Origin of the sequence: Vibrio sp. 10N.261.51.C6, from assembly GCF_041471785.1 — a bacterium.
Classification (GTDB): Bacteria; Pseudomonadota; Gammaproteobacteria; order Enterobacterales; family Vibrionaceae; genus Vibrio; species Vibrio crassostreae_C.
The window spans coordinates 78,196-135,866 of record NZ_JBFRPB010000013.1 but is presented as its reverse complement, the minus strand read 5'-3'; the positions used below and the strand labels follow the sequence as shown (position 1 = coordinate 135,866).

Annotated in this window: 51 protein-coding genes and 2 pseudogenes (1 of these 53 running past the window's edge); 14 read left to right on the top strand and 39 right to left on the bottom strand. The window is 45.0% G+C overall.

The annotated features are described in order from the left end of the window. Nucleotides 1–524, bottom strand: the start of a protein-coding gene (locus AB4375_RS03890) for an isochorismate synthase MenF (protein WP_017060167.1). 784 nt of this gene lie to the left of the window's left edge; only the first 524 of its 1,308 coding nucleotides appear in the window; its start codon is at nucleotides 522–524; its stop codon lies off the left edge, out of view. 296 nt (nucleotides 525–820) lie between these two features. On the opposite strand from AB4375_RS03890, the gene AB4375_RS03885 reads away from it, so the two are divergent. The 3 genes from AB4375_RS03885 to AB4375_RS03875 all read left to right on the top strand — a co-directional run bounded on the left by AB4375_RS03885 (nucleotide 821) and on the right by AB4375_RS03875 (nucleotide 4,207). Further along, nucleotides 821–2,053: a pyridoxal phosphate-dependent aminotransferase gene (locus AB4375_RS03885; protein WP_017060166.1), complete on the top strand. Its 1,233-nt coding sequence runs from the start codon at nucleotides 821–823 to the stop codon at nucleotides 2,051–2,053. A gap of 170 nt (nucleotides 2,054–2,223) precedes the next feature. Continuing rightward, a complete protein-coding gene (yfbR, locus tag AB4375_RS03880; RefSeq protein ID WP_017060613.1) occupies nucleotides 2,224–2,808 on the top strand; it encodes a 5'-deoxynucleotidase in 585 nt (194 codons plus the stop codon). 55 nt (nucleotides 2,809–2,863) lie between these two features. Next, nucleotides 2,864–4,207, top strand: coding sequence for an anti-phage deoxyguanosine triphosphatase (locus tag AB4375_RS03875; protein WP_017060614.1), 1,344 nt, complete (start codon nucleotides 2,864–2,866; stop codon nucleotides 4,205–4,207). Nucleotides 4,208–4,233: 26 nt separating this feature from the next. On the opposite strand, the gene AB4375_RS03870 is transcribed toward AB4375_RS03875, so the two are convergent. Next, entirely contained in the window at nucleotides 4,234–4,833 is a 600-nt protein-coding gene (locus AB4375_RS03870; protein ID WP_017060615.1) for a tRNA-uridine aminocarboxypropyltransferase, read from the bottom strand. Nucleotides 4,834–4,842: 9 nt separating this feature from the next. On the opposite strand from AB4375_RS03870, the gene rrtA reads away from it, so the two are divergent. After that, nucleotides 4,843–5,391: a rhombosortase gene (gene rrtA, locus AB4375_RS03865; RefSeq protein WP_017060616.1), complete on the top strand. Its 549-nt coding sequence runs from the start codon at nucleotides 4,843–4,845 to the stop codon at nucleotides 5,389–5,391. Here the strand turns inward: rrtA and AB4375_RS03860 are convergent. The 8 genes and pseudogenes from AB4375_RS03860 to AB4375_RS03825 all read right to left on the bottom strand — a co-directional run. Continuing rightward, nucleotides 5,382–5,681 (bottom strand): helix-hairpin-helix domain-containing protein, encoded by a 300-nt coding sequence (locus AB4375_RS03860; RefSeq protein ID WP_017060617.1) that lies wholly within the window; start codon nucleotides 5,679–5,681, stop codon nucleotides 5,382–5,384. The genes rrtA and AB4375_RS03860 overlap by 10 nt on opposite strands. A gap of 224 nt (nucleotides 5,682–5,905) precedes the next feature. After that, nucleotides 5,906–7,771, bottom strand: coding sequence for a peptidylprolyl isomerase (gene ppiD / locus AB4375_RS03855; RefSeq protein WP_017060618.1), 1,866 nt, complete (start codon nucleotides 7,769–7,771; stop codon nucleotides 5,906–5,908). A gap of 218 nt (nucleotides 7,772–7,989) precedes the next feature. After that, entirely contained in the window at nucleotides 7,990–8,283 is a 294-nt protein-coding gene (locus tag AB4375_RS03850; RefSeq protein ID WP_012604504.1) for an HU family DNA-binding protein, read from the bottom strand. Between the two features lie 168 nt (nucleotides 8,284–8,451). Further along, nucleotides 8,452–10,803, bottom strand: a complete 2,352-nt coding sequence (gene lon / locus AB4375_RS03845; protein WP_017060619.1) for an endopeptidase La — start codon at nucleotides 10,801–10,803, stop codon at nucleotides 8,452–8,454. Nucleotides 10,804–10,935: 132 nt separating this feature from the next. Further along, complete coding sequence (gene clpX, locus AB4375_RS03840; RefSeq protein WP_372051046.1) at nucleotides 10,936–12,216, bottom strand: ATP-dependent protease ATP-binding subunit ClpX; 1,281 nt, start codon at nucleotides 12,214–12,216, stop codon at nucleotides 10,936–10,938. Between the two features lie 81 nt (nucleotides 12,217–12,297). Then, nucleotides 12,298–12,924: an ATP-dependent Clp endopeptidase proteolytic subunit ClpP gene (gene clpP, locus AB4375_RS03835; RefSeq protein ID WP_004736080.1), complete on the bottom strand. Its 627-nt coding sequence runs from the start codon at nucleotides 12,922–12,924 to the stop codon at nucleotides 12,298–12,300. 105 nt (nucleotides 12,925–13,029) lie between these two features. Beyond that, nucleotides 13,030–14,328 carry a trigger factor gene (tig, locus tag AB4375_RS03830; RefSeq protein WP_017065881.1) on the bottom strand — a complete coding sequence of 433 codons (1,299 nt, stop codon included), beginning with the start codon at nucleotides 14,326–14,328 and terminating at the stop codon, nucleotides 13,030–13,032. Between the two features lie 294 nt (nucleotides 14,329–14,622). Further along, nucleotides 14,623–14,805, bottom strand: a pseudogene (locus AB4375_RS03825) (hypothetical protein); the annotation flags it as partial. Between the two features lie 163 nt (nucleotides 14,806–14,968). Between AB4375_RS03825 and AB4375_RS03820 the strand changes: the two are divergent. The 3 genes from AB4375_RS03820 to AB4375_RS03810 all read left to right on the top strand — a co-directional run bounded on the left by AB4375_RS03820 (nucleotide 14,969) and on the right by AB4375_RS03810 (nucleotide 18,420). Beyond that, nucleotides 14,969–16,789 (top strand): ATP-binding protein, encoded by a 1,821-nt coding sequence (locus AB4375_RS03820; protein WP_017060622.1) that lies wholly within the window; start codon nucleotides 14,969–14,971, stop codon nucleotides 16,787–16,789. Nucleotides 16,790–16,818: 29 nt separating this feature from the next. Continuing rightward, complete coding sequence (locus AB4375_RS03815; RefSeq protein WP_017060623.1) at nucleotides 16,819–18,168, top strand: sigma-54 dependent transcriptional regulator; 1,350 nt, start codon at nucleotides 16,819–16,821, stop codon at nucleotides 18,166–18,168. A gap of 78 nt (nucleotides 18,169–18,246) precedes the next feature. Next, complete coding sequence (locus AB4375_RS03810; protein WP_017060624.1) at nucleotides 18,247–18,420, top strand: hypothetical protein; 174 nt, start codon at nucleotides 18,247–18,249, stop codon at nucleotides 18,418–18,420. 54 nt (nucleotides 18,421–18,474) lie between these two features. Here the strand turns inward: AB4375_RS03810 and AB4375_RS03805 are convergent, their stop codons facing one another. The 3 genes from AB4375_RS03805 to AB4375_RS03795 all read right to left on the bottom strand — a co-directional run bounded on the left by AB4375_RS03805 (nucleotide 18,475) and on the right by AB4375_RS03795 (nucleotide 21,654). After that, complete coding sequence (locus AB4375_RS03805) at nucleotides 18,475–19,836, bottom strand: TRAP transporter large permease (protein WP_017060625.1); 1,362 nt, start codon at nucleotides 19,834–19,836, stop codon at nucleotides 18,475–18,477. Nucleotides 19,837–19,838: 2 nt separating this feature from the next. Then, nucleotides 19,839–20,594, bottom strand: a complete 756-nt coding sequence (locus AB4375_RS03800) for a TRAP transporter small permease (protein WP_048607896.1) — start codon at nucleotides 20,592–20,594, stop codon at nucleotides 19,839–19,841. 64 nt (nucleotides 20,595–20,658) lie between these two features. Continuing rightward, entirely contained in the window at nucleotides 20,659–21,654 is a 996-nt protein-coding gene (locus AB4375_RS03795; RefSeq protein WP_017071719.1) for a TRAP transporter substrate-binding protein, read from the bottom strand. A gap of 346 nt (nucleotides 21,655–22,000) precedes the next feature. Between AB4375_RS03795 and AB4375_RS03790 the strand changes: the two genes are divergently transcribed. Next, nucleotides 22,001–22,408 carry a thioesterase family protein gene (locus AB4375_RS03790; RefSeq protein WP_248383842.1) on the top strand — a complete coding sequence of 136 codons (408 nt, stop codon included), beginning with the start codon at nucleotides 22,001–22,003 and terminating at the stop codon, nucleotides 22,406–22,408. Between the two features lie 2 nt (nucleotides 22,409–22,410). Here AB4375_RS03790 and AB4375_RS03785 read toward each other — a convergent pair. The 11 genes and pseudogenes from AB4375_RS03785 to prmB form a co-directional block, all read right to left on the bottom strand. Beyond that, nucleotides 22,411–22,806, bottom strand: a pseudogene (locus tag AB4375_RS03785) (4'-phosphopantetheinyl transferase superfamily protein); the annotation flags it as partial. Nucleotides 22,807–22,839: 33 nt separating this feature from the next. Then, the gene (hflX, locus tag AB4375_RS03780; protein WP_372051045.1) at nucleotides 22,840–24,207 is read right to left on the bottom strand and encodes a GTPase HflX; all 1,368 of its coding nucleotides are present in this window, start codon (nucleotides 24,205–24,207) and stop codon (nucleotides 22,840–22,842) included. A gap of 269 nt (nucleotides 24,208–24,476) precedes the next feature. Next, nucleotides 24,477–25,589, bottom strand: coding sequence for an ABC transporter ATP-binding protein (locus AB4375_RS03775; RefSeq protein WP_372051044.1), 1,113 nt, complete (start codon nucleotides 25,587–25,589; stop codon nucleotides 24,477–24,479). 5 nt (nucleotides 25,590–25,594) lie between these two features. After that, the gene (locus AB4375_RS03770) at nucleotides 25,595–26,452 is read right to left on the bottom strand and encodes a carbohydrate ABC transporter permease (RefSeq protein WP_372051043.1); all 858 of its coding nucleotides are present in this window, start codon (nucleotides 26,450–26,452) and stop codon (nucleotides 25,595–25,597) included. Further along, nucleotides 26,449–27,387: a carbohydrate ABC transporter permease gene (locus tag AB4375_RS03765; protein ID WP_017060634.1), complete on the bottom strand. Its 939-nt coding sequence runs from the start codon at nucleotides 27,385–27,387 to the stop codon at nucleotides 26,449–26,451. Before AB4375_RS03765 ends, AB4375_RS03770 begins: the two co-directional genes overlap by 4 nt. 181 nt (nucleotides 27,388–27,568) lie before the next feature. Then, nucleotides 27,569–28,816, bottom strand: a complete 1,248-nt coding sequence (locus tag AB4375_RS03760; RefSeq protein ID WP_372051042.1) for an ABC transporter substrate-binding protein — start codon at nucleotides 28,814–28,816, stop codon at nucleotides 27,569–27,571. Between the two features lie 111 nt (nucleotides 28,817–28,927). Continuing rightward, a complete protein-coding gene (locus AB4375_RS03755) occupies nucleotides 28,928–30,373 on the bottom strand; it encodes an ATP-binding protein (RefSeq protein ID WP_017068960.1) in 1,446 nt (481 codons plus the stop codon). Nucleotides 30,374–30,418: 45 nt separating this feature from the next. Then, nucleotides 30,419–31,147, bottom strand: coding sequence for a response regulator (locus AB4375_RS03750; protein ID WP_017060637.1), 729 nt, complete (start codon nucleotides 31,145–31,147; stop codon nucleotides 30,419–30,421). 159 nt (nucleotides 31,148–31,306) lie between these two features. Then, a complete protein-coding gene (locus AB4375_RS03745; protein WP_065583674.1) occupies nucleotides 31,307–32,764 on the bottom strand; it encodes a protein adenylyltransferase SelO in 1,458 nt (485 codons plus the stop codon). A gap of 535 nt (nucleotides 32,765–33,299) precedes the next feature. Beyond that, complete coding sequence (locus AB4375_RS03740; protein WP_017060639.1) at nucleotides 33,300–33,941, bottom strand: LysE family translocator; 642 nt, start codon at nucleotides 33,939–33,941, stop codon at nucleotides 33,300–33,302. A gap of 253 nt (nucleotides 33,942–34,194) precedes the next feature. Continuing rightward, nucleotides 34,195–35,127, bottom strand: coding sequence for a 50S ribosomal protein L3 N(5)-glutamine methyltransferase (gene prmB, locus AB4375_RS03735; RefSeq protein ID WP_372051041.1), 933 nt, complete (start codon nucleotides 35,125–35,127; stop codon nucleotides 34,195–34,197). Between the two features lie 62 nt (nucleotides 35,128–35,189). On the opposite strand from prmB, the gene smrB reads away from it, so the two are divergent. Then, nucleotides 35,190–35,720, top strand: a complete 531-nt coding sequence (smrB, locus tag AB4375_RS03730; RefSeq protein WP_017068963.1) for an endonuclease SmrB — start codon at nucleotides 35,190–35,192, stop codon at nucleotides 35,718–35,720. A 111-nt stretch (nucleotides 35,721–35,831) separates the two neighbouring features. Here smrB and sixA read toward each other — a convergent pair whose 3' ends face one another. Beyond that, on the bottom strand, nucleotides 35,832–36,296 hold the full coding sequence (sixA, locus tag AB4375_RS03725; protein WP_017068964.1) for a phosphohistidine phosphatase SixA: 465 nt from the start codon (nucleotides 36,294–36,296) through the stop codon (nucleotides 35,832–35,834). A 305-nt stretch (nucleotides 36,297–36,601) separates the two neighbouring features. Between sixA and AB4375_RS03720 the strand changes: the two genes are divergently transcribed. Beyond that, nucleotides 36,602–39,379, top strand: coding sequence for an insulinase family protein (locus tag AB4375_RS03720; RefSeq protein WP_372051040.1), 2,778 nt, complete (start codon nucleotides 36,602–36,604; stop codon nucleotides 39,377–39,379). 303 nt (nucleotides 39,380–39,682) lie between these two features. Here AB4375_RS03720 and fadJ read toward each other — a convergent pair whose 3' ends face one another. Next, a complete protein-coding gene (fadJ, locus tag AB4375_RS03715; protein WP_102332825.1) occupies nucleotides 39,683–41,899 on the bottom strand; it encodes a fatty acid oxidation complex subunit alpha FadJ in 2,217 nt (738 codons plus the stop codon). Then, complete coding sequence (gene fadI / locus AB4375_RS03710; protein ID WP_017060645.1) at nucleotides 41,899–43,206, bottom strand: acetyl-CoA C-acyltransferase FadI; 1,308 nt, start codon at nucleotides 43,204–43,206, stop codon at nucleotides 41,899–41,901. Before fadI ends, fadJ begins: the two co-directional genes overlap by 1 nt. Nucleotides 43,207–43,758: 552 nt before the next feature. Between fadI and AB4375_RS03705 the strand changes: the two genes are divergently transcribed. The 4 genes from AB4375_RS03705 to AB4375_RS03690 all read left to right on the top strand — a co-directional run bounded on the left by AB4375_RS03705 (nucleotide 43,759) and on the right by AB4375_RS03690 (nucleotide 48,189). Beyond that, nucleotides 43,759–44,307, top strand: a complete 549-nt coding sequence (locus tag AB4375_RS03705) for a sigma-70 family RNA polymerase sigma factor (RefSeq protein WP_372051048.1) — start codon at nucleotides 43,759–43,761, stop codon at nucleotides 44,305–44,307. Further along, complete coding sequence (locus AB4375_RS03700) at nucleotides 44,300–45,028, top strand: DUF3379 domain-containing protein (protein ID WP_017060647.1); 729 nt, start codon at nucleotides 44,300–44,302, stop codon at nucleotides 45,026–45,028. Before AB4375_RS03705 ends, AB4375_RS03700 begins: the two co-directional genes overlap by 8 nt. A 297-nt stretch (nucleotides 45,029–45,325) precedes the next feature. After that, nucleotides 45,326–46,588, top strand: coding sequence for an outer membrane protein transport protein (locus AB4375_RS03695; RefSeq protein WP_102320197.1), 1,263 nt, complete (start codon nucleotides 45,326–45,328; stop codon nucleotides 46,586–46,588). A gap of 296 nt (nucleotides 46,589–46,884) precedes the next feature. Further along, nucleotides 46,885–48,189, top strand: a complete 1,305-nt coding sequence (locus AB4375_RS03690; RefSeq protein WP_065583668.1) for an outer membrane protein transport protein — start codon at nucleotides 46,885–46,887, stop codon at nucleotides 48,187–48,189. Nucleotides 48,190–48,278: 89 nt separating this feature from the next. On the opposite strand, the gene AB4375_RS03685 is transcribed toward AB4375_RS03690, so the two are convergent. The 12 genes from AB4375_RS03685 to AB4375_RS03630 all read right to left on the bottom strand — a co-directional run bounded on the left by AB4375_RS03685 (nucleotide 48,279) and on the right by AB4375_RS03630 (nucleotide 57,582). Further along, nucleotides 48,279–49,064: a VacJ family lipoprotein gene (locus AB4375_RS03685; protein ID WP_372051039.1), complete on the bottom strand. Its 786-nt coding sequence runs from the start codon at nucleotides 49,062–49,064 to the stop codon at nucleotides 48,279–48,281. A gap of 124 nt (nucleotides 49,065–49,188) precedes the next feature. Beyond that, a complete protein-coding gene (gene ccmI, locus AB4375_RS03680) occupies nucleotides 49,189–50,409 on the bottom strand; it encodes a c-type cytochrome biogenesis protein CcmI (RefSeq protein WP_372051038.1) in 1,221 nt (406 codons plus the stop codon). Continuing rightward, nucleotides 50,409–50,900, bottom strand: coding sequence for a cytochrome c-type biogenesis protein (locus AB4375_RS03675; RefSeq protein ID WP_372051037.1), 492 nt, complete (start codon nucleotides 50,898–50,900; stop codon nucleotides 50,409–50,411). Before AB4375_RS03675 ends, ccmI begins: the two co-directional genes overlap by 1 nt. Further along, nucleotides 50,897–51,448 (bottom strand): DsbE family thiol:disulfide interchange protein, encoded by a 552-nt coding sequence (locus AB4375_RS03670; RefSeq protein ID WP_017060653.1) that lies wholly within the window; start codon nucleotides 51,446–51,448, stop codon nucleotides 50,897–50,899. Before AB4375_RS03670 ends, AB4375_RS03675 begins: the two co-directional genes overlap by 4 nt. A gap of 5 nt (nucleotides 51,449–51,453) precedes the next feature. Beyond that, nucleotides 51,454–53,424 (bottom strand): heme lyase CcmF/NrfE family subunit, encoded by a 1,971-nt coding sequence (locus AB4375_RS03665; protein ID WP_017071949.1) that lies wholly within the window; start codon nucleotides 53,422–53,424, stop codon nucleotides 51,454–51,456. After that, the gene (gene ccmE, locus AB4375_RS03660; RefSeq protein ID WP_017060655.1) at nucleotides 53,421–53,903 is read right to left on the bottom strand and encodes a cytochrome c maturation protein CcmE; all 483 of its coding nucleotides are present in this window, start codon (nucleotides 53,901–53,903) and stop codon (nucleotides 53,421–53,423) included. Before ccmE ends, AB4375_RS03665 begins: the two co-directional genes overlap by 4 nt. Beyond that, complete coding sequence (gene ccmD / locus AB4375_RS03655) at nucleotides 53,900–54,106, bottom strand: heme exporter protein CcmD (RefSeq protein WP_017060656.1); 207 nt, start codon at nucleotides 54,104–54,106, stop codon at nucleotides 53,900–53,902. Before ccmD ends, ccmE begins: the two co-directional genes overlap by 4 nt. Nucleotides 54,107–54,120: 14 nt before the next feature. Further along, on the bottom strand, nucleotides 54,121–54,861 hold the full coding sequence (locus AB4375_RS03650) for a heme ABC transporter permease (protein WP_017068974.1): 741 nt from the start codon (nucleotides 54,859–54,861) through the stop codon (nucleotides 54,121–54,123). A gap of 148 nt (nucleotides 54,862–55,009) precedes the next feature. Further along, a complete protein-coding gene (gene ccmB / locus AB4375_RS03645; protein WP_017060658.1) occupies nucleotides 55,010–55,678 on the bottom strand; it encodes a heme exporter protein CcmB in 669 nt (222 codons plus the stop codon). A 1-nt stretch (nucleotide 55,679) separates the two neighbouring features. Further along, nucleotides 55,680–56,297 carry a cytochrome c biogenesis heme-transporting ATPase CcmA gene (gene ccmA, locus AB4375_RS03640; RefSeq protein WP_017071209.1) on the bottom strand — a complete coding sequence of 206 codons (618 nt, stop codon included), beginning with the start codon at nucleotides 56,295–56,297 and terminating at the stop codon, nucleotides 55,680–55,682. Nucleotides 56,298–56,575: 278 nt separating this feature from the next. Then, nucleotides 56,576–57,088 (bottom strand): DUF2802 domain-containing protein, encoded by a 513-nt coding sequence (locus AB4375_RS03635; protein WP_017060660.1) that lies wholly within the window; start codon nucleotides 57,086–57,088, stop codon nucleotides 56,576–56,578. Then, complete coding sequence (locus tag AB4375_RS03630) at nucleotides 57,088–57,582, bottom strand: chemotaxis protein CheW (RefSeq protein WP_017064109.1); 495 nt, start codon at nucleotides 57,580–57,582, stop codon at nucleotides 57,088–57,090. Before AB4375_RS03630 ends, AB4375_RS03635 begins: the two co-directional genes overlap by 1 nt. Nucleotides 57,583–57,671: the final 89 nt, after the last annotated feature.

Below are 57,671 nucleotides of genomic sequence, written 5' to 3'. Positions count from 1 at the left end.
AGCACTTTATCGACAAGGTTGCCCCACTGCTCTCTTTCTGGAACGTGATTGATCTGTTCAATATGGGCAGACAAAGGCGCCAATATCGCGGCTTCTACAGAAAGCTTATTCAAAGCATTAATAGAAGAAACGCGATCAGGGGACAAATTAACCGCCAGCGACCAAGTATTGTCAAAGCGGATCAATTCAACCTGAGGAAGGAAGAAAAACGACTCCATGCAGCGACGGTTCTTTGCGGTGTGCCCATCAAACGAGCGTCCACCCCAGATTCGTTGGTCTTCACCAAGAATAGCGTACGCGGGTGCAGGATCTGAAAACGTATGTAACTGTCCGAGCGCAACAACCTCTTCACGAGTGTCGCGTGACTGCCAGTAGAACTTAGGAAAGAGCGGTTGAGCATGAAGCCATTCTATAAATGCAAACGATGGTTTTTGCGTTAGAACTTCAACACAACGAACTTCGCTTGCTTGGGCATTTTGTACTCGCTCAATCAAAGCGGAGATAGTTTGCTGGAAATGTGACAAATCGACCTCGTTCACATCTAAATTATTATTATATTAGTTTGATACTTTATGGGCAGTACCCACTTAGATCAAGAATGTACTATATCTTTTCAACATTCCTGTGATTTTAAGCGATCCCGCCCCTTTATTCATCTTAGCCAATAACCAAGAAAGCGATTAATTAAAATTTAGAAAAGAGTGACAACAAAAAGGCTAAACGTGACACTGAAATGCGACATTCATCAGATTTTTATTCTATCAAACGCCATTTTGCGGTACTTTAATAAAGTATTTAAATTAATTTCAGGAAATCGGCAATGCAAAATATCGGGATGTCGTCAAAACTCAACAGCGTATGCTACGAAATCAGGGGGCCTGTACTCAAACATGCTAAGCGCATGGAAGAAGAAGGGCATAAAATACTGAAGCTTAATATTGGTAACCCCGCCCCATTTGGTTTTGACGCCCCTGATGAAATCCTTGTTGACGTAATCCGTAACCTACCGACATCTCAAGGTTACTGCGACTCAAAAGGCATCTATTCAGCCCGCAAAGCGGTTGTTCAGCACTACCAGAAAAAAGGCCTACGTAACCTTGATGTAGAAGACGTTTACATTGGTAACGGCGCATCAGAGCTTATCGTTATGTCTATGCAGGCGCTACTGGATAATGGTGATGAAATCTTAGTTCCCGCTCCGGACTACCCACTATGGACAGCGTCTGTTGCGCTTTCTGGTGGCACACCGGTTCACTACATGTGTGATGAAGATGCTGATTGGTATCCAGATCTAGACGACATGCGCGCGAAGATCTCACCAAAGACGCGCGGCATCGTTCTTATCAACCCGAACAACCCAACGGGCGCGGTATACAGCCGTGATTTCCTACTGCAAGTGGTTGAGATTGCTCGTGAGCACGGTTTGATCATCTTCGCCGATGAAATCTACGACAAAGTACTTTACGACGGTGCGGTACACACTTCAGTGGCAACGCTTGCTGAAGATGTATTAATGGTCACGTTCAACGGCCTATCTAAAGCTTACCGTGTGTGTGGTTTCCGTGGTGGTTGGATGTTCTTAACAGGCCCTAAACACCTAGCGAAAGGCTACGTTGAAGGACTAGAAATGCTGGCCTCAATGCGTTTGTGTGCCAACGTTCCGATGCAACACGCTATCCAAACCGCACTCGGTGGCTATCAGAGTATCAATGAGCTGATTCTTCCAGGCGGTCGACTGCTTGAACAGCGTGACCGTGCATGGGAACTGATCAACAAGATCCCTGGCGTTTCTTGTGTGAAACCGAAAGGTGCAATGTACCTGTTCCCTAAAATCGACACCAACATGTACAACATCAAAGACGATCAGAAGTTTGTACTCGACTTCCTTAAGCAAGAGAAGGTGCTATTGGTTCAAGGTACGGGCTTCAATTGGCCGAAACCGGATCACTTCCGTATCGTGACTCTGCCGCACATCGAAGATCTAGAAATCGCAATTGGTCGTTTAGAGCGCTTCTTACAGACTTACAGCCAAGACGACCTCATCGAAGGTTAATGAGCACAAAGAAAGATGGCTACAATTTGCTGTTTTAAAAGACTTTAACTTGTATTCATTCACTTCTATGCTTAAAAGGCTCCTGTTTAGGAGCCTTTTTTGTATCCGCTGTCTCGTACGGTTTGAGTTAACATAAGATACGAGTGGAGCATTGTTTAAAAAGGACATTTATGAAACAGAGCCATTTCTTTGCCCATCTCGCACGCATGAAGCTAATTCAACGCTGGCCCCTGATGCGTTCGGTATCAAGCGAGAACATTTCAGAACATAGCCTACAGGTTGCTTTCGTGGCACACGCCTTGGCACTGATCAAAAACAAGAAGTTTGATGGTCAGCTTAACCCCGAGCACATTGCTCTGCTTGGCATGTACCACGACACCAGTGAGGTACTGACGGGTGATTTGCCAACGCCAGTTAAATACTACAACCCGGATATTGCACAAGAGTATAAGAAGATAGAAGCCGCGGCAGAACAAAGACTGCTTTCGATGTTGCCAGAAGAGTTCAGAGACGACTTCGCCCCCTTCTTAATATCTGGTACTGCGAGTAAAGAAGAGCAAAGCATCGTCAAGCAGGCAGATACTATCTGTGCGTACCTGAAATGCTTGGAAGAGCTCAGTGCGGGCAATCATGAATACGAGCAAGCCAAGCGCCGATTGGAAGAGACACTCGAACAACGCAAAAGCCCAGAAATGGACTACTTTCTCACCACATTCGCACCGAGCTTTGAATTATCACTAGACGAGATAAGCTAGCTGGGTATAAGTTGTTTTTAATTAGCTAAATAAAATCAATTTGATAGGTGCTATTTTGAATTCTCAACTCGAACCACCCTTTGTACTCGAACAAGAATGGCAGCATCGAAATGACGATGAACATAAAATAAGACGGGATGACCACCGCAGCCCGTATCAGCGTGACCGTGCGCGCGTGCTTCACTCTGCTGCTTTCCGTCGCTTACAAGCGAAAACCCAGATCCATGGCACCACGGTCAACGACTTTCACCGAACGCGCCTTACCCACTCTCTTGAGGCCGCTCAGCTTGGCACCGGTATCGTCGCTCAACTGAAGAAAAAGCAGCCCGAATTTCGAGACCTATTACCCTCAGACAGTTTGATTGATTCACTGTGTTTGGCTCACGACATCGGTCATCCACCCTATGGACATGGCGGCGAAGTCGCACTCAACTACATGATGCGCGACCACGGCGGCTTTGAGGGCAACGCTCAAACGTTTCGCATAGTCACACAGCTAGAACCTTACACTGAACATCACGGGATGAACCTATCTCGACGCACTTTGTTAGGTCTAATTAAGTACCCTTCTCTGCTGAGTGAGGTTCAAGCTAAATTGCAGTCTGAACCCGTTAAGCATCAACGACAACTCCGAGCTAAAGATTGGATGCCAGCAAAAGGCATCTACGATCATGATGAAGAGTTGTTTAACTGGGTGCTTGAACCGCTTTCAAGCAGCGACCAACAGCTCCTAAAACAGAAAAGAAAAACGCATACCGAGCCACTTGAGCACAACAAGACCAAATATAAGTCACTGGATTGTTCGATCATGGAACTTGCTGACGACATCGCGTATGGCGTGCACGATTTAGAAGATGCGATTGTGCTTGGCTCTGTGACCAAAGCTCAGTGGGTCGAATCGGCTTACCCTCAACTGAAAGAGATGGCCGACCCATGGATTTGTGAACACCTAGATTCAATTACAGAGATGCTTTTCTCTGGTGAACAGTATCGTCGAAAGGATGCGATTGGTGGGATAGTCAACGCACTGTTGACCAGTATCTCGATTAAGCGAGTGGAGGCTAACTTTGAGAATGTACTGTTGGCTTACAATGCGGTGCTCGAGCCGAGCATGGACGGCACACTCGATAAGCTGAAACACTTTGTCAGCGAGTTCGTTATTCAAGTGCCACAGGTTCAGGTCATCGAATACAAAGGTCAACAGATCATCATGGATATGTTTGAAGCATTCAGCGCAGATCCTGAACGCTTGCTGCCACTGCCCATCAAGAAGCAATGGCTACAACATCAAGATGAGTCTCGAAAAATGCGCGTGATAGCCGATTACATTTCATCGATGACTGATGATCTTGCGCAGAAAATGCATCAGCAACTGTTCTCAGCTCATACCGAGTTTTAATTCCTGACTCACTTTACTAAAACGGCTTAATCTAAGTAGTTTTTCTCAAACACGCCCGGCGGCATTTGATTGATTTGAAACTGAATCATTTGGTCAAATGCCGTTAGCAAAGGGCTAAAGTCGCCATCACGCTCTAACAAGCTAAGTAAATGATAGCCAGCTTCAACGGTTGAAAGGCTATTTTCACTGGGTGCTTTGCGAATTCGGTAATTACCCTTGAGATCTTTCGGTAAATGAACCGTGTTCAACGCATGCAAGTTACTCGATACTTGCCACATCTTGAATGCTTTCTTCCACGTGCCATCCAATAAAATCACACGCAGCTTCTTATTGGGAGATGTCGCCGACTCAACTGAAACAGAGTTTTCGCTTGGGTATAAAATCACATGTTGATACTGTTCATCGCACAACAATGCGTTGAGTTGTTCGTTGTCTGAAAAGTCTTCGCCAACAAACGTCACGCTGTTATTAAGAGATAACGAGAGAATACGCGCTGTTCCCATCGGACGATGCTCTTCTGATGGGTGCTGAAGAATGATAAGCTCAACATTCGATTCGAGTGGTGTAACCCACTGACAAATACAAGCTTTCAAAGCCTTGCTGCATTGGGGGCAATAACGAGACATGGATTTAATGTGTACCCTGTTTTAATTTTCATTTCACTTTTATGCGTCTTATTCCAATTTGAGCCAATACAAGCTTGGGTCGTTTGGGATAGCAATGCGATTGCCGATGGGCAATGGTGGCGAATCCTAACAGGAAACTTTTCACATACCAACTACTCGCATCTTCTGATGAATCTAGCAGGCTTGTGGATCATCAGCTACCTGTTTCAACCGAGTAAAAAACAGCTTGTTGTTGCTTTGCTTGTGATCAGTTTAGTGACTGGCGTCGCTCTGTTGTTTTCAAGTATTCAGATCTACGTTGGCCTATCGGGCACTTTGCATGGGTTGTTTGGCTTATTCGCGCTCAGAGAGGCTTTAAACGGCAGGAAGTCTAGTTGGCTGTTAGTATTCGGATTAGTCGCTAAAATCGCTTGGGAGCAGCTTATTGGCCCTTCTAGCACGACTGGTGAACTGATTAATGCTCGTATCGCGATTGAAGCCCACCTAGCAGGTGCATTGGCCGGAGGCTTCATATCTATCGCTTCATTTCTAACAAGTAGAAAAACGGGTCAAAGTTGAATTCTTTCGCGGTTCTTTTCAACCGTCGCTTCACCTATCCCTTTGACACTCACCAAATCATCAGCAGTAGTAAATGCCCCGTTCTGATCTCTGTAATCGACGATTTCTTTGGCTTTCTTGTCACCCACGCCAACCAATAGTGCTGAAAGTTCTTCTGCCGTCGCGGTATTGATGTTGACCGTAATCTCAATGCCTTCGTAAAGCTCAGCCTTGGTTGGGCTGTCTGCAAACACGGCAGGGCTTAAGAGCATCAGAAATGAAAGAATTAGTGTTGAATATATCGTGCGCATAAATAGTTCCTTTGTTCAAAAAACGTAACTTATGCATTTGCCGCGCTAGATAACACAATCACCAGATAAAAATAAAGCGGATCACCTAAGTGACCCGCTTCGTTATACATCTTATTTTCATCAGCTTGTTTGTTGGCTCACAAATCTGAATTAAAGCCTAACAATCACGTGTTGATTTCAGTAGTAAGCTCTAACTTGAGCTTGCTACTGAGGTAATCAAACGCTTACTGACCTTGACCCACTACGTAGTATTCAACGTCTGCGTTTTTACGAAGTACGTTTAATACGTTAGTCAGGTCTTGCTGGTTACCAACTCGCTCCAACTGTGCACCAATTTGAGTGCTGTAGGCTGGGTTGATCTCAGCCGTTACTTTAGAAAGCTCAACAACAACGATATTACCGTCTTGGTCTTTAGATTGACCAAACACAGCTTGACCTGCTTCTGGTTTCGCTAGAGCGAATACAGATGCCGCTAATGGCGAGTTACGGTCAATCGTTTCAAGTTCAGTGAACTCAAGGTTGTTGTCCGCTAGTACTGCTTCATTGCCTTGCTCAAGTTCGTTCACTAGAGAAACACCTAGCTCAACCGCTTGCTGCTCTGCTTGTACAGCAGACAGTGCAGCGACAACTTGATCTTTCACTTCAGCTAGAGGAAGAACTGTCTCATCACGAGTCTCTTCTACACGAACAACAATTACGTGCTCAGGTGCAACTTCGATAACTTCCGAGTTTAGACCGTCTTCTTTCACTTCAGGGCTCAAGATAGCTTGCATAACTGCAGGCGTCATCAGAACTTCTGGAGCGTCAACTTGAGAGATGAAATCTGTCGTTGTGATCTTCGCGTTGATAGCTTCTGCAGAATCATCTAGAGAATCTGGGAATTCAAACGCTACTTTTTCTAGCTCAGTTTGTTGCTCGTAGAACTGATCAACTGCGTGTTGGTCTAGAAGCTCTGTCTTAATCTCTGCCGCTACTTCAGTGTAAGGCTGAGCTTGAGACGCTTTTAGTTCGTCTAGCTTGATGATGTGGTAGCCGAAATCAGATTTAACTAGACCAGTAGTATCGCCAATATTCTCAAGAGCGAAAGCCGCGTCTTCGAATGCAGGGTCCATAACATCGCGCTCAATCCAACCTAGGTCACCGCCAACGTCTGCACTACCGAAGTCGTCAGATTTCTCTTCCGCTAGCGTAGCAAAATCAGCGCCTGCATTTAGCTCGTCTAGGATTGCCTGAGCTTTCGCTTCGTCATCGCCTTGAACTAGGATGTGGCTAACTTTACGTTGCTCTTCCGTTGAGTACTTGTCTAGGTGCTCTTGGTAGTATTTCTGTGCTTCTTCATCGCTTACTTCAAGCTGAGACTTAAGCGCTTCAGCAGAAAGCTCAATGTAAGATACCTTAGCTTGCTCTGGACGAGTGTAAGCTGCTGGGTTCTCTTGGTAGTACTGTTCGATTTGCTCGTCAGTTAACTCGATGTCTTTTGCAAGGTCAGCAACAGACAGTGTCACTGTGCGAATGTCACGAGTTTGTGCGATAAGCTTGCTCTGAGTATCGATTTCGCCCTGAAGAACGAATTCACTGCCTTGAAGTGCAGTCACAAGCTGGTTGCGCATAAGGTCACGACGCATGTATTCAGCGAAGCTCTCTGCGCTGAAACCTGCACGACGTAGTGCCGATTGGTAAACTTCTTGGTCGAATTGACCCGCCGTTTGGAACTGAGGCATTTCTAGAATCATGGTGCGGATTTGAGAATCACTGATTCGTAGGCCTAGAGACTCAGCTTGCTGCTCAAGCAGTACGTCATTGATCATGCGATCAAGTACTGATTTACGGAAAGACTCTACGTAAGCAGGGTCTGCAAGCATTTGCGCGAAGTAATCGCCAAGTTGAGACTGCATACGATTACGTTCGTTTTGGTAAGCCTGTTCGAACTCACCACGAGCAATTTCTGTGTTGCCAACTTTAGCTGCTGCGTTGTTACCGCCACCGGTGATGTAGCTGCCTACACCTGCGAATACGAATGACAGGATAATCAACCCAAGGATAATTTTTACCGCGATGCTATTCACGCCTTCGCGTAATCGATCCATCATAATTTAAGTGCTCTCCGGATATGAAGCATTGGCTTCAAAATAAAAATCTATTCACGCGATATTATCAGAAAAAGAAATGCGCATCAGTAGGATGCGCATAATTTAAATAAGTTCAATGTGCTTTGTACACATACTGTTTAAGAATGAAACATCATTTTTCAAACAGTAAACGCATTTTACTGCCTTCCCCTCTTAAATGGAGGTTTCAGCAGTGAAAATTAGTTACATGCGTCTTTAAGTGCTTTACCCGCTTTGAAGCCAGGTACTTTAGCTTCTGCGATTTGGATCTCTTCACCAGTTTTTGGGTTACGACCTGTACGAGCAGCACGAGTACGAACACTGAAAGTACCAAAGCCAACAAGTGCAACTTGGTCACCAGATTGTAGCGTTGTGCCAACTGCTTCGATGAATGCGTCTAGAGCGCGGCCAGCTGAAGCTTTAGAGATGTCTGCGTTTTCTGCGATTGATTCTACTAGTTGTGTTTTATTCACTGTTTTTCCCCTATGTGTCATCTGTGACTACTTCTGATGACTGTACGTTCCATTTTGGTTTTAATTTAGCCGCAAGCCTTATTGCAAAAGGGCTGCCGCTTTGATCAATAACTTAGCGTCCAAAAAAAACGCTGACAAGCCTTTTCGGGCCTATCAGCGTAATTCTTTACTTATTTTTGCTATGCATCACTATTTTTTCACGTCAAACTCGACCCCTGACGGATCTCGTTCTAGCGCGACTTTGAGTACTTCATCAATCCACTGAACCGGGATCACCTTCAAGTCAGCGATTACGTTGTCTGGAATCTCTTCCAAATCACGCTCATTGTCTTTAGGGATCAGTACAGTTTTGATGCCGCCACGGTGTGCAGCAAGCAGTTTTTCTTTCAAGCCACCGATAGGTAAAACTTCACCACGAAGGGTAATTTCACCTGTCATACCGACCTCTGCTTTAACCGGGTTACCCGTCAAGCTAGAGACAAGTGCAGTACACATTGCGATACCCGCACTCGGGCCATCTTTCGGTGTAGCACCTTCTGGTACGTGAACGTGAATGTCACGTTTTTCGTAGAAATCTGAGTTGATACCCAGTTTTTCAGCACGAGAACGAACCACTGTCATTGCCGCTTGAATCGACTCTTTCATCACGTCGCCAAGTGAGCCAGTTTGCGTTAGCTTACCTTTGCCCGGCATTGCTTCGGTCTCGATAGTCAGTAGATCACCACCCACTTGAGTCCACGCTAGGCCTGTTACTTGACCGATACGGTTGCTTTCATCCGCTTTACCGAAGTCGTGGCGTTGAACACCTAAGTACTCTTTCAGGTTATCAATGTTAACCGTTACAGACTTAAGATCGCTGTCTAGCAAGATGTTCTTCACTGCTTTACGACAGATCTTTGAGATTTCACGCTCTAGGCTACGTACACCCGCTTCACGCGTGTAGTAACGAATGATGCCGATGATTGCAGAGTCTTCAATCTCAATTTCATGAGGCTTAAGACCGTTGCGTTGAACTTGCTTGTCCAGTAAATGGCTCTTAGCAATGTTCAGCTTCTCATCTTCTGTGTAACCAGATAGACGAATCACTTCCATACGGTCCAGTAGAGGCCCAGGAATGTCCATCGAGTTCGATGTTGCCACGAACATAACATCTGACAGATCGTAATCTACCTCTAGGTAGTGATCGTTAAATGCGTTGTTTTGTTCTGGATCTAGAACTTCTAGAAGTGCTGAAGATGGGTCGCCACGCATATCAGAAGACATCTTATCGATCTCATCTAGTAGGAACAGTGGGTTCTTAACACCAACTTTAGACATCTTCTGGATCAGTTTACCCGGAAGTGAACCGATGTACGTACGACGGTGACCACGAATCTCAGCTTCATCACGAACGCCACCAAGTGCCATACGCGTGTACTTACGACCCGTTGCCGCAGCAATCGAACGACCTAGCGAGGTTTTACCTACACCAGGAGGACCAACAAGACAAAGGATTGGGCCTTTTAGCTTGTTGATACGGTTTTGTACTGCCAAGTATTCAAGAATACGTTCTTTAACACGCTCTAAGCCGTAGTGGTCTTCGTTTAAGATCTCTTCCGCTTTCGCTAGATTCTTTTTCACTTTTGAACGCTTAGCCCAAGGAACGCCCACCATCCAATCAATGTAGCTACGTACTACTGTTGCTTCAGCAGACATTGGCGACATCATTTTCAGTTTTTGCAGTTCTTGCTCGGTTTTTTCACGAGCTTCTTGAGGCATCTTAGAGTCTTCGATCTTCTTCTTCAGAGTCTCGAATTCATCAGGAGCGTCGTCCATCTCGCCAAGTTCTTTCTGAATCGCTTTCATTTGCTCATTCAGGTAGTACTCACGCTGAGATTTTTCCATTTGCTTCTTAACGCGGCCACGAATGCGTTTTTCAACTTGCAAGATGTCAATTTCTGACTCCATTTGGCCCATCAAGAATTCCAGACGTTCAGTCACATCTAAGATTTCTAGAACGTGTTGCTTGTCTACCAGTTTAAGTGGCATGTGTGCAGCAATCGTATCAGCAAGGCGAGCTGCCTCATCAATACCGTTCAGAGATGTTAGAACTTCTGGTGGAATCTTTTTGTTCAGCTTAATAAAGCCTTCGAATTGATTGATCGCGCTGCGAACAACCACTTCTTGTTCTTTTTCGTCAAGTTCTGAGGTTACAACGTATTCTGCGTCCGCTAAGAAAAACTCACTTTCTTTGAATTGGTGAATTTTTGCACGCTGCTGACCTTCGACAAGCACTTTAACAGTACCATCAGGGAGCTTTAGTAACTGAAGAATGGTAGCGACAGTTCCTACTTTAAATAGGTCGTCAATTGAAGGCTCATCAGTGTCCGCTTCTTTCTGCGCTACAAGTAGTACTTGTTTGTTAGCTTCCATTGCCGATTCAAGGCAAGTAATCGATTTTTCACGACCAACAAACAATGGAATAACCATGTGTGGGTAAACCACTACATCACGTAGAGGTAGCACGGGGATTTCGATACGCTCGGAACGTTCCAAGTTCATATATTTCTCTCTTCCGCTTTAACTTATAAAGCAGTATATGGGGCTTAAACGACTGGATTCAATGGAAGAATAAAAAAAAGGAGGTAATTGCTTACCTCCTTTTTCAATTTGAGTGACTTGTCTAAAAAAGACCTACTCTGCAACAGCTGCTTGGTTATCTGAGTTGCTGTAAATTAATAGTGGTTCTGACTCACCATTAATTACCGACTCATCAATCACAATCTTGCTTACATCAGTTGAAGATGGCAGTTCGTACATAGTTTCTAGTAGAACACCCTCCAAGATAGAACGTAGACCACGAGCACCTGTTTTACGGTTCATTGCTTTCTTAGCAATGGCACGTAAAGCATCTTCACGGAATTCTAACTCTGTATCCTCAAGCTCAAATAATGCTGCGTACTGTTTTGTAAGTGCATTCTTTGGCTCACATAGGATTTGGATTAGCGCTTCTTCATCAAGCTCTGTCAGTGTTGTTGTCACAGGTAGACGACCAATGAATTCTGGAATCAGACCATATTTCACTAGATCTTCAGGTTCTACTTGAGTGAACAATTCACCGATAGTTTTGGTTTCATCTTTTGAACGCACTTCTGCGCCAAAGCCGATACCTGAACCTGTTTCTACACGCTGTTCAATCACTTTATCTAGGCCTGCAAACGCACCACCACAGATAAATAAGATCTTAGACGTGTCCACTTGCAAGAACTCTTGCTGTGGATGCTTACGACCACCTTGAGGTGGAACTGAAGCTACTGTACCTTCAACAAGTTTTAGTAGAGCTTGCTGTACACCTTCACCAGACACGTCACGCGTGATTGATGGGTTTTCAGCTTTACGAGAAATCTTGTCGATTTCATCGATGTAAACAATGCCGCGTTCCGCTTTCGCTACGTCGTAATCACATTTCTGAAGCAACTTCTGGATGATGTTTTCAACATCTTCGCCCACGTAACCCGCTTCGGTTAGTGTTGTTGCGTCTGCCATTGTGAAAGGAACGTCTAGGAAACGAGCCAATGTTTCAGCCAGTAGTGTTTTACCACTACCAGTAGGACCGATAAGAAGAATGTTACTCTTACCTAGCTCTACGCCTTCAGCTGTCGTATCACCATTACGTAAACGCTTGTAGTGGTTATAAACTGCAACTGCTAGCACTTTCTTCGCGTATTCTTGACCGATTACATAGTCGTCAAGATGCTCACGAATCTCACGCGGCGTTGGCAGCGATTCCGATTCTTTCTTAGGAAGAACATCTTTAATTTCTTCACGAATAATGTCGTTACAAAGATCGACACATTCATCACAAATGTAAACAGAAGGACCTGCGATTAACTTGCGAACTTCGTGTTGGCTTTTGCCACAGAAAGAGCAGTAAAGCAGTTTACCGCTACCACCCTCTTTGCTTTTATCTGTCATTCGCTAACCTCTTAGCCTTAACTCTCTATGCTTGAGTGTATATCAATTTGAATCACTTTGCGTTAAACAATTGCCCTGCAATTATTGACCGCGGTGATTAAGAACTGAATCCACCAAGCCGTATTCTACTGCTTGATCAGCAGACATGAAGTTATCACGATCTGTATCGCGCTCAACAACTTCTAGAGGCTGACCTGTGTGCTCTGCCAATAGTTTGTTTAGCTTTTGTTTGATCGTTAGGATCTCTTGCGCGTGAATTTGAATATCAGACGCTTGGCCTTGGAAACCGCCAAGTGGCTGGTGAATCATTACACGTGAGTTTGGAAGCACGTGACGCTTACCAGGAGTACCACCCGCTAGTAAGAATGCACCCATAGAGCAAGCTTGACCCATACATACTGTGCTCACGTTTGGCTTGATGAACTGCATTGTGTCGTAGATAGACATGCCTGCTGTTACGCTACCGCCAGGTGAGTTGATGTAAAGATAGATATCTTTGTCTGGGTTTTCTGATTCCAAGAAAAGCAGTTGAGCCACGACAAGATTTGCCATGTGGTCTTCCACTTGACCTGTTAAGAAAATGATACGTTCTTTTAATAGACGAGAATAAATATCGTAAGAACGTTCACCACGGGAAGTCTGTTCAACCACCATAGGAACTAGTGCGTCCATAATCGATGGCATTGTATTTTTTTCTTGGTAGCTCATATTCTTATGTCCCTAAAATAAATGGCCCGAATGATTAAATCATACGGACCATTGTTAGCAGAATTGTTGACCGTACGTCAACCTTCTACGTCAGATATTACTATATTAAGCAGGTTGCTGATTCATTAGCTCGTTGAAGCTAACTTCTTTATCAGAAACTTGAGCTTTAGCGATGATTGCATCAATAGCTTGCTCTTCTAGAGCAACATTGCGCATGTTGTTCATCATTTGCTCGTTTTGCTCGTAGTAAGCAATAACTTCTGTTGGATCTTCGTATGCTGTAGCCATCTCTTCGATGATAGCTTTAACTTTCTCGTCGTCAGCTTTTAGTTCTTCAGTCTTGATTACTTCACCAAGAAGAAGACCTACAACTACGCGACGTTTAGCTTGCTCTTCGAACAGCTCACGTGGAAGTTGGTCAGCAGCTTCAGTGTTGCCACCGAAACGTTGAGCAGCTTGTTGACGTAGAACACCGATTTCTTGATCGATAAGAGCAGAAGGTACGTCGATGTTGTTTTCGTTAACTAGACCGTCGATAGCTTGCTCTTTGATGCGGTTCTTAACAGCTTGCTTAAGCTCACGCTCCATGTTCTTACGAACTTCAGCTTTAAGACCTTCAACGCCGTCAGTTGCGCCGAACTTAGCAACGAATTCTTCGTTTAGTTCTGGAAGTTCACGAGCTTCAACTTTGTTCAGCTTGATAGAGAACTTAGCTGCTTTACCTTTTAGGTTTTCAGCGTGGTAATCTTCTGGGAAGTTTACGTCGATTTCGAATTCCATACCTGCTGTTTTACCAACGATACCGTCTTCGAAGCCAGGGATCATGCGACCAGCGCCCATCTCTAGTGGGAAGTTCTCAGCTTTGCCGCCTTCAAACTCTTCACCGTCGATAGAACCAACGAAGTCGATAGTTGCACGAGAACCAGCGTCAGCAGCAGCTTCAACTTCAGTCCAAGTTGCTTGTTGCTTACGTAGAGTTTCGATCATCTCTTCAACGTCAGCTTCTTTAACTTCTACTGCTGGTTTCTCAACAGTGATGTTTTCTAGACCTTTCAGCTCAACTTCTGGGTAAACTTCAAAAGTTGCGTTGAATACTAGGTCAGCGCCTTCGTTGTTTTCAACTGGTGCGAAAGTAGGTGCGCCAGCTGGGTTGATTTTCTCTTTAACGATCGCTTCGATGAAGTGACGTTGCATTACTTCGCCCATCACGTCTTGACGTACTGCTTTGCCGTACATTTTAGCAACCATCTTCATTGGCACTTTGCCTTTACGGAAACCATCGAAACGACGGTTTTTCGCGATGTTGCGTAGTTCAGCTGTAACTGCATCTTCGATGTTAGCAGCAGGAACAGTAATATTAAGACGGCGCTCTAGGCCTTCTAGCGTTTCAACAGTAACTTGCATTATATAAACCTCAAAACTGGCTCAGTAATCTGAGCATATGAGCCGTAACTTAGCTTTAATTCAAAAGCAGACGTTGTTGGCTGCATCCTTGTGTAGTGCTCTATCCGAACACCTAATTTAAAATCGAGCATTGATGTCTGAATTGATTATTCAACCAAACACCAGACTAATCAGCGATATCTTCGTTCTTCACACGTCGATTAAAACGCAATAAAGCTTGTTTTCAGAAACAAGAAAGGTATCTCCGATTAGCCTCAGGACAGAAATTTTAGACGCGACATTCTAGCGATCTGTTTAATCTCTGTCGAGCCGTTCACCTCTGCATGATGATGAATGCTCTAAATTCGTCCAACTAAGTGATACAAAAACGATCAAATCATCACTTAGCACAACAGAAATGGGGACAATAGCGACTTTTTCAAGGGAATCGAGGGCTTTTTTTGCTAAAAACCTTAAAAAGAGATCTTGCTCTTGTTTTACCCCTCAGAGTCGATAACTTTTTCAACAATCCCCGTTACAAACCCTTAACCTACATCCATCTGTTCACTCTCTGCTTTCAGCAAAAACTACCGCTATTTGCTACCATAAACGAGAGAAGACAGGCTTGATTGTTTACCAAAGAAATCAGCGGAGAGCCTTCATGTTTCAAGCTTTTAAAATCCCAATACTGTTAATGGTCACATACAGTTTACTGATGGTGTTTGGCGGTCATTGGGTGTGGAGCACGAGCCATGAAAGTTTGTTAAATGATCATCAATCTAAGCTGGACCGCTTTTCTGTTCATATTTCAAGCCAATTGGATAAGTTCGCGCACATTCCCGAGCTGCTTTCAAAAGACAAAGAGCTGGTCGATGCCCTGCACTCTCCAAGTAACTCTGCGCAAATCGAACTCACTAATCGTTATCTAGAGCACGTAAACTCGGTGATTCAAGCATCCGACACCTACCTACTAGACAGTATCGGCACCACCATTGCAGCCAGTAACTGGAATCAACCGCGTTCTTTTATTCGTCGTAACTTTGCTTTCCGCCCCTACTTTCAAGAAGCGATTATTGGCAATGAAAATCAATATTTTGCGCTAGGTTCAACCTCTGGAAAGCGAGGCTATTATTATTCTTACCCCGTCTCCTATGCCGCCGAGATTATTGGCGTCATTGTCGTAAAGATGGATTTATCGCTGATTGAAGCAAGTTGGAAAGGCAAACAGAGTTTTTTTGTTGCTGACGATAAAGATCAAATTGTATTTATGTCGAGTAACCCTGAGTGGCTGTTCAAAAGCCTTCAGCCGCTAAGCGAAGTACAACACACTCGAATTCAAGAAAGCAGGCAGTATCTCGATACAAAAATAGAAAGCCTGCACTTCTCCGGCGATTTAGACAGTGCCACCAGTCGTATTGAGTCGCCACACAAACTCGTCCAAGAGCAGTTCTTTAGTTCTTCGCGTTTCCTAGCCGAACCAAGACTCACCATACGGGTATTTTCTCCAACCCACTTAGTTTGGTGGGACTTGGTTGCTTACCTTGTTGTTTTGAGCCTAATCTTTGCGATTATTTATCTAACAATGCAGCTCAACCACCATAGACAACAAAGACGAGCACAGATAGACAGGCTGCAATCCGAAGCCAAGCAAAAACTCGAATTTCAAGTGCTTGAACGTACATCGGAGTTACATGTTGAGATCAAACACCGTATCGAAACCGAGCATGTTCTGAGGCAAACCCAAGACGAGCTCATCCAAGCCGCCAAACTAGCAGTGCTAGGGCAGATGTCAGCGAGCATCAGTCACGAACTGAATAACCCGCTTGCCGCGATTCGCAGTTATGCCGACAACGGCCGATTGTTTCTTGCCAAAGAAAAAACCGATCGTGTCGATGACAATCTATCGCGAATCTCGGCACTCACTGATCGTATGGCGAAAATCAGCCACCAGCTTCGCTCGTTCGCCAAAAAATCTACTGCGGAAGAGCTACACACCTTACAAATACTCCCAGTTTTACATTCATCGAAAGAGCTGATGAAGCCACAACTCAAGAGCGAGCGAGTTAAGGTCAACGAACTCCCTGAGACCTTTGATGCTTGCGTGCTCGCCAACGCCATTCAACTGGAACAGGTGATCATTAACCTGCTGACCAACGCGATTCAGGCGGTGGAACAACAAGATGACAAACAATTAGCTATTCTGTTAGAGATTAGAGAGTCCGACCATCAACAAGCCAATACCTTGCTAATTCATGTCGATGATAACGGCCCCGGCTTCACCTCCCCTTCTAGCGGAAACTTTTTTGAACCCTTCCATACCACCAAGAAAAACGGACTTGGACTTGGGCTATCGATTTCTCAACAAATAATCAACGGAATAAATGGCAAGCTCGTTACCGGTAGTAGCCCTCAAGGCGGTGCTCGAATCAGCATAGAGTTGCCCCTTGTTGGACATGAACAGCAAACAAAAACTCAGCAATAACCAGAATACAAAGAAGTAAAGGAATCACTATGTGTCACGTCTATTTCATTGATGATGAATCCGATCTAAGAATGGCGATTGAACAGAGCTTCGAGCTCGCCGACATTGATGCCGAATTCTTTCCCGATGCGGAGTCTGCTCTGCTCGCGATTCAAGAAAACGGCTTACCTCACGTGATCATCACTGATATCTGTCTACCAGGTCTATCCGGGCATGATCTGCTCAACACCGTGATGCACAAAGACAAAGAGATTCCCGTGATCATGATTACTGGTCACGGCGATATTTCAATGGCCGTTCAAGCCATCCAATACGGCGCCTATGACTTCATCGAAAAACCATTCGCTAATGAACGCCTAATCGAAACCACTAAGCGAGCGATAGAAAAACGTCAGCTCACACTAGAGAACCTTGAGTTAAAACGTTCACTCAAAGCCAGCCAAGCGCTCGGCCCTAGAATCATTGGTGATACGCAATCCATGACTGAGCTGCGCTCCATCATCACCCATATTGCCGACACCAATGCCGATATATTATTGTTTGGCGAGACAGGTACAGGTAAAGAGTTAGTAGCACGTTCTCTGCATGAACAAAGCAGCCGTCGAGAGCAAAACTTTGTCGCGGTCAACTGTGGTGCTGTTCCTGAAAACCTGATTGAGAGTGAACTGTATGGCCATGAAAAAGGGGCATTCACGGGCGCAGAAAGCAAGCGAGTGGGTAAATTCGAGTTTGCTCAAGGCGGAACTCTATTCTTAGATGAAGTTGAATCCATGCCGATGCAGGCACAAATTCGCCTATTACGCGTCTTACAAGAACGCGTTATTGAGCGAGTTGGTTCAAACGGTTTAGTGCCACTAGATATTCGAGTGATAGCAGCAACCAAAGTCGACCTAAAGAAAGCCGCTGAAGAAGGCACTTTCCGCCAAGATCTCTATTATCGACTTAACGTTGTGACCTTAGACTTGCCGCCGTTAAGAAGCAGACAAGAAGACATCCCAGCCCTGTTCCATCACTTCTTACTGGTTGCTGCGGCGCGTTATGGCAAGACAGCCCCAGCCCTTCCACAAAAGGAACTGCACGCACTTTTGGCTCATGATTGGCCGGGAAATGTTCGAGAATTACGTAATACTGCAGAGCGTTTTGTACTTTTAGGTAAGCTTTCTCACTTATCAGACAGCGCCACTGAAACTACTCAAGAACTGTCTTTGGCAGAATTGGTATCTGACTTTGAAAAAAACACGTTGAAGCAGGCACTTATTGAATGCAATGGCAGTATAAAAGAGACCATGGAGAGGCTGCAATTACCGAGGAAAACCCTCTACGATAAGATGCAAAAGCACCAGCTAACGAAAGAATCTTATAAGGTAGAACCAAACTAAATTAGATTTGGGAGCAAGATCACCTATACTTATTTCGACAACAGGATGTTATGCAATAAATGTAATAAGGAAGTGGTTATGGGTGAGAAAACAAAAGTGCCATCGATTACAGATACTTTCGAGATAGATGGTATTTTTTATGCTGACAATCATGTCGATCTACACACGCCAGAATTAGAGGCAAAACGCGCTTTGTATGAGCAGATAAAGCCTCATTCAAATCGTGGCAGAAATATAGATGAGGAGGTCTAGCGACCTCCTCATTTTTTATGGATTAAATTCCATGTCAGTGAATGACTCAAATAGCTACTTGGTTATGATCTCTGGTCCCATCAAGGTGGTTGGTAACCATGTTGATACCCAAGGTACGTAAGTGACGATAATCAGGAATAAGAACATCACCCCAACCCACGGCAATGCGGCTTTTACCACGTTCATCATCGACATCTTCGCGACACCTGCGGTCACAAACAAATTGAGCCCGACAGGCGGCGTTATCATCCCTATCTCCATGTTCACCACCATCATGATACCTAGGTGAATTGGGTCGATACCGAGCGCAATTGCAATTGGGAATACCAAAGGAGCAACGATGATCAGCAAGCCTGATGGCTCCATGAACTGCCCACCAATCAAGAGTAAAACGTTTACTACAATCAAAAAGGTGATCGGACCCAAGCCCGCAGATAGCATAGACTCAGTGATCATTTGAGGAATGCGTTCTTCGGTCAGTACATGCTTAAGAATCAGAGCATTGGCAATGATAAACAGCAGCATGATCGTCAGCTTGCCTGCATCGTAAAGTGTGTCTTTGGTGTCTTTATGGAAAAACGTTTGGAACACCTTAACCAAAGCAGGCTTTGTATTGTTCTTGTCAGCGAAAGGCCCCATATCTTTATAGATAAAGTTGGCAATGAAGAAGGCATACACCGCAGCCACTGCCGCCGCTTCTGTCGGAGTAAAGATGCCGCCGTAGATACCACCTAGAATGATGACAATCAGCAGCAAGCCCCAGCTCGCATCTTTCGCAGCTGCGAACATCTCGCCCCAGCCCACAAATGGCTGTGCCGGAATCTTCTTAATACGTGCTGCGATGTAGATAGCAATCATCAACATCACACCCGCCAGCAAACCTGGAATAACGCCACCTAAGAACATACGACCTACCGATACATCGGTCGCAGCCGCGTAAACCACCATCACGATGGACGGCGGAATCAAGATACCCAAAGTACCCGCGTTACAGATAACCCCTGCCGCGAACTCTTTTGAGTAACCGTTTTTGATCATACCTGCGATAACGATACTACCGATCGCCACTACCGTTGCAGGAGATGAACCAGAAAGGGCTGCGAACATCATACATGCCACAACCGACGCCATCGCCAAGCCGCCGCGGAACCAACCTACCATCGCGATAGCAAAACGGATAATACGTTTCGCCACGCCACCAGTAGACATGAAGCTAGAGGCCAAGATAAAGAAAGGAATCGCTAAGAGTGTGTAGTGGCCTGCAAATGCATTAAACAGCGTTTGTGCGACTGAAGCTAATGACGCATCTGAGTGCATCAATAAGAATATTACGCTCGATAAACCGAGGGAAATTGCAATTGGTACACCGACCAACATGAAAGCAATTACCATTAAAAATAGAAATAACATTGCCATGATTAGTCTTCCTTACCGTTAGATTTGGTACTCGACTCATTCGCTTTGTTCTGCGGAGTCGAATTCAATACCGCTGTCGCATCTTCGTCAGAGCCCGCTAGCACGTCTGCTTTCAACGCATCCAGCTCTTCTTCGGCTTCGTGTCCTGCAATCATGCGGTCAAGCTTGCCTGTGACGACTTGGTAAGCAACTTGAGCAAAACGGAACGTTAGCATTGCCATACCAATCGGCAGCGCCATATAAGGAATAAAACGTGGCAGTTTCTCGTATCGCTCGCCTTCATTCAGCCAGTCAGCAAGAAACTGAAGCATCTCTGGCATTGGAATATCGTCGGTCTCGTACCATGCGCGATCGGTCGCGAATGGGTACCAATAATTCCAAGAACCGATAAGAAGTAAGATTGAAAATGCTAGGCAGCTTGTCACGGCGATGAGCGCATACACTTTGCGTAGCTTTTCTGGGGCAAGGTTGATGATCACATCAACACCAATGTGGAAGTGTTTTTTAACGCCATAAGATGCGCCCACTAACACCATCCAAGCAAACATGAACACGGTCAGTTCCAGTGCCCATAAGATGTTGTCATTGAATGCGTATCGAAATACCACGTTGGCAAAAGTAAGTAGCGTCATTGCGCCAAGGAAAAATGCGATTAGTGACTCTTCAATCACATCCGTAACTCTTCCGACTTTGGAAAAAAGAGAGGTTTCCAGTGCTGATTCGCTAGAATTTGGTTGTTCCATTTGAGGCTTTTCCATAATTGACTCCGCTTATAATTGTTTTAATAAGGAGTGACGAATACTCGCCACTCCCTTAGCGGTGTTATTGGTTTGAAGCTAACGCTGCATCGATAAGGTCTGAACCGATGTCTTTTTCAAACTTCTTCCATACTGGTTGAAGCGCAGTTACCCATGCTTCACGCTGTTCAGGCGTAAGCGTACGAACCTCACCACCCGCTTCGATGATGTTATTTTTGTTCGCTAGGTTAACTTTTGAAGATTCTGCGTTACGAGTCTCAGACACTTCTTGAACGATTGTGCCAAGTTGCGTACGTACATCTTCAGGTAGGTCTTTCCAGAAGTCGTTCGACGTTACTACCAGGTAATCAAGGATACCGTGGTTAGTTTCGGTCACGCCGTCTTGTACTTCAAAGAACTTCTTACCGTAGATGTTTGACCATGTGTTCTCTTGGCCATCGATAACCTTAGTTTGTAGGCCACCGTATACTTCTTTGAAAGACATCTTCTGTGGGTTAGCACCCAGTTGTTCAAACTGAGCCACCAATACATCCGATGCTTGAACACGGAATTTCAAACCTTTTGCATCTTCAGGGCTGATAAGAGGTTTGTTCGCCGACATTTGTTTCATGCCGTTGTGCCAGAATGCTAAGCCTTGAAGACCACGACGCTTCATCGCATTCTTCAGCTTTTCACCAGATTCTGAGTTTTGGAAACGGTCAACGGCTTCTACGTCTTCAAATAGGAAAGGAAGGTCAAAAATGCGGTATTTCTTAGTGAACTTCTCAAATTTTGACAGCGATGGCGCCGCCATTTGAACATCACCATTTAACAGGGCTTCCAGTACCTTATTATCATCGTAAAGTGTTGAGTTAGGGAAAACTTGCATACAAGCTTTTCCATTCATTTCTGTGTTTACTCGCTCTTCCAGTAAAGAAGCGGCGATGCCTTTCGGGTGCTTATCGGTATTGGTTACATGACTGAATTTAATCACGATTTCACCAGGGTCACAGTTTGCAGCAGCATTAAAACTTGTGAGCGCCAGAGCAGATACAGACAGCAGGGTAAGAGGCTTAAACATTATTATTCTCCTTAGTAAACAAAGCAGCCCTTCAATGGGAACTGCGTGCTTTCACTAAGGCAATTAGCGCGCCATATTGACACAATTCATTAACAAGCCTTTAACCGCAAGGCTTCATCAGATCTGCCTGCAGTTGTCGCTAACTCGCTACAAAAATTAATGGGTGGAAAATGACACATAGAATATTTGTAAATGGGTGGGAGTTGACCAAAGCATCAGTGATAAATGAGGTCTGACCAAAAGCCCCTTTCACGATGATGCCTTGAAGTAATTTCAACCTATCCTGTAGAGTGCTGCACAACTTAGTCAGATTTACTGATCCACTACTTACCAAGAGTTGCTACCCATGAGTCAGATCTACCATCACCCAGTACAGATTTACTACGAAGATACCGATCACTCAGGTGTGGTTTATCACCCTAACTTTCTTAAATACTTTGAGCGTGCGCGCGAGCATGTGTTGGGCAGCGATAAACTGGCAGAGTTGTGGAATGAACATGGACTGGGGTTTGCGGTGTATAAAGCCAATATGACCTTTCAAGACGGCGTTGAGTTCGCAGAGATCTGCGATATCCGAACCTCTTTTGAGATCGATGGCAAATACAAAACCTTATGGCGACAAGAGGTATGGCGTAAAGATGCAACCAAACCTGCCGTGATTGGTGATATCGAGATGGTTTGCCTAGATAAAGACAAACAACTTCAGCCTGTACCCGCAGAAGTATTAAAAGCGATGCTTGGAGAGTCGAGCTAACTTTATTTTATCCACATAGACGTAAAGAGATGAGACGACGAAAAGGTTCTCATCTCTATCTGCATGGGGAGCAAATTCCCGCCAAGCGTCACCGCAAAGCGATACTGTTCATCCAGCCGCCCTAAGCAACACTGCCAATCTGTAGAACTATCGTCTTGTTGAGCAGAATCCAAATTCAACCCAATCCCGCTATGTAGCCTGATTTCGCGATACAAGCCTGATTGAAAGCCTGACGAACTGAGTTCCACTACTTGCTTGGTCAAAAATGTTCGCTTGGTCAAATTAGAGAAATCGAACGAGAAGCTTCGCAACGATGTGGCTAGCCCCTTGCCTGTCGCTTTGATATACGACTCCTTCAGCGCCCAAAGATCGAAAAAACGCTCTCTCTGCAGACTTTTCTTTGGACGTTCTTATCTAAACTAGATAGACGATCAAGACTTCTGCATACGCTTTTTCAAGCGCGCTAAATCAATTGCACTTGAGCGTACAGTAAGCTTGATGCATTCGTAGTCGTATTCTTCCTTCACCACACTCATGTTTGAGCGAATCTCACCGATAATGCCTTGTCCAGAATAAGGAATCGTGATCTCTTCTTCGATCATGCCTTGTTCAGCCACATCCACAATGTACTTGTGTAGTTTGGTGATATCGAGCGGGTCACGAGTCGAGGTCAGCATTGCATCTGGGAATTCTTCAATCAGCTCTAACTGTTCTTCTTCGCTCAATCTATCGCACTTGTTCAGTACCAATAGTTTTTCGCTGCCTTCAACGCCCACTTGCGCTAATACTTCGTGTACCACATCAAGCTGTGCGCGGAATGAAACATCAGAAGCATCAACCACATAAAGCAGTAATGAAGCATCATGCGCTTCTGCTAGTGTTGAGTGGAATGAAGCAACCAGATCGTGTGGCAGTTTCTTGATGAAACCCACCGTATCTGACACTAAGATACGCGGCTGAGTGATCGGCTGAAGTGCACGAACCGTGGTATCTAAGGTCGCGAATAGCTTATCTTCACCGCTCACTTCGGTTGCGGTCATAGCGCGCATCATCGAAGATTTACCCGCGTTGGTGTAGCCAACCAGAGCAACAGTGAAAAGCTCCGAACGCTGAGTGCGTCGGTTCTTCATTTCGTCCTGTACGCTAACCAGCTCACGTTTAAGCGCAGCAATTTGGTCACGTACTTTACGGCGGTCTAGCTCTAATGAAGTTTCACCAGCACCCTGACCCATTTGACGCTCTTTATCACCGTCGGCTGTTTCACGCAGTCGAGGCACTAAGTAGTTTAGGCGAGCGATTTCAACTTGCAGACGTGCGGTACGAGTACGAGCATGGCGGCTAAAGATCTCGATGATGATACCAGTACGGTCAAACACCTCGACACCCAAGTGAGCTTCTACATTACGCAGTTGAGATGGGCTCAAATCACAGTCGAATACCACTACGTCAGCAGTACCAAACTCCACGTCTTCAGATGGAAGATCATCAAAATCTAACTCATCGATACCAGCACGAAAATCAAAAGACTCATCGATAAAATCTTCATCTTCGGCTTCTTCAATCGAACCTTGGTAACCGGTTAAGTGTGCAATTTCTGCAAGCTTACCTGCGCCCAACACGTTTTGTCGTTGTGTTGAACTGTGGTGCTGTGATTGTGTACCGACCACTTTAAACCCTAGGGTTGTTACTAAGCGAGCAAGTTCGGCAAGAGACTCTTTTGCTTCGTCACCTTTGAAGTCCGGTGTCGTAATAGAAATAAGTAAAGCGTTACTAGCTGAGGGTTTTGCTGTTAGTTTCATGTTTTATTCTGTCTATGCACTAATGTGCAACCTAGTATTTGGTCTAAAGTAGCGCGATCCTACGCTGTTCTCGGTCAGCTTTATAGAGCTAACGGAGGCTAATTAGCGATATTATTGCAGTTAATCCATTTATCTCGTTTATCCCTCTGTTTTCGTGAGGAAATAAAACAGGCTAAAACACAAAAAAGACAGCATCACGTTACTTATTAGTAATTAGTGATACTGCCTTTGCTTAAGCTTAGACTCTCATTGAGCTACTGTCTCAAAAACTAAAAATCAATTCTCGCTTCAGTCTGAGCATCAAAGAATACCGCCTTTGATAAGTCAAAATGCAGCGGCGCCATTTGCCCAACTGACACTTCAAATTCTGGCGACAAGCGACATGCCACTTCTTGGTCGTTCACTTTCACCATCGCAATCGTATCTGGCCCTGTTGGTTCTAGCACTTCTAACTGCAAGTCTAGCTTGGTCGTTGCCGACACATCTTCACTTTCCTGCTCGGTAATATGTTCAGGGCGCAGGCCAATCACCACTTCTTTGCCATCTTGCTCACGCATGCTTTGTGGTAATCGAATGTGGTGCTCTTGCTCAGACGTACCCGTTACTTTGATGATCGGATTCTGATCATCATCCAAATCCACCATGGTCTTAATGAAGTTCATAGATGGTGAACCCATAAAGCCCGCCACGAACATGTTATTTGGCTTGGTGTAGATCTCTTGCGGCGTACCGAGTTGCTGCAGTTCACCATCTTTCATCACCGCAATACGGTCAGCCAAGGTCATCGCCTCGATTTGGTCATGGGTCACGTAGACAATGGTGGTGTTCAGCTTTTGGTGCAGACGTTTGATCTGGTGTCGCATCTCGACACGCAGCTTGGCATCCAAATTAGAAAGCGGCTCATCAAACAGATACAGCTTAGGACGACGCGCTAGAGCACGTCCCATCGCGACACGTTGACGCTGGCCCCCAGAAAGCTGCGACGGTTTACGATCAAGCAACTGTTCGATTTGCAGCATTTCAGCCACTCGATTAACCTCAGCATCGATCTCTTGTTGCGGCATCTTACGAATCTTCAAACCGAAAGCAATATTGCCACGTACCGTCATGTTTGGGTAAAGCGCGTACGACTGGAATACCATCGCAATATCGCGATCTTTAGGTTCAACCTCCGCCACATCGACACCATCAATCACGATTTCACCCGAGCTAATATTTTCTAGCCCAGCAATGGTGTTCATTAGGGTGGATTTTCCACACCCCGAAGGGCCGACAAGTATCAAAAATTCCCCCGAATCGATACTAATGTCGATGCCCTTTAACGTTTCGTTGTCCGCGTTGCGATAGGTTTTACGGATCTGTTTTAAATCTAATGTTGCCATGGTAATTATCCTTTTACTGATCCTGCCGTTAGGCCACGAACAAAATATTTTCCTGCGAAGACGTACACCAACAGCGTTGGCAAGGCGGCGATGATCGCGGCAGCCATATCGACGTTATATTCCTTAACGCCTGTGCTAGTGTTGACTAGGTTGTTTAATGCCACGGTAATTGGCTGAGTTTCTAAGCCCGAATACACCACCCCGAACAAGAAATCATTCCAGATTGCGGTGAACTGCCAGATCACCGTCACCATGATGATTGGCGTTGAGATCGGTAATAAGATCTTAAAGAAAATGGTAAAGAAGCCTGCGCCATCCAATTTTGCCGCTTTGATCAATTCATCAGGAATCGAGATGTAGAAGTTACGGAAAAACAGAGTAGTAAACGCCATGCCGTAGATAACGTGCACAATCACCAAGCCGATGGTTGTGTTTGCCAAACCCATTTTTCCTAACATGGTTGCCATTGGAAGCAACACCACTTGGAATGGAATAAAGCAGCCAAACAACAACAAGCTAAAGAACAGGTTTGAACCTCTAAATTGCCATTTCGTCACGACATAACCATTGAATGCACCGAGTAATGTTGAAATCGCTACCGCAGGAATCACCATTTGGAACGAGTTCCAGAAGTAGCCTTTGATGCCTTCACATTTCACGCCCGTACAAGCGGTGTCCCACGCTTTATACCAAGCATCAAACACCCACTCTTTCGGTAAGCTCATCAAGTTACCTGCCTTGATGTCTGGCAGAGTTTTGAATGAGGTCAGCGCCATGACGAACAATGGCATTAAATACACCAAGCAGAAGAAAAGCAGTGCCGAATAAATAAAGATTCGAGCAAAATTGATGTTATTCATCATGACTTTTTCTCCCTAAGTTCAGAGTAAAGATAAGGCACGAGAATCGCTAAGATACCGGCAAGCATCATCATGGCACTGGCAGCACCAAGGCCAATTTGTCCACGAGTAAAGGAGTGTGCGTACATAAACAGCGCAGGAAGATCCGATGAATAACCTGGGCCACCCGCTGTCATCGCGGTCACAAGGTCGAAACTCTTAATCGCAATGTGTGAGGTGATGATCACCGCGCTGAAAACCACAGGGCGCAAGCAAGGTAGAATGATTTTCAGATAAATAGTGGGTAAGCTTGCCCCATCAATTTGAGCGGCTTTGATGATTGAAGAATCAATGCCACGAAGGCCGGCTAAGAACATCGCCATCACGAAGCCTGACGACTGCCAAAGTGCTGCGATAACCAAGGTATAGACCGACATTTCAGAGTCGACTAACCAATCGAATTTGAAGTCGGTAAAGCCCCAATCTTGCATCAGTTTTTCAATGCCAAGACCCGGATTGAGAATCCATTTCCAAGCGGTACCCGTCACGATGAATGACAAGGCCATTGGGTATAAATAAATGGTACGAATCGCGCCTTCTTGACGGATGTTCTGGTCAAGCAATACCGCCAAACCCACACCCAACAAGATAGCAATCGCCATGAACAGAAAACCAAACACACCGAGGTTGGTGATTGAGGTGATCCAGCGATCGTTGTCCATCAGCTTTTCATATTGAGCTAAACCAACAAAGTTGAAGCTCGGTAAAAATCGAGAATTCGTAAACGACAGCGCCGCCGTCCAGAATATATAGCCGTAGATACACACCACGGTCACTAACGCGGTCGGCGCCAGTACAATCTTGGGTAACCAATGTTGCAACCTGTCAGCAAAGCTAGGCTTGGGCGCAGGCTGGCTCCTTGTGGGTTTTGGAGTCGACTCAGTCAAAACATGCTCCATAACTTATCCTTGTTGCACAATCGAGCCAATGGCTTACCTTTCGGCACCACATCAGCATCACGCATATCAGAATTGGGAGTGAAGAGTAGATAGGCTCCCTACGAGCCTACCCACCCTGGGGGTTTGGTAAAGCAACACAACCCGTCACTCACGTGCGTTGTGTGTCGCTTATCAAGTTATATTAGATAGCCGCTTTCACAGCTTTCGCTAACTTAGCCGCCGCTTGTTTTGGATCGGCATCTTTTTCGTTGAAGAAGTTGGTTACCACGTCGTAAATCGCGCCTTGAGCGTAGCTTGTTGTCGCTAGGCCGTGAGCCATACTCGGAACAAGATCGCCAGATTTCGCACTCGCTTTGAAGGTTGCCATTGAATCCAACGCACATTGGTCGAACTTAGACATGTCCATATCTAGACGTACAGGGATAGAACCCTTGTTAAGGTTGAAGACTTCTTGGAAATCTTTGGTAAGAATGGTTTTCGCTAGGTCTTGCTGCGCTTTTTGGTTCTCTTTGTCACTCAGCTCAAAGAACGCAAAGCTATCGATGTTGAAAGTGAATTGGCCATCAGTGCCCGGTGCTGGGGCACAGATGTAATCTTTACCCGGCACTTTACCTGCCGCAGTAAACTCACCTTTCGCCCAGTCACCCATGATTTGCATCGCGGCTTCGCCATTGATAACCATTGAAGTTGCGACGTTCCAATCACGACCTGGCGAGTTGCTGTCGATGTAGTCACGCATCTTTTTGAACTTGGTGAACACTTCCACCATCTTGTCGCCCGATAATACGTCCATATCAAGATCAACGAACGCTTTGTTGTAATCTTCACTGCCTAGTACATCGAGAGCCACCGCTTCGAATACGGTTGCGTCTTGCCAAGGTTGACCACCTTGAGCCAGTGGAATGAAGCCAGCCGCTTTAATCTTGTCTGCAGCAACGAAGAACTCATCTAACGTAGTTGGAACCGTCACGCCTGATTTTTCTAAAACAACAGGGTTCGCCCATAGCCAGTTAACACGGTGAACGTTGACAGGAACCGCCACATATTCGCCGTCCCACTTCATGACTTTGGTTACCACCTCTGGCAGTAACTCATCCCATTGTTCTTGTTTAGCAGTCGCATCGAGAGACGTTAGAAAACCTAAACCACCCCACTCTTGAATATCATGACCTTTAATCTGTGCCGCAGATGGAGGATTGCCCGATACTGCTCGAGTTTTCAAAACAGTCATCGCACTTTCACCGCCGCCACCAGCAACAGCAAAATCTTTCCAAGTATGGCCTTGATCTTCAATCATCTCTTTCAGTACCGCTGCGGATTTCGCTTCGCCACCGGCAGTCCACCAGTGAAGCACTTCCACTTCACCAGCTTGAGAAAATGTTGAGGCAGCAAGAAGAGATAGAGTAAGTAGGGTTTTATTGATTTTCATTATTATCTTCCATGTTTTAGCGGACTCGACGTCCGGTTCAATACAGAGTCTACTTATTCTGATTTGTAAGATTGAAACAAAAGGTAAGCTCAATGTAACACAATTGTTACATTAAACTTCTAGGCCGCGTGGAATATAGACTTTAGCTTCTAAGCCGCCTTGAGGGGAGTTACGAATAATGAGATCTCCGCCGTGTCCGTGTAGGATGTTTCGACAGATTCCAAGCCCTAAACCGTGTCCTTGGTCGTCAGTGGCGAGCCTGAAGTAAGGTTCAAAAACTAACTCTAGCTTGTCTTCTGGAATACCGAGACCACGGTCTTGAATGGTCACGACCACCCAAAGATCATCACCGCTGATTTCAACAACTGCTGAGGAACCATACTTAACCGCGTTGTCGATTAAGTTGGTGAGTACACGCTTTATCGCCAGTGGTTTAGCGACCAATGGCTCAATGACGACCGGCTCGAACTCAACCTTTGTCTGATACTGGTTATGAGATTCAATCACTGCAAGTACCATTTCGTTGAGGTCAATAATGGCATTATTCTCGTGTAGATCGGTGTCTCTTACCGCTTGCAAAGCACCTTTAACCATCATCTCAAGCTCATCGAGATCTTTGTTGAATTTGTCTTTCTTTACTTCACTCTCCAACAACTCTGCACGCAATCTAAGCCGTGTTATTGGTGTCTTTAAATCATGTGAGATTGCAGAGAAAAGGTGCTCACGGTCGGCAACATAGCGACGAATCCGTTGCTGCATTCGATTAAACGCTCGGGTCGCCGTCACCAGCTCAGTAGCCCCCTCTTCGTTAAGTGGCGGCTGCTGAATATCCATACTCATCTCATTGGCCGCTCTTGCTAATTTTTTAAGAGGGCGTACTTGCCGACGAATCATCAAGTAAGTCAAAACCAAAAGAATGAGGGTCGAGGAAACTAAGAAGATCACCTGTTCTCTGCCGAGAATCGTATCGTCGAGTTTGACGTAAGGCGCAGGCAACAACGCGGCGATATACACCCATTCATGACTGGCTAATTCTATCTGAACAACCAGAATAGGAGGGTTAAGAGGTTCTAAGGTTAAAGTATGATGTGCCCACGATCGTGGGAGATCGCTCAAGTAGATGTCATTTTTAAGCAAACGAAGATGTTCAGGGCGAGAGAAATCAACCCGCACTGATTCGACTTTATTGAGCTTGCTACTCAAAACACTTTCTATCGCTTCAATCGAGGCGGTTTTTAAACGGGTATCAGGGATCGGTTCGACAATCAACGCCTCTTTATTGAAAGAAACGAAGAAGCGCGTACCGCCCATATTGCGGATTTGATCCAACACGATATGGCGATATTTAACGGGCAGAGACTGGAAGAAAGTCACCGTCGAGGCAAACATATTGGCCATGCTTGAAGAGGCAGAACGAATCCCCTCCAGTTCTTTGTGTTTGGATTCGCTATACCAAATAGACGTTGCGATACCTTGAGCTATCACCACAGCTAACAAGGTCAGTAACAATGTTCTGGCAACCAAAGAGTTTGGCTTTAACCGACTCAACCCGTTCATAGGAAATACTTCATTGCCGAGGTGCTCATTAACATCACTTGATTATCAGTGTTCATACTGAACAGGCACAGCGAGGATATAGCCATTACCGCGCATGGTTTTGATGTAGTGAGGATATTTACCACTGTCGCCCAATCGGCTTCTCAGACGACTAAGCTGCACATCAATGCCACGTTCAAAAGGCAACGCTTCGCGGCCTCTGGTAGCGAATGAGATAGTGTCACGGTCGAGAACTTCGTTAGGGCGGGTTAAGAACAACATCAACAGAGAAAAATCACTGCCCGACAAATCCATCTCTTCTGAGTTTTCATTGTGGGAAATTCGATGCGCTAACGTATCAAGCGTCCAATCACCAAAAACAATCTGTTTTGGCAATGCATCACTTGTCTTGTCATCCACCACTTGAACGCGGCGCAACAACGCTTTGATACGCGCCATTAGCTGACGAGGGCTAAACGGCTTGGCAATGTAATCATCAGCACCAATTTCTAAGCCGATAATTTGGTCGGTTTCATCCGATACGGCAGTCAGCATGATGATAGGCACATTCGATTGCTTACGGACGCGTTGACACAAGGTAAAACCATCGTCACCGGGTAGCATCACATCAAGCAGAATCAGATCTGGATAACCTTGGTTTTGCAGATGAGCTTCTAGTTCAACACCATCTCCCACAGAAGAAACATCGAAACCAGATTTTGTGAGGTACTCTTCCAGCAGCTCGCGGATTTCTTGATCATCATCCACCACGAGAATTCGAGTATTTGTTGGCATCGCCCAAACCTATTAAATTTACAACTTATTCACATAGTGTATAGGCTGGCCGATTGTTTGATTATTGACATGTTTGTAAAGTTAGAAGAACAAACAGATAAAGATCACAACTTAGTGACCTCTATCTGAATCTTTAGGGCTTAATCCGCTATTGGTTGGTTATGAAGAGCAGCTGATCTCCATGGCTTTACCCCACTCAGGAGGTAGAGCCGCAAGGTATTCATAATCCGGGTGTTCCGCATAAGGGTCTGCCAGTACCACCATCAAAGCGTCAATATCGCTGCTATCACCGCGCTCTGCTTTGTCTATCGCTAGCTGAGCTAGGTAGTTTCTGAGGATGTATTTCGGGTTTACCTGTCTCATATTTTCGCAGCGCTCGACCACTGAGCTATCTTCCAATTCGCAGCGTTGTAAGTAGTTATCTACCCACAGTTTTGCTGCCTCTCGATCAATTATCAGATCAATCACTTCTTGTGGCGACAAGGTGTCTAGGTTCGATAGCGTTCTAAAGAACCTTGGGTAGTCGACTTTGTTTTGCGACATCAGCTCGAACATAGATTCAAACAAACGACTGTCGCCTTCTTGTTTCGAAAGTAGCCCCAACTTACGACGCATCATCTGACTAAAGTAACCGTTCATTTGCGGTTCGTACTGCTCTAAAGCCGCCTCTAAGTCGGCCTTATCCACCAGCGGAGAAAGTGAGTGAGCCAGTGCCGACAGGTTCCAAAGCCCTATTCTTGGCTGCTGGTTAAAAGCATAACGACCTTGGTAATCCGAGTGATTACAGATCAATCTTGGGTCATATTCATCAAGAAACGCAAACGGACCATAATCGAAAGTTTGCCCGATGATCGACATGTTATCGGTGTTCATCACGCCATGAGCAAAACCATTCGCTTGCCACAACGCAATCATCTCCGCGGTACGGTCAACAATCTGATTAAACATAGCAGCGTAGGGTTTCTCTTCATCGAGACACTCAGGGAAGTGCCATTCAATGACTTTATCGGCCAGCAACTTATGCTCAGCCAACTGATTGGTATAAAACAGATGTTCAAAGTGACCGAAACGGATGTGTGATTCGGCAGCACGCACCAACAATGCGCCCCACTCTTGCTTCTCTCGATATACCGGTGTGTCGCTGGTCATCATAGCCAACGCGCGAGTGGTTGGGATATTGAGCCCTGCCATCGCTTCGCTACATAAGTACTCACGAACGGTTGATCGAATAACAGCGCGTCCATCGCCCATACGTGAATAGGGCGTTTTACCGGCACCTTTAAGGTGTAAATCGAACGTTTCGCCACTTTTCGCGACAATTTGAGCTAATAACAGCCCTCTTCCATCACCTAAATCCGGGTTATAAGAACCAAACTGGTGGCCTGCGTATTTCATTGCTACAGGCGAAAACTGCTCAGGTTCAACATTGCCAGATAACGTTTCAAGCAATTCCTCGGAAGCATCATCAAATGACAAAAAACCGAGTTCATCCGCAAGCTTATGGTTCCATGCGAGCCATTGGACATTGCTGAGCGGTGTAGGTTGAATTGGGGTATAGAACAGTCGAGGTAATGCAGTAAATCGATTGTTAAATGAAATAGAATCCCAGACAGACATGAGAGATACACTGTAGATAAAAGATAACTTAAGATTATCACAGTTTCGTAACAACTTCAGAAGTGCGATGGCGCTTGTTTATAGAGGTAAGGTGATAAACCATTCCACAGGAAGAAAGTGGTGACTAGGAGTAAATTACTGGGGAATGCTTGCTAGAAGAAGATGACTAAGAAAAAGTTAAGTGGCTAGCCTGATGAGAAAAGCCACATTTATAAGAGAAAGAGTTCTGACTTTGAAGACTTTTTAACAAGTGATTTCATAATAAAAACTAAAACTATAGAGCCATGAAGCTGACTACATTAGAGCAAGAATACCCACTAGAGAAAGGGTAGAGAAAATCCAAGTACGACTGATTACGCCAAAGTTACTGTGTTGAATCATTTCTTGATGCTGCATATGTCTCTCCTTGAGAACGTGATGGTGTAACTACAATATATCGGCTTTTCGCCAAAAGCAGCAAGCGCATTAATATTAACCTTTTATGACAGCATCAAGAATATTCTGTAATCATTCACCTCTCTGATAAAACAGAAAGTTATGCTCGACTGGTCGTCGAAAGCAGTGCGCCAGCCCCAATAAAGACACCTCCAGTGACACGATTAAAGACCTTGGCTCGACCTTTCGCAAACAACCAATTTGACGACTTCGCCCCCAAGTAGGCATACACCAATAACCAAGACAATTCCATCACTGCGAAGGTAAAAGCAAACACGGTAAACTGTGGTAATAGCGCAATTGAGGGATCAATAAACTGTGGGAAAAGTGCAGTAAAAAACAAGATAGCTTTGGGGTTACTCGCGCCAACAATAAAGCCACTTAAGTAATGCTGCGCAGCGCTTTCTTTGACAGATTGAGCACCGCCTTGTTGATCCGATAACTTGTCATAATCTTGTTGGCTAGAGCGCAGAGACTTCCAACCGAGGAAGATCAGATAAGCTGCACCAGTCCATTTTATGACATTAAATACCACTTCAGACGAAGCAATAATTACCCCTAGCCCGGTAAACGATAAAGTTAAAATACCAGTAATCGCAGTTAAGCTCCCCAAGGCAGTAAATATCGATAATTTAAAGCCAGATTGCACACCTTTGGTCATGCACAATAAAGAACTTGGGCCTGGTGATGCCGTTAAAATTAGCACCGCTAATAAATAATAAATCCATGTATCAAAGCTCATCGTGAATCCTCCTTAACTCACTAAAACGACTAAATATTAAACACCAATATGTAATAAGCCCTCATATTAATCAACTAAATATTGCGCTTAACGTCTTCGATATAAATGCAAACATCTTTAATCTAGGCAATAAAAAACGCCATGCATTGCTGCATGGCGTTTAAATAAAAACGTTTCAAATCGAACGTCTTACTAGATGTCAGGTTCTAAGCTTACAGCCCTAAGATAGGGGCACTAACCTAATAATTGAAACCTAGTCTTTGTAGATAGAGAACTCATCAGCGCAAGCAACAAGCTGCTCACGAGTGATCATGAATACGCCATGACCACCGTTAGAGAATTCAATCCAAGTGAATGGAATCTCTGGGTACTGATCCATCATATGAACCATTGAGTTACCAACTTCACAGATAAGAATACCGTCGTCAGTTAGGTAGTCTGGTGCATTAGCTAAGATGCGACGAACCAATTTCAGACCGTCTGTACCCGCTGCTAGGCCAAGTTCTGGCTCGTGAGTAAACTCATCTGGCAGGCTGTTCATATCTTCTTCGTCCACGTAAGGTGGGTTAGATACGATCAGGTTGTATTTCTCTTTTGGCAAATCACGGAAAAGATCTGAACGGATTGGGAACACTTGCTGATCCATGCCGTGATCTTGAACGTTCTGCTCTGCAACTTGCAATGCGTCAGTAGAGATATCAATCGCATCTACTTCAGCGTCTGGGAATGCGTGAGCACAAGCAATAGCGATACAACCACTACCCGTACACATATCCATGATGCGAGTTGGCTCTTCAGTTAACCAAGGTTGGAATTGAGCTTCGATCAGCTCACCAATTGGAGAACGAGGCACAAGAACGCGCTCATCAACGAAGAACTCAAGACCACAGAACCAAGCTTTGTTGGTTAGGTAAGCCGTTGGTGTACGATCATTAATACGCTTGATTACGCGCTCAACAATACGTAGACGTTCGCTGCTCGTTAGACGAGAGTTCATCACATGCGAAGGAACATCAATCGGCAGATAAAGAGTAGGTAAGATAAGTTGTACTGCCTCATCCCACGCGTTATCAGTGCCGTGACCATAAAATAGGCCCGCTGCGTTAAAGCGGCTAACAGTCCAACGAATCACATCTTGAAGCGTGTGTAGTTCTGATACCGCTTCTTCTACAAAAATCTTATCCAAAATTGTCTCCGAAAAGCGCTACAATACTGCTAATTACGTTTCTAATTAGAATTCATAACCTGATGAGCAAAAAAGACACCGACTTTGATGACGATTTCGCCCTGTTCAACGATGCAGTAAAGGGCGTTAAAAAGTTGCAACAGGATACCATAGTCCAGCAGCCAAAAAGAAATGCCAAACAAAAAGAAATTACTCGAACGGCAAGACAAGCTAGCGATAGCGAGTTTTATTTCTCTGACGAGTTCATTCCGCACCTTAGTGAGGAAGGGCCAACACGCTATGCGCGTGATGATGTCTCTAAATACGAAGTCAAGCGACTGCGTCGCGGTGTTTACGTGCCTGACGTGTACCTAGATATGCATGGTATGACACAACAAGAAGCAAAGCGCGAACTAGGAGCTATGATTGCTCACTGTATTAAAGAGAGCGTAGCTTGTGCTTGCGTGCAACATGGTATCGGTAAGCACATTCTTAAACAAAAAGTGCCTTTGTGGTTAGCACAGCACCCAGACGTGATGGCTTTCCACCAAGCACCGTTAGAGTTTGGCGGCAATGGCGCGCTGTTAGTCTTGCTTTCGGTTCCTGAGAAGTAATTCTGGTTAACAAACTCTCTCTCACCAAAAAACAACAAAGGGCATCCCAATCATATTGAGATGCCCTTTCTAATTGTCTGCAACTTTGTCATCAAACAGAGCTCAACGAGCTTATGGATTGATGTTCCAAAGCAACTCACCTTTTTGTGTCTCAAGGTTGAAGTCGATACACGCTAGGCCCGAAGTGGGAAACATAGGCGGCGCCATGCCTGTTGCAAACTCTGCAGTTAGGTAGCCAACTAGAGGTAAATGAGAAACAAATAAAATGGTCTCTAGTTTTTCTACTTCAGCCATTGCTAAGGTCAAATCAAACACATCGTCGGACATTCCATAAGGCGTAATATCATCACAGGTTTCTACTTTCTTTCCAGAAAACGCCTGAGAGATCTCTAACCACGTTTCTTGTGCCCTTAAATATGGGCTCACCAGCACTTTATCGAATTGACTAATCCCCTGCTCATTTGCAGCTTGTGCCACGGCAAGAGAAGCCATTTTCCCGCGCTTGCTCAACGCTCTTTCTGCATCCGAGTTGGCAAAATGTTCTGCTTCACCGTGGCGCATAATGAATATTTTCATGTTCAATCCTGTCTTCGTAACATGTCGAAAGTCGATATATCCCATATATCAGCGAAACGCTACTTAGGTTTGGCTCTCAATCCAGAGAAACCGCAGTCAATATAAATAATTATATCAAGTCACTTGCCAAAGAGTTCGACTTTCTTAACAATCTTGTTAAAAGAAAATAAATTACTGATAAAAATCGATAAAAGTGATTTAGAAATCGCCAAAAAGCACTTCATATCCCAAAATATGATCACAAGGTTTGCACGCCGAATCATCGGGTACATAATTTAAAAACCACCTTCTCTGGAGATGCTCCTGTGCACTTAAGCCCAAATGATGAACATCAATACCGCTACATAACCTTAAATAACGGGTTACGTGCACTGTTAGTTCAGGATCAAAATGCTCAAAAAGCAGCAGCCGCATTAGCCGTCAATGTGGGGCATTTTGATGACCCTACAGACCGAGAGGGTTTAGCTCACTACTTAGAGCATATGCTATTTTTGGGAACTGAAAAGTATCCAAAGGTCGGAGAGTTCCAAAGTTTTATCAGCCAGCATGGCGGTAGCAACAACGCTTGGACAGGAACAGAGCACACCTGCTTCTTTTTTGATGTTGAATTGAATGCCTTTGAAACCGCACTCGATCGCTTCAGCCAATTTTTTACCGCTCCCCTTTTCAACGAAGAAGCGTTAGACAAAGAACGCCAAGCCGTTGACTCCGAATACAAGATGAAACTCAACGACGACTCACGACGCTTGTACCAAGTTACCAAAGAACTGGTGAATCACAATCACCCATTCTCGAAGTTTTCTGTCGGTAATATCGATACGTTGGGTGACAGAAACGGCGAGACGATTCGACAAGAGATCTTGGCTTTCCACCAGCAACAATACTCTGCTGACTTGATGACACTGACACTGTCTGGCAATCAGTCGTTAGATGAGATGCAAAGCTGGGTTGAGGATCGCTTTAGCTCAATCACCAATCACAACCTACAAGGCAAAAAGGTTGAAGTTCCGATTGTCGGCGAGTTAAGTACGGGTGTACAAGTCCGCGTTGAGCCGATTAAAGAAGTGCGCAAACTGATCTTAACCTTCCCGATGCCAAGCATGGACGAACACTACGGCGTTAAGCCTTTGTCGTTCTTTGCCCACCTTTTAGGTTACGAAGGTGAAGGCAGTTTGATGATGCAACTCAAAGAGAAAGGCTGGATAACATCTCTCTCTGCAGGTGGTGGCGCGAGTGGCAGTAACTACCGTGATTTCACAGTCAGTTGCTCATTGACCATAGAAGGTTTAACCAAAACCGATAACATCATCCAAGCGATATTTCAGTACATCAAGTTAGTCGAACAACAAGGCATAGAAGAGTGGCGCTACCTAGAAAAACGCGCCGTTTTAGAGTCTGCTTTCCGCTTTCAAGAGCCAGCAAGACCGCTTGATGTCGTCAGCCACCTCGTCATCAACATGCAGCACTACCAAGAGCAAGATGTGGTGTATGGCGATTACAAAATGTCGCATTTCGATGACGAATTACAGCGTGCTTTGCTGCCTTACTTAACCGTCGACAACATGCGGGCAACCATTGTTGCTCAGGGATTCGAGTATGACAGGGAAGCGAAGTGGTACTTTACGCCCTACTCGGTCACACCTTTTAGCGCTGAACAAGTTCAATGCTTTACGTGCATTAACCCCGGTTGGCAGTTTGAACTCCCAAGCAAAAACCCGTTTATTTGCTACGATCTAGACCCGACTGAACTGGAAGGTGACGCTAAGTTCCCACAACTGTTAGAAGAGCTCGACGGCTTTAAGCTGTGGCACCTGCAAGACCATCAATTTCGAGTTCCTAAAGGTGTGGTGTATGTCGCTATCGATAGCCCGCACTCAGTTGCTAGCCCAAGAAATATCGTTAAAACACGCTTGTGTGTAGAAATGTTCTTAGACTCACTCGAAAAAGATACGTATCAGGCTGAAATCGCCGGAATGGGCTACAACATGTACACCCATCAGGGCGGTGTAACGCTCACTCTGTCCGGGTTTAGCGAGAAACAGCCACAACTGCTCAATATGATTCTTGAACGTTTCCAAGCACGCGACTTTAGTCCAACACGCTTCGAAACCATCAAACATCAATTGCTCAGAAACTGGAACAACGCGTCGCAAGATCGCCCTATTTCGCAGTTGTTTAATGCAATGACTGGGATACTTCAACCAAATAACCCGCCTTATTCCGTGTTAATTGAAGCCCTAGAAACGATAGAGGTCGATGAGCTCTCCTCTTTTGTTCAAGCAATCTTGGCGGAACTTCATGTTGAGATGTTTGTGTATGGCGACTGGAAAAAAGCCGATGCACACAAGATGGCTGAAACGCTAAAAGATGCACTGCGTGTTCAAGATCAGGCTTACGAAGAATCACTGCGTCCGCTCATCATGCTCGGTGAAAACGGCAGCTTCCAACGTGAAGTGGTGTGTAACCAAGATGATTCAGCAATTGTGGTTTATTACCAATGCCCTGATATTTCACCTAAAAATATCGCGCTGTATTCATTGGCAAACCATTTGATGTCGGCCACTTTCTTCCATGAGATACGAACCAAGCAGCAGCTAGGTTACATGGTCGGTACTGGCAATATGCCGCTCAACCGACACCCTGGAATTGTGTTGTATGTGCAATCACCGAATGCCGCCCCTGCTGACTTGTTAGCCTCGATAGATGAGTTCCTCAATGCCTTTTACATGGTGCTGTTAGAGCTTAACGACTATCAATGGCACAGCAGTAAGCGCGGCCTATGGAATCAGATTTCGACACCAGATACGACTTTGCGAGGGCGAGCTCAGCGCTTATGGGTTGCGATAGGCAATAAGGATGTTGAGTTCAACCAGAGAGAGCGCGTATTGGAAGACCTTAAGGGGTTAACTCGCTCAGACATGATGCGTTTTGTGGTTAGCCAGCTAAAACCACGCACGGCAAATCGCCTGATTATGCATGCTCACGGTAATGCTCATAATGAGGAAGAGAAGCTGTCAGCAGGTGTTGAAATTGGCTCTATTGATGAGTTTCAGTTACGCCCGAAAGATACTGAGCTAGGCTGATAAAGCTGGAATGAAAATCATAAGGTTGATGTGAAAGCATCAACCTTTTTTATTGGATGCAGCCCAAAAGCAGATCTCCTATTACGCTCCTTCGTCGCTTTAGGAGATGACGGTAGTTTTGATTGACGTGTGTTTGACCACCTTTCTAATCAACGCAATAACTTACTTTTTATCTCTCAATCATCATTCCCGAGAAGGAGGAACGACTGAGTCGGGAATCTCATTCCTTTCACACTCGTTCATAAAACAGAAAAGCCCGCATCAATTGCTTGATACAGGCTTCTTAATCAATGAGTTAGAGAGTTACTTGTAGAAAGACTCACCCAATCCAGCACGTGTCAGTAGGCCATCACATGGCGCGAAACGATCACCGTACTTCTTAGCGAAATCGTTCATCATCTCAACCAGTGACTTAATGCCGATTTGATCCATATAACGGAACGGACCACCTAGGAATGGCGGGAAACCGATACCGAAAATCGCACCGATATCGCCATCACGAGGGCTGCGGATAATGCCGTCGTCTAGACAACGAACCGCTTCGTTTAGCATAGGTAACACACAGCGCATCGCGATATCGTTATCGCTCAACTTAGGATCTGGTTGCAGCTTAAGCAGCTTGTAAACTGACTTATCCACTTCCTTCTTCTTGCCTTTGTAAGTGTAGAAACCTTTACCACTCTTGCGGCCTTTACGATTGTCATTCAAAAGAATATCGAACACATCAGGACCTTGGAAACGATCGCCAAGCTCATTCACTAAAATCGGAATGATCTTCGCACCGATATCAACACCCACCTCATCTAATAAAGTGATAGGACCAACCGGGAAACCGAAGTCCAATAACGTGCTGTCGAGCTTTTCAATCGGCTCGTTCGCTAGCAGTAAATGCGCTGCTTCGTTCATGTACGGAGCAAGAATACGGTTCACATAAAAACCAGCCGTGTCTTTCACAACAATCGGCGTTTTACCTTGCTTCTTCGCTAATGCAACAACCGTAGAAATCGTCTCTTCTGAGGTTGTCTCATGAGGAATAACCTCAACCAGTGGCATTTTCTCAGCAGGACTGAAGTAGTGAAGACCGACCACATTTTCTGGTCGCTGCGCCTTCTCCGCAATCTTATGGATCGGCAATGAAGACGTATTCGTCGCGAAAATAGTCTCTGGCTTGGCATTGGCTTCGATGTCCGCAACCATTGACTGCTTAAGGTCGAGGTCTTCAAATACCGCTTCAATCACCACATCGGTGTGGTTAAAGCTTGTAAAGTCGATACCACCAGAAAGCTGAAGCATCTTACTTTCTAAACCAGCTCGGCTCAGAATACGACGCTTACGCTGCTTATCGAACAACTTGAAGTTGTAGTTCAGCGCGTTCAGAACGCCTTCATTTGATACATCTTTAATACGAACCGGTACTTTCGCTTTTGCAACGCTTACATGACTAATACCTGCGCCCATAAGGCCGCCACCCAGTACACCAACACGCTTAACCGCTTTGGGTTCTGCGTCTGCGCCGTGTTCTTTTTTCATTTCCGTGGTTGCAAAGAAAATCGAACGAAGGGCTTTAGACTCTGAAGTCATAACCAGTTCTGAGAAACGCTTCGCTTCATACTGAAGACCTTTATCAAAGCCGTTCTCAAGGCCATAACGAATCACGTCTAAAATCGCATCCGCTGCTGGGTAATTGCCGCGTGTTTTCTGATTGGTCTTCTTAGAAGCTTGTTCAAAAATCACTTTACGACCAAGGCCGTTACGTGAAATCAGCTTTTCTTTGGTCGACGCTTGGCTTTTCGACGCAAGGCGCTTACCTTTTTTACTGCCCGTATTCTTTTCAACAAAGCTTTTAGCGACTTCAAGCAGGATAGTTTCAGGCACACAAGCATCCACAACACCGAGCGATTTCGCTTTCTTAGCGCGCAGTTGCTTACCCGTAAGGATTAGGTCAAGAGATGGCAGCAAACCAATAAGGCGAGGTAGACGCTGTGTACCGCCAGAGCCTGGTAACAGACCTAACTGTACTTCTGGCAGACCAACGCGAGTCTTATCTGAATCGGTACATACACGGTAATCACACGCCAGTGCAAGCTCTAAACCACCACCTAAACATGGGCCGTGAATCGCTGCGACTACTGGGTACGGTAGTTCAGAAAGCGTTTGGAACATCTCCTGCCCTTGGCGAGCCAGAGACTGTGCTTCGTCAGCCGTTTTACACGCATCAAGCATTCTTACATCAGCACCAGCGATAAAGTTATCTGGCTTAAGAGAATGAACGATTAGGCCCTTAACTCGGCTTTGCTTTTCTTTGAGTTGCTCGAAGATGGCTTTCATTTCTTCAGCAAAAGCCGCTTGCAGCGTGTTCATTTTCTCGTTTGGTACATCAATCGCTAACCAAGCAATATCTTGCTCATCGATATTGAGAGTAAATGCTGTCGCTTTCTTTTTGGTTGATTCAGTCGCAGAGGTTGAATCTGGTTGAGCGACTGTTTCTTTTTCTGTTGTTGCATCAAGAGTCGTAGACATTATTCTACCTCCAAGATCATTGCTGCACCTAAACCACCAGCCGCACAAGCTGTGTTCAATGCCAAGCCGCCACCGCGACGTTTCAGTTCACGTAATGTTTGAGTCATCATGCGCGCGCCAGTCGCTGCAAACGGATGTCCGTAAGCAATCGAGCTACCCAGCACGTTGAACTTCTCCATATCAATCTCACCGATCGCTTTGTCGCGGCCAAGATTCTTCTGTGCAAACTCATCGCTTGCGAACATTTTAACGTTAGCCAAAACTTGGGCAGCGAATGCTTCGTGCATTTCGATCAGTGTTAGGTCTGACAACTCTAAACCGGTGTTCTTTAATACTTGTGAGGTCGCGTAAGTCGGGCCCATCAGCATATCTGTTTCAACACCAATCGCTGAGAACGCATAACCACGAATATAACCAAGCACTTCTAAGCCTAGTTCTTTCGCTTTACCTTCGCGCATCAACATCACTGCTGCACCGCCATCAGTCAGTGGCGTAGCATTGGCTGCCGTTACACTGCCGTACTTTCTATCAAAAGCAGGACGCAGCTTAGCGTAACCTTCAACCGTTGAGTCGTGGCGAATGTTGTTGTCTTCCGCTAGATACTTTTTGTAAGGCGCCGGGAATGCAGTCATCACTTCGTCTTTAATCTTGCCTTCTTTCCATGCCTGAGAAGCCAAAGAGTGAGAACGGTGAGCAAGTGCGTCTTGAGCTTCGCGAGTAATACCATGCGTCTTAGCCATTTGCTCAGCCGTTTGTCCCATGGATAAACCGGTCGAGTATTCAGCAACTGCAGGTGGTACTGGCATCAAATCTTTTACGGAAAGTGTTTTAAGAATTTTCAGCTTTTGACCCATAGTTTTCGTTTTACTCAGCGCTAATAGATTTGCCGCTAACTTTTTCGAAACACCGATAGGCAATACAGAAGAAGAGTCCGCACCGCCCGCAATACCGATATCAATCGTGCCAGCCATAATGCTTTCGGTCACGTTAACTGCCGCTTGGAAGCTGGTCGCACATGCTCGTGTGACACTGTAGGCATCGGTATTGATGTTCATGCCTGTGCCCAACACGATTTCACGCGCAATGTTCGGCGCTTCTGGCATTTGCACTACTTGGCCGAACACAACTTGTTCGATAAGCGCAGGATCGACATCCGTTCTTGCAAGCATTTCGCTCACAACCATTTTGCCTAGGTCAACCGCAGGCACTTGGCTAAATTCTGTGCTCTGACGAGCAAATGGGGTTCGTAATCCAGCGACAACGGCAACACGTTCTCCAGAACGCGTTTTGACTTCCTGTTTGCCCATGGTTTCTCCTTAAAGTTAAGAGGTCTGACCTGAAGCATTGTAAAGAAGTTGTTAATTAAATCAAACGAGCGTTTAAATAAACGTGATACGAGTATCTCACTGTTTGAAAATATAACTGCGCATTCAGGCGAACCTTTTTGGGGGAAAGGTTGCCGTAAGAGACTAAACTATTGTAAGCAAAGACTGTTATCGCTGTGTAGGGAATGGTTTTCTTGAGGCAAAAAAAAACCACACAAAGCTGTGTGGTTGGAATGTATATAAAGCAATTAACTTAGCGCCAATTGAAATAATCAGTTTCCTGATTAGGAGAAAGTAAAGTCAGCCTTCAAAAGGAAGTGTCGTCTTGCTCAACATGCTAGCCACGAATGACTAACTAGACGACAAGGTGTACTATAACGAGTTCGAGGCCTTAGATTTTGAAGTAGATCAATTTTAATGTGATTTTACGATTTCCTGCCGATCGTTAGCTCTAAAAATATAAAAACGAAGCACAACGTATAGAGGACAGCTATACGCAGAGCAATTATGGAGGCTCGTGTGTCAATAATAAAAATGTTTGGAAAGAAAACAGCCAAGCGTCCGGTCAACTCTGATATGGACAAACAAAGAAAATACGAAGCACTTGTGCGCGCCTATCATCGTGACCTCTTTCGCTACGCCTATTGGTTATGCAAAGACAAAAGCATTGCCGAGGATCTAGTGCAAGAAACTTGCCTTCGCGCATGGAAATCACTCGATAGCCTACAAGATGAAAAAGCCGCAAAATCTTGGTTGATTACTATCTTACGCCGCGAGAATGCTCGACGTTTTGAACGCAAACAGTTTGATCTGGTTGATATCGACGATCACGGTAACGATGCTAGTGTCAGTGATGACCCGCACCATCAGCATCAGTGGTTGCAAGCCCAGATCATGAAACTTGAAATTGATTACCGTGAACCTCTCTTCTTGCAAGTGATTGGTGGTTTTAGTGGTGATGAGATTGCCGATATTCTCGATCTCAACAAAAACACGGTGATGACACGTTTATTCAGAGCTCGAAATCAGTTGAAAGAGCTGTTGGATACAGAAGAGTCAGAGAGGGGGCAACATAATGGATGATTTGGAATTTCGTCGTCGTGTATTGTCGGAACCTAAACAACGTACACAAGATATTGTTGATGCGACCGCGAATAGCGAAGCCAATAGTAACTTCTTAGACGATGTACTAGCGCTTGATAAACAGATCCACTCTGCGATGAATGTGGATGTGCCAGACGATCTTGCTGATCGTATTCTGTTCAATCAGACCTCAAGCGAAGAAAGCAAAGTAGTAAGGCCAACGTTTGCGAGACGAGCAATGGCAATGGCCGCCTCAGTAGCATTCGTTGCAGGTTTATTAGTTGGCCAAGTGAATTGGGGAAATGCATTCGTTTCACCTGCGCAAGCTAGTTTAGTTGATACAGCGATGAAGCATGTTGTTGATGAGAAGAGCTTTGTTAGTAGCATCGATGAACAGGTTACATCGCAGCAGATCAACGCAAAAATGAACCCATTTGCTTTTCAGTTTGATGACGCTTTCCCTTACCATGTTTATTACCTAAACCACTGTGGCTTTGGTAAATCCAACGCAGTACATATGGTCTTCCAAGGCGCAAAAGGCAAAGTAACACTGTTTTTAACCGGTATTCCAACAGACAAACCTATCGATTTTGATGAAAAAGGCATGTCCGGCTCGGTAACACCCGTAGATGGCAGCAGCTTAATCCTTGTGGGTGAAAATGGTGAGGATGTTTCCAAAATCGCCGAAAAGCTGACAAAAATGATCAAACCAATGAGCTAATTCGCTCTTAAAGCCCCGTCACAAAAGGCCCAGCAATTATATTACTGATATTGCTGGGCTTTATTTATAAATGAACCACAAAACCATTCACACCACCAATACCTCTAGAGTTAAAACTCTAAAAAACAGCATTTCACACCATTTTCGTGCCAGATAGGCGTCATTTCCATAATTTTCCACTCAAAATTCCCAATGGTCGGATTTGTATATCGTATACTTGCGAATAGGATCAGCCACCATTGAGCAATTGCTCAAATTAATCGCCCTGTAGAGGCGGATATATAAAGGAATAAATGAATGACTACCAACAACACGCGTCTGTTTAAAAAGTCTCTTTTAGCAGTAACAATTACACTGGCGTCTTCGCAAGCGATGGCAGCAGGTTTCCAACTTAACGCACAATCAGCAACCGGCATCGGCCGTGCTTTCGCTGGTGATGCAGTAATCGCAGATAACGCGTCAGTAATGGCACGTAACCCTGCAGCAATGGCACTATTTGACAAAACTGAGCTTTCGCTTGGTTTTGAAAGCATTACTTCTATGATTGAAGTCAAGGATGCTACTTACACAGGCTTCATGGGCGGTAATTCTAGCAATGCTGACTATGACGATGCTGGCGATACTTCGATTGCACCAAACATTCATCTAATCGTTCCAGTAAATGATAAATTTGCATGGGGTGTAAATGCTTATTCTAACTTCGGTACAAAAACTGAATTCAGCGATAGCTATGTGGGTGGTGAATACGGCGGCCTAACAGATGTAAAAAGTGTTAACTTTGGTTTAGCTGGTTCATACCGTCTAAACAAACAGTGGAGCTTTGGTGCAGGCCTTGACCTTATTTACGGTAAAGGCGAACTGAAACGAACAATGAGCTCGGAAGTTAATACTCCGCCAATCCCAGGCTTGCCACAAGCAGGTCAAACAGTTCTTGATGCTGAAGCGGATGGTTGGGCTGTGGGCTTTAACCTTGGTACTGTTTTCGAGTTAAATGAAAATAACCGTTTTGGTTTGGCTTACCACTACTCTCCGAAACTTGAAGCTGAAGGCGATATCAGCTACCAAGGCACTGAATATAAAGATGATACCCTTCATATGCCTCTACCTGATATGGTTGAGTTCTCTGGTTTCCACAAGATTGAAGATACTAAATTCGCAGTTCATTACTCAGTGCAATGGATTGGTTGGAGCTCATTTGACAAGCTAGAAGCAGACAAAGCAGGTGTTCTAAACAATTACGAATGGCAGAATGGTATGCACTACTCTCTAGGTGGTACATATTACATGAATCGCGATTGGACACTTCGTGCCGGCTACATGTATGACACAAGTGCACAAGATGAAGTCACTTCAGTTTCAGTTCCAGATTCAGATCGCCAATGGTTCTCAGCTGGTTTCACATACCACATCAACGAAGCGTCAAACGTAGACTTTGGTTTCACATACTTAATGGGCGACGATGTTAAAGTTAATGAATCAACTTCTGTTGTTTCGTCAATTTCAGCAACAACTCGTGCAGATGCAATCCTAATGGGTCTGCAGTACAGCCGTAGCTTCTAATATAAGCTAATAAGTAATCCCCAAAGGGTCGCATTATGCGACCCTTTTTTATTGCCTAAACCACTGACCCGCATCAATTTAAGCTTACAACTGTAGCCTGCAAGGCTAACATATGACTACAAGTGTACGCTCAAACTTCGCAACACAGCCGAAACATTTAGATTATTTCTCTAATAATTAAACACATTTACTCATTAAATCCCTAAAACACTGTTTTATTCGAATTTCATTTTTAAAGTAATGACTCTAAAAGTAGAATCACGCCACTAAATACTTATGATTCAGCGAACATAATAATGAAAATGAATAAGACTCTTCTATCTGCTGCAGTGGCAGTTGGACTACTTTCGACTTCTACCGTAACTCAAGCGGCAGGTTTTCAACTAGCAGAATACTCAGCAACAGGCCTAGGCCGCGCATACGCGGGTGAAGCAGCAATGGCTGACGGTGCAGACGCACAATGGCGTAACCCTGCAATGCTGACTTACCTAGAAGGGACTCAGGTTTCTGTTGGTGCTATCTATGTTGACCCTAACATCGATATCGACGGTACTTCTACGTCCATGATGGGACAATCGACTTCGTCAAATTCTAGCGATTTTGCGCACAGTGCAGTAATCCCAAACTTTTATGTTTCTCATAAGTACAACGACAAGTTCGCATTAGGCTTTGCTGCTGGCACTAACTACGGTATGGAAACAGACCTAGGTAAAGACTTTGGTGGCGCAAACCACGGTAACGAAGCAAGTGTTACTACGATGGAGCTAAACCTAAACGCGGCTTACCAAGTACTTGAAAGCGTATCTATTGGTGGTGGTATTCGTTACATCATGGCTGAAGGTAGCTTTGGAGCGGTATCTACAGTTAACTCTCTAGTTCCTATGCCTCAAGGTACAGCTTTAAAATACATGGAAGGTGATGACACAGCGTGGGGCTGGCAAGTTGGTACCGCTTGGCAGATCAATGAAAACAACCGCCTTGGTTTTACCTACAAGTCAGAAGTAGACCTAACGCTTGAGGGCCACGCAAATGGTGTCGCTTTTGATGCTGTTGCTGGCGCTTTAGGTACTCCTGTGAAGTCAAAATATAACGGCTCAATGCAACTTGCATTGCCAGCAACCGCCGAGCTTGCAAGCTTCCATCAACTATCAGATAAAGTCGCTGTACATGCGAGTGTTAACTGGACTAATTGGAGCAGCTTTGAAGAACTAGTAGCTGACATCCCTGAATTCGGTCCTGCTCGAACTCAAGATATCAAGCAAGAGAACTGGGAAGACAACTACCGCTTTGCGATCGGTACAACTTACCAAATGACACCTAAGTTAGCTCTGCGCTCTGGTATTGCGTACGACACTTCAGCGGTAAGCGATGAACACCGTACTGCGACGATTCCGGAAACAGACCGCACTTGGTTGAGTATTGGTGCTGGCTACCAATGGTCTGAGCAACTAACACTAGACGCTGGTTTCACTTACATCCTAGCGAAAGACGCAAAAATGGTTGAAGATGACGCAAGTTCTGCGCCATTTGGTGGTGACTTCGAAGGTGAAGTGACTGGTAGCATCTGGTTAGTGGGCATCCAAGCGAACTACCGCTTCTAATCTACCGCCCTAAAAGTAGAAAATATTAAAAAGGCTCGATGTTGCATCAACATCGAGCCTGTCTTTTATCGGTTTTCTAAATCGTGTTTCTAGTAATCTTCTAGATAACCATCGATGAAATCTTCTTCTTCAAGGTCGACCTCTTCAGGTTCAATCTCGGCTTTGAAATCACGACGTTGAATGTAAACATCACGCGTTAATGCATATGGATCAGGAGAGTTATCCAACAGCGCTTCTTGTGATACTAACTGAGCACGTGTTTCCATGCCTTCAAATGCCCACTTGCCTAAGCTAGCCCAGAAATTCAAGAACGACAGAGGGACATACAAGCCATCAACGGTTTCAGTTACTTCACGCGTTGTTAGTGGACCATAACCCGGCACCATGAAGTACGGACCATTCCCTACTCCGTAATGACCAATCGCATCAGAGAACGACTTATCATCGTACTTGGTAATCCCAGCTTCACTAGCAATATCGATTAAGCCTAACAAACCAATCGTTGAGTTAATCCAAAAACGATTGAAATGGTCGAGTGCTTTTTCACCATTGCCCATAATAAGGTTGTTAACCATGCTTGATGGTTCGTCTAAGTTGGCTAGGAAATTGGAGATACCAGAACGCACTGGCACAGGGGTGTAGTCAACATAAGCGAGGGAAACAGGGCGAACTAAGTAAGGATCTAGATATTCGTAGTTGATATCCCACATCGCTCGGTTGAAACCTTCAAAAGGATCATTGGGGTGGGACTCTTCGACGTATTCAGAGGTTTCGAGGTTATCATCGTCAACACTTTCGTCCGGCGCGCTTGAACACCCAACCGTTAAGCTTGCGATAAAAAGTAAACTCGAGAGTCTTAAAACACTGACAGACATATCACCTTTTCCATAAGGAATTCAAATAATAAAAAAGGCCAGCAATCGCTGGCCTCAATTGTTTGGCTAAGTCTATACCGTTTATCTGCAAATCGGAATAGATAACACCTATGCAAAGTGATGATTAATATTGCTTATTGATATCAATGGTAACTGGAGCACCCAGTTCAACCACTTCACTTTCACCGTACCAATCGCCTTCGCGAGTTGAAACGTTGCCGTCTGTATCAAGCCTAGCTCTAACCATCAGAGTTTCAAGGCTAGACAGCTCTTGTCCTTCCAGCATGCTGTTGCCGTCATCTAGCACAACAGTGCGAGGGAAAGTCCCTAGTGGGTAACGAGCGGCTGCGATAGGCATTGGAGAACCATCTGCTCTGTGTACTGAAACAATTAACACTGAGTTAGGGTCAGCATTCACGTCTGCAGATAGATCGAGCGTTACAGCAACAGTCTTACCTTGGTCGACACCCATATTGTCGCCCATTTTCTTCTGAGCACTTTCAATACTGCGCGAAAGCATTTCATAGCGACTGTCTTGTGGACCAATCATCTGCTGCATGATGCTCCAGTACTTCACCGCACCTGGGTAGTCTTGACGCTCAAACGCATCAAACGCAAGCAGTGAGAACACACGAAGGTCAACGTAATCGTTTTGAATCAAACGGCTCAAAATCAAACGAGCTTGGTTTTGATCAGCTTCATCAGGAGAAAGCATCAGTGCTTGTGCGAAACCTAACTGAACATCTTCATTCTTAGGTTCAAGCTTGTAAGCTCGTTCCATAGAATCTTTTGCTGTTTCAGCGTCGCGGTTAGCCAGTGCAATACGACCGAGTAGCAACCAACCTGTTGAATCTTTTGGTTGGTAATGCAGACGAGTACGAAGCGCTAGAGTCAAATCTTCCAACTCATCATCCGTTAGTGCACCACCTTCCGATGACATTAGCTTTTTAGACAATTCAGGAAGGTTCGAGCTCACTTCTTGCCAGTGTTGAACTTTGTCCAACGCGCCGAACTTAAAGTACATACCATAAGTCACAACGACGACAAGGATGATCGACGGTACAACCACACCAAGCGTAGAGATTTGAGTCTTCTTCATCTCTTCTTGTGCAGGAACATCATCAAGCAGAGACTGTTTCAAATCATCGATCAGTTCTTGTTGGTTATCAACAAGGCCTTCTTCAGCTTCTACTTCTAGCTCATCGAGACGGTCTTTATAGAATGCTTTATTCAGCTCATCACGAAGCACATCGTCATTGTTTGCCTTTTTATTAATAAAAGGCAGAACAATCAACAAGATTGCTGCTAGCGAAAGGATAATGGTAGAAATCCAAAATAGAGTCATTACTGTTTATCTCCGTCGTTCTCTTCATCGAGTAACGCTTTTAAACGTGCTTCTTTATCTGCATCCCAGTCTTGATCTGACTCTGTTGCTGCTTTCGATTTTGACTTTCTGCTTCGCAAAATGATCAAGCCAAATCCAAACACAACCACCGCAAACGGACCAATCCAAAGGATCGATGTTGCTAGTGTCAGTGGTGGATTGTAAGTCACAAAGTTACCGTAGCGAGCAATCATGTAATCAATGATATCTTGCTTCGACTTACCGTCTTTTGTCATCTCGTACACTTTTTGACGTAAGTCGACCGCTAACTCAGCGTTCGAATCACCAATCGTGTTGTTCTGACATTTAGGGCAGCGTAATGTATTGCTTAGCTCTTTGAACTGCTGCTCTTGATCTACGGTATCAAATTCATGGAACTCGATAGGTGCAGCAGAAACCGTCGCTGAGATTGCGAACGTAGCAAATAGAGTAATCAATGCCTTTCTAATCATTTCGATTCCTCCAACAACTCTTGATACATCGGCTCAAGCGTCGATGCCCAGTTGGTTGGGTTCACATCACCAACATGGCGGTAGCGAACTACGCCGTTAGCATCGATTAGGAAAGTTTCAGGCGCGCCATACACGCCAAGGTCAAGGCCTAGCATGCCATTACCATCAAACAGGCTAATTAGGTACGGGTTACCCAACTCTTTTAGCCAACCAACCGCTTTGTTGCGATCATCTTTGTAGTTAAGACCAATGATCTTAACGCCTTGATCCGCAAGCTTGTTCAGGTAAGAGTGCTCTGCATAACAAGTAGGACACCAAGTCGCCCACACGTTAAGAAGCAGTGGCTCGCCTTTAAAGATCGCTTGATCATGAAACTTACCTGGTTGTTCTAAGTCTTCTAGACCAAACTCAGGAACAGGCTTACCAATCAATACGGATTCTAGCTTAGTTGGGTCATCGCCCGACTGATTGCGCATTAATTGCGTTGCAAAGATTCCAGCTAGAACCATGAACGCAATCAATGGAATGAATAAAATCTTCTTGTTCATTCGAATTAAGCCTCCTGCTCTTCAGCCGACTTTTTGATTGGCTTACGGAAACGGTAACGACGGTCACTGATAGCAATAGCGCCACCAATCGACATAATCAAAGAACCTGCCCAGATCCAACGTACAAATGGTTTGTAGTAGATACGTACAGCCCAAGATTTGTTGTCGTCTAAACGTTCACCCATTGCAATGTAAAGGTCGCGCGTTACGCCACGGTCAATCGCTGCTTCTGTCATCATAGACTTAGCTGTGGTGTAGAAACGTTTTTCAGCGTGAAGCGTGTTGATGTATTTGCCTTCTTTAGTAATTTCAAAGTCAGCAATGTAACCATCGTAGTTAGGACCATCTTTGTCACGAACCCCTGTAAACAGGAAGCTGTATTCTTCAAGCTGGTAGCTTTCACCTGGCGCCAGACGTACATCACGTTCGATGCTGTAGTTTTGCACCATCGCGATACCAATCACTGTCACGGCTAAACCTATGTGACCACACATCATTGCCCAGTGGCTACGAGGTAGCTTAGTTAGACCTTTCAAGAATGTATGACGGTGAGTCGCACGCTCATGCAGCTCAAAGCCGTGCATGAAGATGATCCAGAACGCCATTACCCAACCAGCAAACGCAGTACCACTGAAGCGGTCAGCCAGTAGAGCAACCATTAGCGCACTCAAGCCAAGTGAGAATGCACCTGAAATCAGCATTGGTTTAACAAGCTTAGACAGGTTGTCACGTTTCCATCGGATCAGAGGACCGATACCAAGCAGGAACGAGAACGGGATCATTAACCAGAAGAACAACATATCAAAGAATGGTGCGCCGATAGATACCGAGCCCAAGCCTAACTGTTTGTGAACTAATGGCAGTAGCGTACCTACTAACACAACGACAAGCGCTGCAATCAGTAAGATGTTGTTACCAAGCAGTGCGTTTTCACGAGAAACCAGATCGAAGTTACCGCGAACACGAACCGATGCGCCTTTAATAGCAAACAACAGCAGTGAACCACCGATAACAAAGACTAGGAAACCTAGAATAAACATACCACGAGCAGGATCCGACGCGAATGCGTGAACCGATACCAAGATGCCCGAACGAACTAAGAATGTCCCTAGTAAGCTTAGCGAGAATGCAGAGATAGCCAGCAGTACTGTCCAAGCTTTAAATGTGCCACGCTTTTCAGTTACCGCTAGTGAGTGCATTAGAGCAGTACCAGCCAACCAAGGCATGAATGAAGCGTTTTCTACTGGATCCCAGAACCACCAGCCACCCCAGCCAAGTTCGTAGTAAGCCCACCATGAACCTAGTGCGATACCTACCGTTAGGAATAACCAAGCTGCGATTGTCCAAGGACGCGACCAACGAGCCCATGCCGTATCAAGACGACCACTCATTAGAGAAGCGATTGCGAAAGAGAACGCAACAGAGAAACCTACATAACCCATGTAAAGCATTGGCGGGTGAATAATCAAACCCGGATCTTGCAGTAGTGGGTTCAGGTCACGGCCATCAACAGGGAAGAAAGGCAATGTACGTAAGAACGGGTTAGACGTCACGATAATGAACAGCAAGAAGCCGACAGTAATCAGACCCATGATAGCCAAAACGCGAGCCACAGACTCTTGAGGCATACCACGACTGAATGTCGCTACTGCTACAGTCCAACCCGCTTGGATGAGAACCCAAAGAAGTAATGAACCTTCGTGCGCACCCCAAACCGCCGTAATTCGGTAGTACCAAGGTAGTTGGCTGTTTGAGTTACTTGCTACGTATTGAATCGTAAAATCATTTGTGTAAAACGCGTAACACAAGATAAAGAACGAAATCGCTAAGAATCCGAACATACCCCACGACAACGGTCGTGCGCTGTTCATCAATAATGTGTTATTTCGAGCGGCTCCATACAATGGGAGCACGCTTAGCAGCAATGCAAGTCCCAAGGACAGGATCATCGCAAAATGGCCGATCTCGGCTATCATTGAGCATTTCCTTCTTTTTGTTCAGTCGTGTATTGCAAAGGCTCATGGGTTTTCTTCATTGCTTCCGCAACTTCAGAAGGCATGTACTCTTCATCGTGCTTTGCCAACACCTCAAACGCTTCGATTGTCGTTGCATTTTTAAGGACACCCTGAGCAACAATACCTTGGCCTTCACGGAAAAGATCAGGAAGGATACCATCGTATAGAATTGTTACTTTAGGGCCTACATCCGCCAAATCGAAGCTTACACGTAGTGATTCATTGTCACGGCTTACAGAGCCGACTACGACCATGCCACCAATACGTAGGCGTTGACCAACTTCAGGCTTTTTACCATCTTTGCCGTTGACCAGCTCAGTTGGTGTGTAGAACAGATCCATGTTCTGGTTAAGTGCGTAAACCATCAATCCAACAGTCGCACTGATACCAAAAAAGATCGCTAAGACAATGCCCAGCCTCTTTTTACGTCTTGGGTTCATAGAGTGTTCTCCATATTTTTTGCTGCATCGATACGAGCTTGACGATCAATCTTAGCTTGTACTTCATTTAGTAATTGCTTACCACGACGAACGCTTACGACCAGTAAAATGATCATCGCGAGGAATGTGATTCCAAATGCACTCCAGACATACGAGGCATAACCTCCCATGGCTAAGAAATCACTCAAAGATTCAAAATACATAATTACCTACCCTACTACGCTTTTTCAGCCGCAAGCTTGCGAACCCATGGACGGTGACTTTCTTTACTGATGATTTCGTTACGGAAACGAATCATGGTTAAAGCGCCAAAGAAGAAAGCGAAGCCGAAGATGTTAAGAAGAAGCGGCCATAGCATGTCACTTGAGATCGAAGGTTTTGCGAACTTAGTAATGGTCGCGCCTTGATGAAGTGTATTCCACCACTCTACAGAGAAGTGAATGATAGGGAGGTTGATGACACCAACGATAGCCAAAATGCCTGCCGCTTTCGCTGCTGTTTTTTGGTCGTCAAAAGCGTGGTGTAGTGCGATCACACCCAAGTATAGGAATAGAAGAATCAGCTCTGAGGTTAAACGCGCATCCCAAACCCACCAAGCACCCCACATTGGTTTACCCCAAACTGCGCCAGTTAGTAACGCAATGAAGGTAAACACAGCGCCAATCGGTGCCATCGCCAGTGCGGCCATGTCTGATAGCCTTACCTGCCATACCAAACCGATAAAGGCAGCAATCGCCATCGACATGTAAACGCCCATCGACCAGATTGCAGACGGAACATGGATGTAGATGATACGGAAGCTATCGCCTTGTTGGTAATCAGAAGGCGCAAATGCAAGCCCCCACACGGTACCGACGGATAGACACAATAGCGCTAGGATCGAAAACCATGGCAAAAGTTTACCAGCAAGCTGATAAGAGGTTTCTGCTTTGGCATAGGGATGGAGCCATTTCCACATGTTGTAATCTCACTCTTACTTCATATTGCTTACAGCTATTAAAGCTATAATTATAATAATTTTATTTGTCTTGCTTTCAGTTTTATTGACTCTATGAGTCCAATCGACACATTTGGTTCACATTGGCTATACGATAACGGAACCCCAATCAGTTCACACTTACTCTAAGTGCGGCACTGATCGCAAAAGGCGTCATAGTCATCGCACCCATTAACATTGCCCCAAGCACCGCCAATTGACCGTTGTATGCAACGCCCAAAGCCGCAGCGTCAATTGCTGACGTCGCGAAGATTAAAATGGGGATGTAAAGCGGCAAGATTAACAGGCTTAACAGGACTCCGCCCTTCTGTAACCCAACGGTTAACGCAACACCAATCGCACCAATAAAACTCAATGCGGGTGTTCCTACCAGCAAGGTCAACACAACTGAGAGCCATGTATCAAAATCTAAAGACAACAAAACAGCCAATAATGGGCTGATTAAAATCAATGGTAACCCGGTCAACAACCAGTGTGCTATGACTTTGGACAATACTACCAACTGCAACGGGATTGGCATCAGCATCATCTGTTCAAGGGCGCCATCTTGAAAATCATCACGGAAAAGACGCTCTAAAGAGAGCAATGCAGAGAGCAAAGCGGCCACCCAAACAATACCCGCAGCAATACGCGCAAGTAGGTTTGGCTCTGGGCCAATACTCAAAGGGAAAAGCGTGATAACAATGATGAAGAACCACAAAGGGTTAAAGATATCCGCTTGACGTCGAAACGCGATAAGCAGTTCGCGTCGGATAATCGTGGTCATTGAAGAGATCATATTACTCACCCAACTTTATTTTTCTTAGTTTCGGGCTATCAGCAAACATATCTTGGTGTGTGGTTAACAACACAATGCCACCGTTGTCTGCATGCTGAGAAAAAAGAGATTCGAGAACTTTCACGCCCTGCTTATCAATGGCAGTCAGCGGCTCATCAAGAATCCACAACATTTGCTTGCTCAACCAAAGGCGAGCCAACGCAACTCGGCGTTGTTGGCCTGCTGAAAGTTGCCCCGCAGGTACGTCTTCTCTGCCCGCAAGCCCGACTTGAGCCAGCGCGTGATAAAGCTCTTCTTTGCTGGTACCGCCACTGTGAATCGACTGATAAAAGCTCAGATTCTCATAAGCACTAAGCTCGCGCTTTATGCCTGTTTGGTGACCAAGAAAAAGTAAATTTTGATGATAAACATCTCGACTCGATTCAATAGACTCACCGTCCCAAGAGATAGTGCCGTCATCGCGATCGCCTAAGCCAGTAATAATCCTAAGGAGTGTCGTTTTCCCGGTACCGTTACGACCTTCAACTTGAACCAGCTCACCTGGTTTCAATTGAAAAGACAACGATTCAAACAGAATCCTGTCGTCACGAATAGCAGTTAAATTTGAGACTTCTAGCATAGGTAAATTTAGTCGAGTAATGAGAGCGCTATAGTAGCACACCAACATGGTGACAAAACAGGACTAGGCGTTTTCGATAGAACAAAGTCGGTAAGAAACTGTTACCACCTCATCACAATTTACACATTTTCATCAACAAACAAGATATTGTCGTAGATACAAGCACTTATAAACATCGTTCTATATAGATCGGACAGGCATAAAAAAAGAAGCCGAAGCTTCTTTTAAGAGGAATACGTAATAAACATCAATTGCTCAATACGAATTAAGCGCTCAATTTAACGACGTCGAGGCGGGTCTCTGCGATCGCGAGAGGCATCGGGTTGCTGATCGTACGATGAAGGGTCGCTTCGTAATGAAGGAATTTTCTCTTTACCAGCAAGCTTGTTCTGCAGAGACATCATCAGCTCAGCTTCTGCTTTGGGTAATTCACATTCTTCAATTAACTCGTTAATCCCAGCGCCAAGCTGAACCATTTTCGTTGCACGTGTGTACAAACGTCCATCGGTATCCGCATGTTCCAGCTCAACAATACGTTCATTCAAATGTTTGATAAGATCTTGTTGTTCAGTCACTTTCTGGCCAAGGCCAACCACAACAGAGCGAACCTCAAGTAATTGCTTACTCGATTTTTGAAGCTCTTTGTCCAAGTTACGAACTTGCAGGCGTGACTGATCGAGCTGCTTTTGAATCGCACGTTTTACTTTGCTAATCAAAATCAGGATAAATAACGTAAAAACCCCAACGCCTGATATCAGAGCGACAGGGCTTAAAGGAAGCGCTTCAAACATTACAGGTGAGCCATCTCATCCCATTCGTCTTCGCTTAGTAGTTTGTTTAGATCTACTAAGATAAGTAGCTTGCCATCTCGGTTACTTACACCTTGGATGAACTTAGCACTTTCATCAGTACCAACACTTGGCGTTGTGTCGATTTCAGAAGAACGCAGGTAAACCACTTCAGCAACGCTATCTACTAGAATGCCAATTACTTGACGCTCAGATTCAATAACGATGATACGAGTGTTGTCTGTGATTTCACCTTGCATCAAACCAAAGCGAGAACGAGTGTCGATAACAGTAACAACGTTACCACGTAGGTTAATAATACCTAGAACGTAATCTGGAGCACCCGGTACTGGAGCAATTTCGCTGTAACGTAGTACTTCACGTACTTGCATTACGTTGATGCCGTAAGTTTCTTCTTCTAGCTGGAAAGTCACCCATTGAAGTACTTCATCATTCGTTTGCTCTTTTCTTACTTCAACTTCACTCATATGAGACATAGATAATCCTCTTGCCGTCGTTACCGACCACTATTATTAACTTGATGCTTATTGTTAGCCCAATGCTTATTGTTAGCCCAATGCTTATT

Coding starts and splice junctions, on each gene's coding strand:
- smrB (WP_017068963.1), top strand. CDS start 35,190: ATGAGCAAAAAAGACACCGACTTTGATGACGATTTCGCCCTGTTCAAC.
- AB4375_RS03815 (WP_017060623.1), top strand. CDS start 16,819: ATGTGTCACGTCTATTTCATTGATGATGAATCCGATCTAAGAATGGCG.
- AB4375_RS03790 (WP_248383842.1), top strand. CDS start 22,001: ATGAGTCAGATCTACCATCACCCAGTACAGATTTACTACGAAGATACC.
- AB4375_RS03700 (WP_017060647.1), top strand. CDS start 44,300: ATGGATGATTTGGAATTTCGTCGTCGTGTATTGTCGGAACCTAAACAA.
- AB4375_RS03755 (WP_017068960.1), bottom strand. CDS start 30,373: ATGAACGGGTTGAGTCGGTTAAAGCCAAACTCTTTGGTTGCCAGAACA.
- ccmE (WP_017060655.1), bottom strand. CDS start 53,903: ATGAACCCAAGACGTAAAAAGAGGCTGGGCATTGTCTTAGCGATCTTT.
- clpX (WP_372051046.1), bottom strand. CDS start 12,216: ATGACAGATAAAAGCAAAGAGGGTGGTAGCGGTAAACTGCTTTACTGC.
- AB4375_RS03870 (WP_017060615.1), bottom strand. CDS start 4,833: ATGTCTCGTTATTGCCCCCAATGCAGCAAGGCTTTGAAAGCTTGTATT.
- fadJ (WP_102332825.1), bottom strand. CDS start 41,899: ATGTCTACGACTCTTGATGCAACAACAGAAAAAGAAACAGTCGCTCAA.
- ccmD (WP_017060656.1), bottom strand. CDS start 54,106: ATGTATTTTGAATCTTTGAGTGATTTCTTAGCCATGGGAGGTTATGCC.
- AB4375_RS03810 (WP_017060624.1), top strand. CDS start 18,247: ATGGGTGAGAAAACAAAAGTGCCATCGATTACAGATACTTTCGAGATA.
- AB4375_RS03850 (WP_012604504.1), bottom strand. CDS start 8,283: ATGACACATAGGGGAAAAACAGTGAATAAAACACAACTAGTAGAATCA.
- AB4375_RS03770 (WP_372051043.1), bottom strand. CDS start 26,452: ATGATGAATAACATCAATTTTGCTCGAATCTTTATTTATTCGGCACTG.
- AB4375_RS03685 (WP_372051039.1), bottom strand. CDS start 49,064: ATGTCTGTCAGTGTTTTAAGACTCTCGAGTTTACTTTTTATCGCAAGC.
- ccmA (WP_017071209.1), bottom strand. CDS start 56,297: ATGCTAGAAGTCTCAAATTTAACTGCTATTCGTGACGACAGGATTCTG.
- ccmI (WP_372051038.1), bottom strand. CDS start 50,409: ATGACTCTATTTTGGATTTCTACCATTATCCTTTCGCTAGCAGCAATC.
- fadI (WP_017060645.1), bottom strand. CDS start 43,206: ATGGGCAAACAGGAAGTCAAAACGCGTTCTGGAGAACGTGTTGCCGTT.
- AB4375_RS03765 (WP_017060634.1), bottom strand. CDS start 27,387: ATGGAGCATGTTTTGACTGAGTCGACTCCAAAACCCACAAGGAGCCAG.
- AB4375_RS03760 (WP_372051042.1), bottom strand. CDS start 28,816: ATGAAAATCAATAAAACCCTACTTACTCTATCTCTTCTTGCTGCCTCA.
- AB4375_RS03705 (WP_372051048.1), top strand. CDS start 43,759: ATGTTTGGAAAGAAAACAGCCAAGCGTCCGGTCAACTCTGATATGGAC.
- AB4375_RS03630 (WP_017064109.1), bottom strand. CDS start 57,582: ATGTCTCATATGAGTGAAGTTGAAGTAAGAAAAGAGCAAACGAATGAT.
- ppiD (WP_017060618.1), bottom strand. CDS start 7,771: ATGATGGATCGATTACGCGAAGGCGTGAATAGCATCGCGGTAAAAATT.
- AB4375_RS03745 (WP_065583674.1), bottom strand. CDS start 32,764: ATGTCTGTCTGGGATTCTATTTCATTTAACAATCGATTTACTGCATTA.
- yfbR (WP_017060613.1), top strand. CDS start 2,224: ATGAAACAGAGCCATTTCTTTGCCCATCTCGCACGCATGAAGCTAATT.
- AB4375_RS03775 (WP_372051044.1), bottom strand. CDS start 25,589: ATGGCAACATTAGATTTAAAACAGATCCGTAAAACCTATCGCAACGCG.
- AB4375_RS03795 (WP_017071719.1), bottom strand. CDS start 21,654: ATGTTTAAGCCTCTTACCCTGCTGTCTGTATCTGCTCTGGCGCTCACA.
- AB4375_RS03670 (WP_017060653.1), bottom strand. CDS start 51,448: ATGAACAAGAAGATTTTATTCATTCCATTGATTGCGTTCATGGTTCTA.
- AB4375_RS03740 (WP_017060639.1), bottom strand. CDS start 33,941: ATGAGCTTTGATACATGGATTTATTATTTATTAGCGGTGCTAATTTTA.
- AB4375_RS03650 (WP_017068974.1), bottom strand. CDS start 54,861: ATGTGGAAATGGCTCCATCCCTATGCCAAAGCAGAAACCTCTTATCAG.
- AB4375_RS03690 (WP_065583668.1), top strand. CDS start 46,885: ATGAAAATGAATAAGACTCTTCTATCTGCTGCAGTGGCAGTTGGACTA.
- AB4375_RS03635 (WP_017060660.1), bottom strand. CDS start 57,088: ATGTTTGAAGCGCTTCCTTTAAGCCCTGTCGCTCTGATATCAGGCGTT.
- AB4375_RS03800 (WP_048607896.1), bottom strand. CDS start 20,594: ATGGAAAAGCCTCAAATGGAACAACCAAATTCTAGCGAATCAGCACTG.
- hflX (WP_372051045.1), bottom strand. CDS start 24,207: ATGAAACTAACAGCAAAACCCTCAGCTAGTAACGCTTTACTTATTTCT.
- sixA (WP_017068964.1), bottom strand. CDS start 36,296: ATGAAAATATTCATTATGCGCCACGGTGAAGCAGAACATTTTGCCAAC.
- AB4375_RS03860 (WP_017060617.1), bottom strand. CDS start 5,681: ATGCGCACGATATATTCAACACTAATTCTTTCATTTCTGATGCTCTTA.
- ccmB (WP_017060658.1), bottom strand. CDS start 55,678: ATGATCTCTTCAATGACCACGATTATCCGACGCGAACTGCTTATCGCG.
- AB4375_RS03695 (WP_102320197.1), top strand. CDS start 45,326: ATGACTACCAACAACACGCGTCTGTTTAAAAAGTCTCTTTTAGCAGTA.
- AB4375_RS03820 (WP_017060622.1), top strand. CDS start 14,969: ATGTTTCAAGCTTTTAAAATCCCAATACTGTTAATGGTCACATACAGT.
- AB4375_RS03805 (WP_017060625.1), bottom strand. CDS start 19,836: ATGGCAATGTTATTTCTATTTTTAATGGTAATTGCTTTCATGTTGGTC.
- tig (WP_017065881.1), bottom strand. CDS start 14,328: ATGCAAGTTACTGTTGAAACGCTAGAAGGCCTAGAGCGCCGTCTTAAT.
- AB4375_RS03885 (WP_017060166.1), top strand. CDS start 821: ATGCAAAATATCGGGATGTCGTCAAAACTCAACAGCGTATGCTACGAA.
- clpP (WP_004736080.1), bottom strand. CDS start 12,924: ATGAGCTACCAAGAAAAAAATACAATGCCATCGATTATGGACGCACTA.
- AB4375_RS03665 (WP_017071949.1), bottom strand. CDS start 53,424: ATGATAGCCGAGATCGGCCATTTTGCGATGATCCTGTCCTTGGGACTT.
- AB4375_RS03750 (WP_017060637.1), bottom strand. CDS start 31,147: ATGCCAACAAATACTCGAATTCTCGTGGTGGATGATGATCAAGAAATC.
- AB4375_RS03675 (WP_372051037.1), bottom strand. CDS start 50,900: ATGATTAGAAAGGCATTGATTACTCTATTTGCTACGTTCGCAATCTCA.
- lon (WP_017060619.1), bottom strand. CDS start 10,803: ATGAACTTGGAACGTTCCGAGCGTATCGAAATCCCCGTGCTACCTCTA.